The sequence below is a fragment of the Nocardia yamanashiensis NBRC 100130 genome (assembly GCF_001613325.1).
In the GTDB taxonomy this organism is placed as follows: Bacteria; Actinomycetota; Actinomycetes; order Mycobacteriales; family Mycobacteriaceae; genus Nocardia; species Nocardia yamanashiensis.
In genome coordinates this window covers 1-57671 of sequence record NZ_BDCD01000008.1, presented here as the reverse complement: position 1 = coordinate 57671, position 57671 = coordinate 1, and the positions used below count along the sequence as shown (strand labels likewise).

Here is a 57671-nt window from a genome sequence, read left to right as displayed (position 1 = left end):
CGTGCCGGGCGATCACATCGGCGATCGCGCCGCGCATGGCGTCCAGATCCAGTGCGCCGGTGAGCCGTACGGCGGCCGGGATGTTGTTGGCGGCCGAATCGGTGTCGAAGCGGTTGAGGAACCACATGCGCTGCTGGGCGAGCGACAGCGGCGGGTGCTCGGGGCGGGAGCGCACCGTGAGCGCCTGGCGCACACCGGTTCCCGCGTGCGATTCGACGCGGGCGGCCAGCGCCGCCGCGGTCGGGGCCTCGAACAGGGCGCGCACGCCGATCTCGGCGTTCAGCGCGGCCGAGAGCCGGGCTACCACCTGGGTGGCGACCAGGGAGTTGCCGCCCAGTTCGAAGAAGTCGTCGTCCACGCCGACGCGTTCGACGCCGAGCAGGTCGGCGAAGATCTGCGCGGTGATCTCCTCGATCGGCGTCGAGGGGGCGCGGAAGCGCTTGGTCTCGAAGACCGGCGCGGGCAGCGCCTTGCGGTCCAGCTTGCCGGAGGCGTTGACCGGGAAGGCGTCCAGCACCACGATCGCGGCGGGAACCATGTAGCCCGGCAGCGAGCCGCTCAGCGCCGCCTTCACGGCGTCGATGTCGACCACGGCGTCGGGCTCGCGGACCACGTAGCCGACCAGCTGATCGCCGGCGTGAGCATCGGCGCGCACCACCACGACCGACTGCGCCACGCTCGGCTGCGCCAGCAGCGCGGCCTCGATCTCGCCGAGCTCGATGCGCAGACCGCGCAGCTTGACCTGGAAGTCGGTGCGGCCCAGGTAGTTCAGCTCGCCGTCGGCGGTCCAGGTGACGAGGTCGCCGGTGCGGTACATGCGCGCGCCCGGCGCGCCGAACGGGTTCGCCACGAAGCGATCCGCCGACAGGTCGGGGCGGCCCAGGTAGCCGCGCGCGAGCTGATCGCCCGCGAGGTAGAGCTCACCCGCGATACCCGGCGCGACGGGGTTGAGGCGCGCGTCGAGCACGAAGGTCTGGGTGTTCCACACCGGGCGGCCGATCGGCACGAACACGGTGTCGGCGTCGACGACCTCGTGGTAGGTGACGTCGACGGCGGCTTCGGTGGGGCCGTACAGGTTGTGCAGGCGCGCGCCGGTCAGCTCGCGCAGCTTCTGCGCGGTCGGGGCCGGCAGCGCCTCACCGGAGGCGAAGACCTGCCGCAGGCGCGGCGCGGGCACGCCGGCGTCGCCGTTCTCGTTGCCGAGGGTGGCGACGAACACCGAGAGCATGGAGGGCACGAAATGCGCGGTGGTGATGCCGGTTTCGGCGATCACCTGCGCCAGGTACACCGGATCGCGATGCCCGTCCGGCTTGGCCACCACCAGGCGCGCACCGGTCTGCAAGGGCCAGAAGAACTCCCACACCGACACGTCGAAGGTGGCCGGGGTCTTCTGCAGGACGGCGTCTTCCGGGCCGATCGGGTACTCGTGCTGCATCCACAGCAGGCGGTTCACGATGGCCCCGTGCTCGACGGCGACGCCCTTGGGACGGCCGGTCGAACCGGAGGTGAAGATGACGTAGGCGGTGTGCTCGGGCGAGATCGCCTGTCCGCGTTCGGCATCGGTGATGGGCGCGGCCGAGTAGCCGTCCAGCGCGAGGGTGTCGACCTCGAGCACCGGCACATTGCGCCCGGTGACGAAGTCGTCGCGGCTGGTGGTCAGGATGGCGGCCGGGCGCGCGGTGTCCAGGACGTAGTCGATGCGGTCCATCGGCTGGTCCGGGTCCAGCGGCACGTACGCGCCACCGGCCTCCAGCACCGCGTACATGGCGACGACCAGGTCGGTGGAGCGGCGGATGGCGAGTGCGACAAGCGATTCCGCGCCGACGCCCTGGGCGATCAGCTTGCGGGCCAGCCGGTGCACCCGCGCCGCGAACTCGGCGTAGGACAGACCTGTCCCCTCGAATTCCACGGCAGGCGCGTCGGCGCTGGTCAGAGCCTGTGCCTCGAACAGCGACACCAGGTTCGCGGTCTCGGTGGTGAGGCCCTGCGGCAGTACCGGATCCAGCTCGACGGCGGTGTCGTTCCAGCCGGTGAGCACCTGTTCGCGCTCACCCTCGACCAGCAGATCGATATCGCCGAGCGGCTGCGCCGGATCGGCGACCACGGCCGCCAGGATCAGATCCAGGCGCCGCGCGAACGCCGCGATGGTGTCCTCGTCGAAAAGGTCCAGCGCGTAGGAGAACTCGGCGGACATGCCGGCGTGCTCACCGCGCTCGTCCTGGGTCTCCTGCAGGGTCAGCTGCAGATCGAACTTGGCCAGCTGGGCGTCGTATTCGATGCCGTTGACCGACAGCCCGGGCAGTTCCAGGCTGGCCTGCCGGGTGTTCTGGAAGGTCAGCATGACCTGGAACAGCGGGTGGCGGGCCTGCGAACGGGCCGGGTTGAGCACCTCGACCAGACGCTCGAACGGCACGTCGGCGTGCGCGAAGGCGTGCAGGTCGGTGTCGCGGGCCTGGGCCAGGAGATCGGCGAAGGTCTGCTCCGCCTCCACCTCGGTGCGCAGCACCAGGGTGTTGACGAACATGCCGATCAGGTCGTCCAGCGCGGCCTCACCGCGGCCGTGCACCGGGGTGCCGATCGCGATATCGCTGGTGCCCGACAGCCGGGCCAGCAGTACGGCCAGCGCCGAGTGCAGCACCATGAACAGCGAGGCATTGTGCCGGCGGCCCAATTCCACCAGCGCCTGCTGGGTTTCGGCGGAAATGGCGAACGGGTAGGTGCCGCCGCGGTAGCTGGCCACGGCGGGCCGCTGCCGGTCGGCGGGCAGCACCAGTTCGTCGGGCAGGTCGGCGAGTTCGTCGGCCCAGTAGCGAATCTGCTTGGAGATCAGCGATTCCGGGTCGTCCTCGGAGCCGAGCACCTCGCGCTGCCACAGCGCGTAATCCGCGTACTGCACCGGCAGTTCGGCCCACGCCGGGGCCTCCCAGGAGGTGCGGGCGGCGTAGGCGACCATGACGTCGCGGGCCAGCGGGCCCATGGACCAGCCGTCGGCGGAGATGTGGTGCACCACCATGCCGAGCACGTACTCGGTCTCGGAGACCTCGAAAAGCCTGGCGTGCAAAGGCACTTCGCGGGTCACGTCGAAGGCCATGGAGGCCAGCTCGATGAGGTGGTCGAGCAGGTTCGACTCGGTGACCGGGACCGGGGTCAGGTCGGGCACGATCTGCGCCGCGCTCTCGACCTGCTGCACCGGGCCGTGCGCGCGTTCGGGGAACACGGTGCGCAGCGATTCGTGCCGGTCGATCACGTCGATGACGGCGACCTGCAGCGCGGCCACATCCAGTTCGCCCGACAGGCGGATGGCGACCGGGATGTTGTTGACCGCGGAGGCGGTGTCGAAGCGGTTGAGGAACCACATGCGCTGCTGCGCCAGGGAAAGCGGGATCTCCTCGGGCCGTTCGCGGGCCACCAGGGCCTTGCGCGCGCCGTCACCGGCGTGCGATTCCACGCGCGCGGCCAGGGCGGCCACCGTGGCGGCCTCGAACAGCATGCGCACGGGGACGCGGGTGTTGAGCGCGGTGCCGAGGCGGGTGGCGACCTGGGTGGCGATCAGCGAGTTGCCGCCCAGTTCGAAGAAGTCGTCGTCCACGCCGACGCGCGCGATGCCGAGCACCTCGCCGAAGATCTGGGCGACGATCTCCTCGATCGGCGTGGTCGGAGCGCGGAATTCGCGCACCTCGAAGCGCGGCGCGGGCAGCGCCTTGCGATCCAGCTTGCCGGAGGCGTTGAGCGGGAAGGCATCCAGCACCACGAACGCGCCGGGCACCATGTACGCGGGCAGCGTGCGGTGCAGCAGCGATTTCACGCTGTCCAGGTCGATCGGGCCCTTGGCCACCAGGTAGGCGACCAGCTGGTCGCCGGCCACGGTGTCGATGACCAGCACCACGGCCTGGTTGACGGTCGGGTGGTCGAGCAGCGCGGTCTCGATCTCGCCGAGCTCGATGCGCTGGCCGCGGAACTTCACCTGGAAGTCGGTGCGGCCGATGTAGTCGAGGACGCCGGCGTCGTTCTGGTTCCAGCGCACCAGGTCGCCGGTGCGGTACAGGCGGGTGCCGGGCGCGCCGAAGGGGTTGGCGACGAAGCGTTCCGCGCTCAGGTCGGGGCGGCCGTAGTAGCCGCGCGCGACCTGAGTGCCGCCCAGGTACAGCTCGCCGGGGACTCCGGCGGGCACCGGGCGCAGGCCTTCGTCCAGGACGTAGGTCTGGGCGTTCCACACCGGGCGGCCGATGGGCACCGAGGTGACCGCAGGCGCGTCGATGGGCGCGTAGGTGGCGTGCACGGTGAACTCGGTCGGGCCGTAGAGGTTGTGCACGGCCGCGGTGGAGAACTTGCGGAAGGCGGTCACGGTGGCGGGCGGCAGCGCCTCACCGGCGACCAGTACCGCACGCAGGGACAGGCATTCGGCGGCCGAGGCGCTGGAGGCGAACACGCTCAGCATGGACGGCACGAACGAGGTCATGGTGACCCGGTGCCGGCCGATGACCTCGGACAGGTAGATCGGATCGCGGTGCCCGTCGGGGGCGGCGATGACCTGCTGCGCGCCGACGGCGAGCGAACCGAAGAGCTCCCACACCGACACGTCGAAGGTGACGGGGGTCTTCTGCAGGATCACATCGGTGTCGTCGATGCCGTATTCGCCGGTGATCCAGGCGATCTGGTTGAGCACCGAGGCGTGCGAGACGGCCACGCCCTTGGGGCGGCCGGTCGAACCCGAGGTGTAGAGCACATAGGCGGCGTTGGTCGGACGCAGCGGAGCGCGCCGGTCGGCGTCGGTGACCGGCGCCGCGTCGAACTCGTCCAGCGCCAGGGTGTCCAGGTACAGGACCGGGCAGTCCTGGCTGGTCACATCGTCGTCGCTGGTCGTCAGCAATACCACCGGGCGGGCGCTGGCCAGCACGTAGTCGGTGCGCTCGGCCGGGTGGTCCGGGTCCACGGGCACGTAGCCGCCGCCCGCGGTGAGGGTGGCGTAGATGGCGACCAGCATGTCCACCGAGCGGCGAATACCCACCGCCACCAGGGACTCCGGGCCGACGCCTTCGGCGATCAGCTTGCGCGCCAGGCGATTCACCCGGGCCGAGAACTCGGCGTAGGTGAGTTCCTCGGCCGCGCCGAAGATTCCGCTGCTGCGCTCGCCCGGATCGAAGATCAGGGCGGTGCCGTGCGGGCGCACCCGGACCTGCTGTTCGAACAGGTCCAGCACGGTGGTCGCGGCGGCGGGCAGCGCGTGCGCGGTGCCGTTCCACGCCTCCAGGACGGTGGCGCGTTCGCCCTCGCCCAGGATGTCGATGTCGCGGACCACGGTTTCCGGTGCGGCGACGGCGGTTTCCAGGACCCGCAGGTAGCGGTTGCCGAACTCGGTGACGGTCTGCGCGTCGAACAGGTCGGTGGCATACGACAGCACCACCGACAGGCCGTCGGGGCTGCCGTTGAACGCGCGATGCTCGGTCAGGGTCCACTGCAGGTCGAACTTGGCGATATCGACGTCGAGTTCGTCGGCGGAGACGGTGAGGCCGGGCAGCTCCATCGAGCCGTGCGACATCTCCTGGAACGACAGCATCACCTGGAACAGCGGATGCCGGGCCTGCGAGCGGGTCGGGTTGATGACCTCGACCAGCCGCTCGAACGGCACATCGGTGTTGGCGAACGCGGCCAGATCCTGTTCGCGGGTGCGGCTCAGGAAGTCGGTGAAACGTTCTGCCCCATCGACCTCCGAGCGCAGCACCAGGGTGTTGACGAACATGCCGATCAGGTCGTCGAGGGCCTGTTCGCCACGACCGGCGACCGGGGTGCCGATGGCGATGTCGTTGGTGCCCGACAGGCGGGCCAGCAGCACCGCGAGCGCGGAGTGCATGACCATGAACAGCGAAACGCCCTGGGCGCGAGCCAGACCCGACAGGCGGGCGTGCAGCTCGGCCGGGATGTCGAAGGTGACGCGGGAGCCGTGGAAGGACTGCACCGGCGGACGCGGGCGATCGGCCGGCAGATCGAGCTGGTCGGGCAGCCCGGCCAGAGCGCTCTTCCAGTAGGCGATCTCGCGGGCGGCCATCGATTCCGGATCGGACTCGTTGCCCAGCACCTCGCGCTGCCAGATGCTGAAGTCCTGGTACTGCACCGGCAGCGGATCCCAGCCGGGTTCCTGGCCGGCGACGCGGGCCAGGTAGGCGGCGGTCATATCGCGCGAGAGCGGACCGAAGGAGAAACCGTCCGCGGCGATGTGATGCACCACGAACGCGACCGCGAGATCCAGCTCGCCCTCGGCCAGTTCGGCGTCGGCGACCCGGAACACCCGCACCCGGATGGGCAGCTCGGTGGAGACGTCGAAACCGGTGGAGGCGAAAGCCGCCAGCGCGGTGGGCAATTCGGCCGCGGTGATATCCGCGACGTCGATGCCCAGATCGACCTCGTCCATGGGCAGCACGCGCTGGAAGCCGCCGTCCCCGGACTCGGGGAAGACGGTGCGCAGCGATTCCTGCCGCGCCACCACATCGGTCAGCGCGACCTGCAGCGCGTCCATCTCGACCCGGCCGCGCAGGCGCACCACGAAGGGCAGGTTGTAGGTGGGGACGCTGGGATCGAACTGGTTGAGGAACCACATGCGCTGCTGTGCAAGGGAAAGCGGCACCCGCTCGGGGCGCGGCTGGGCGGTCAGCGGCGGACGCGAGACATCGGCGGCGTCGAGCGCTTCCACGCGCGCGGCGATACCGGCGACGGTGGGGGTCTCGAACAGCGCGCGCACGCCCAGGCGGGTGTGGAACGCGGCCGAGATGCGGGCCACCACCTGGGTGGCGACCAGCGAGTTGCCGCCCAGGTCGAAGAAGTTGTCGTCCACGCCGACGCGTTCGTGGCCGAGAACGTCGGCGAACACGCCCGCCACGATTTCCTCGGCGGCGGTGCGCGGGGCGCGGTAACCGGCGGCGTCGGCGCTGAACACCGGATCCGGCAGGGCCTTGCGGTCCAGCTTGCCGGAAGTGTTGAGCGGGAACGCGTCCAAGACCATGATCGAGGCCGGGACCATGTAGGTCGGCAGCTTCTCGGCCACGAAACGGGTCAGCTCGGCCGGGTCGATCGACTGGCCGGGGACCGGGACCACGTAGGAGACCAGCTGCTGACCGGTCGCGGTGTCCATGACCAGCACCACGGCCTGGCTGACCGCGGGGTGGGCGAGCAGGTCGGTCTCGATCTCGCCGAGCTCGATGCGCTGACCGCGGAACTTGACCTGGAAGTCGGTGCGGCCGATGTACTCGAGTGCGCCGACGGTGCCTGATTCGTCGCCCGCGACGGTGTTCCAGCGCACCAGGTCACCGGTGCGGTACATGCGCTCGCCGTGCAGCCCGAACGGGTTGGCCACGAAGCGATCCGAGGTCAGATCCGGACGGCCCTTGTACCCGCGCGCGAGCTGACGCCCACCGAGGTAGAGCTCACCGGACGCGCCGATGGCGGCCGGCCGCAGGCGCGAATCCAGTACGTAGACTTCGACATTCCACTCGGGCATACCGATCGGCACCGTGGTGGTGTCGGCTGCGGTGTTCTCCCAGTAGGTCACCGAGACCGCGGCCTCGGTCGGACCGTAGAGGTTGTGCAGGCCCGCGTCGGTGATCTGGCGGAAGCCCGCGCCGGTCTCCGGCGGCAGCGCCTCGCCGATCACGAAAACGTACTTCAGCGTGGCGCATTGGGCCCGCGTGGCGTGCGCGACGAAGACCGTCAGCATGGACGGCACGAAGTCGGTGACGGTGACGCCGTGCCGTTCGATCATGTCGGCCACGTACAGCGGATCGCGGTGCCCGTCCGGGGTCGCGACCAGCAGCTTCGCGCCGACCAGCAGCGGCATGAAGTAGCCCCACAGCGACACGTCGAAGGTGGTGGCGGTCTTCTGCAGGTAGACGTCGTCCGCGGTCATCGGATACTCGTCGAGCATCCACAGTTCCTGGTTGACGATCGCGTGATGGGTGACCGCGACGCCCTTGGGGCGACCGGTGGAACCCGAGGTGTAGATGACGTACGCGGTGTTGTCCGGGCGCAGCGGGGCGATCCGGTCGGCATCGGTCACCGGCTCGGCGGCGAAACCCGAGGTGTCGAGGGTGTCGATCTCCAGCCGCCGCACCGATTCCGGCAGCTCCAGGGCATCGCGGGTGGTGGTCAGCACACAGACCGGTGCCGCGGAATCGAGGATGTAGGCGGTGCGATCGGCCGGGTGATCCGGGTCGATCGGCACGTACGCGCCACCGGCGCGCAGCACCGCGTGCATACCCACGACCAGGTCCAGGGAGCGCCGCATACCCAGCGCGACAAGCGATTCCGGTCCCACGCCATCGGCGATCAGGAACCGGGCCAGGCGATTGACCTTCTCACCGAACTCGGCGTAGGTGAGCTGCTCACCCTCGAACTCGACGGCCACATTGTCCGGGGTCAGCGGAATCTGCTTGTCCAGCAACGCCGGCAGCGTGGTGACCGGGACATCGTGCCCGGATTCGTTCCACTCCAGCACCGTCCGGGTGCGCTCGGCGTCGGTGGTGATCGGCAGACCCCACACCGGCTGCTGGTCCCCCGCCGCCAGGAAGCGGTCGAAGAACTCCAGGAAGCGCGAATGATGCTGCCGCGTCTCGTCTTCGGAGTACAGGTTGGGGTTGGTCTCGAAATCGATGTGATTCCGGGTGCCCTTGACCGACTGGTAGAAGTTGACGCCCAGGTCCTCGATGGAACCGGTGGACAGCACGCTGTACTCGCCGGTGAGATCGCCGAGCACGACCTCGTTGTGGAACAGCATGATATTGACCCAGGGGCCGAAGAACTCCCGGGTCACCACGCCGTCGCCGGCGCTGTCGCGGCGAATGTCCTCGTGCCGGTAGCGCTGATGGCGCAGCGCGCCCGACACCTCGACGCCCACCGATTCGAGCAGTTCGCCGACCGTGGTGTCGTAGCCGACGTGAAGGCGCAGCGGCACGATGTTCGAGGTCGCGCCGCCCGCCCGCTTCATGGCGGCGGTGGTGCGCGCGGTCACCGGCAGCGACAGGATGACGTCCTCGGAACCGGTCCACTGCGCCAGGTAGGCGGCGAAACCGGCGAGCAGCAGCCCGGCGGGTGACGAATCGTGCTTGGCCACCGCCTCGTCCAGCAGCGAGGTCTGATCGCTGCTGAGGTAGCCGGCGGCGACCCGGTTCAGCGCGGCCGGCGGCGCGGACCGCCCGGCCAGGCTGGTGCCCTCCTCGAGCCCGGCGACCCGCTCGGCCCAGTACTCCTTGGCGGCGGTGAAACGGCTGGTGTCGCGGTAGGCGAATTCCTGCTCGACCAGAGTGCGCAGCTCGGTCAGCTTGGCGGGCTTGGGCTCCTCGCCGCGCACGTACGCGGTGTACAGCTCGGCCACGCGCTGCATGTAGGTCATCGCGCCGAAACCGTCCAGCACGATGTGGTGAATGCGCGCGTACCAGTAGAAGTGGCCCTCGGCCAGCTTCACCATGGCCGAGCGGATGAGGCGATCGTTGACGATGTCGATCGGCGCGCTGTAGTCGGCGCGCATCCACTCCTGGGCGGCGGCGGCCGGATCCTCGGCGTCACTCAGATCGACGTGATAGATGGTGCGATCGAGCGAGGTGTCGACCATCTGCATGGGCTCGCCGTCGCGTTCGACCACGCGCAGGAAGCCCGACCCGAACTCGATCGAACCGTCCACCATGGCCCGCTCGAGCAACTCGATGTCGAGTTCCCCGCGCAGCTCCACGTACTGGGCGATATTGATCGGCACCTGGGGGTCCAGGTGCTGGGCGTACCAGATGCCGAGCTGCGCAGGCGACAGCGGAAAGAGCGCCCCCGAGCCCGGTGCGATTTCGCTGCCAGCGTCGCCGTTGCCGCCGAAATCCAGCCGGTCCAACCCAAACCTCGTTTCCGGAACACTCTGCGCAGCGCTCCCCGCCGAAAACCCGAACCGGACGCCACGCCGCCTAGCGTGACGTCCGAGGTTCGGGGCTCACTTCACGTAACAATCAGACAAAAATGTTCTCTTGGCTAAGCGTTCAGCCCGCTGCTCCCGTTACATGGGCGCGCCCCCACCCGCCGGACACGACGGGGCCTGGGTTGCGATCCTGGTGCTGAACACCCGGTCCAATCTACCGTCCGGGTGCAAGCCGGAACCAGAAAGGGCCATAGGGACCGGCTATCACCCCATTTCACGCTGTCAGCGAGTGATATGCGTCCTGTCCCGGCCCGGGTCGTAGAGGTGCGATTGCGCGCAATCGAGGGTTTCGGCCAGGGCTCGGCCGACCAGAATCACGGCGGCTTGACGCAATCCGGCGGCCTCCACCCGGTCGGCGATATCGGCGAGAGTGCCGCGCAGGACCAGCTGTTCGGGTTGGCTCGCCCGGTAGACGACGGCCACCGGGCAGTCGGTTCCGTACTCGGGCGCGAGCTCGGCCGCGAGGGTGCGGATGCGGGTGATCGCCAGATGCAGGATCAGGGTGGCCCGGGTGCGGGCGAAGTTCGCCAGCGCCTCCGACTCCGGCATGGCCGTCGAGCGCGCCCGTGTGCGCGTCAGCACGACCGACTGCACCTGTTCCGGAACGGTCAGTTCGACGCCCAGGATGGCCGCGGCGGCCGCGTAGGCGGGGACGCCGGGGGTCACGTCCCATCCGATGCCGAGGGCGTCGAGGCGGCGCTTCTGCTCGGTGAGGGCCGAATATATGGACGGGTCGCCCGAACACAGCCGGGCGACGTCCTTGCCGGCCCGGTGCGCGCGGGCGCAGTGCTCGATGATCTCGTCCAGATCCAGGCCCTGGGTGTCGATCAGCTCGGCCTCGGGCGCGCAGTACGCCAGCACTTCCGGGTCCAGATAGGTGCCCGCGTACAGGCATACGGGCGAATTACGCAGCAGCTCCACCGCCCGCACGGTCAGCAGATCCGCCGACCCGGGTCCCGCCCCGATGAAGTGCACAGTCATGGGGCGAGTCTCTCACGGCCGACTGCGACAGATCGTCCACCCGGGGCGGCGTTGGCGGGCCGGCAGCGATAGAGCGCGGCCTTGCCCACCAGTGGGTGCGGGGCTAGTCGCTCACCTCGAAGGCGGCGATGACCTTGGTCGGTTTGATGCGCACCACCAGTTCGCCGGGCACGCCGTTGCGCTTGCCGAATTCCTCGGCGCGGTCCGCGCCCATGTACCGGCCGCCGATCTCGGTGGCGGTGCGGACCAGCTCCGCGGGATCCTCCGAGGCGGTGGCCACGCCCTGCACCTGGACGAAGGCGTACGGCGGGGCCTCGAGATCCACCAGCAGCGTCACCCGGCCGTCGCGCAGCACGGATTTGCCCTTGGCCGAGGTCTTTCCGGTATTGAAGACGATCTCCTCGCCTTCGAGCACGAACCAGATCGGCGTGACCAGGGGACGGCCGTCGGCGGCGGTGAAGGCGAGCTTGCCGGTGCGGGTGCCTTCGGTCAGGAACTCGCGCACCCGGGGGTCGGATAGGGAGGCCATGCGGTCACGCTACCGCTCAGATGGCTCCGCGCTCGCGTGCCCGCGCCACGGCGGAGGTACGGGATTTCACGCCCAGTTTCGAATAGATGTGGACCAGGTGGGATTTGACGGTGGTCTCGCTCAGGAACAACCGCTTGCCGATCTCGCGATTGGAGTGACCGTCGGCCACCAGGCGCAGCACTTCGATCTCGCGGGGGCTCAGGGTGGTGTCGGGTTTGCGGACCCGGGTCATGAGTTTCGATGCGACGGAAGGCGACAGCACGCTCTCGCCCGCGGCGGCCGAGCGCACGGCGGCCAGCAGTTCGGCGGGCGGGGTGTCCTTGAGGATGTAGCCGGACGCGCCCGCCTCGATCGCGCCGAGAATGTCGGCGTCGGTGTCGTAGTTGGTGACCACCAGGACGTTCGGCGGGCCGGGCAGCGCGCGGACGGCGGCGGTGGCCTGCGCCCCGGACTGGCCGGGGCCGAAGCGCAGATCCATCAGCACCAGGTCCACGGGGGTGGTGGCGCAGAAGGCCACCGCGTCCTCGGCGGTCGCGACCTCACCGATCACCTCGATATCGTCGGAATCGCTTTCCGCCACACCGGAATCCAGCAGCGCGCGCAGGCCCGCGCGGACGATGGCGTGATCGTCGGCGAGCAGGATGCGGATCATTGGTCCTCCAGCGGGAAGGAGACGGTGACCGCGGTGTGGCCGGGTTCGGATTCCACGTTCATGGTGCCGCCCTGCTGTTCTACCCGATTGCGCATGGCGGTCAGGCCGAAGCTGCCGGACGGGGCGTGTTCCAGCACCGCGGGGTCGATGCCCACGCCATTGTCGACGATGTCCAGGTGCACGGCGTCATCGGCGTAGGTGAGGGTGACGCGCATGGCCGCGGCGCGGGCGTGCCGCACCACATTCGACACCGCGCTCTGGGCGATCCGGACCAGGGCGGCCTCCATGGACATGGGCAGGCGTTGCGGATCGCCCTCCACCAGCACCCGGGCGTCGAGGCCCGGAGCGGTGGCGCGATCGACGATCCGGGTCAGCGCCTCGGTCAGCGATTGGCCGTCGAGCGGGGCGGGCGTGAGTTCGGCTATGAGATTGCGGGTTTCGACCAGGCCCTCGGCCGCGGTCTCACGGGCCAGCCGGATCTTCTCCAGCGCCGGATGTTCCGGGGCGGCGCGCTCCACGGCGTGCAGCAACAGCTGAATACTGCTGAGGCCCTGGGCGACCGTGTCGTGGATCTCCTGCGCCAGGCGTTCGCGCTCGGCCATCTTGCCGGCGGTGCGTTCCTGTTCGGCGAGAGTCGTTCTGGTGGCCAGCAATTCGTCGATGAGCTGCTGGCGGTCGGCGGCCTCGCGGAACAGCGCCTCGTAGCCGAGCCCGATGGCGACCGCGACCAGCGCGCCCAGCAGCGGGCCGATCACGCCGCCGAAGGTCCAGCCCTTGTGCAGCGCGAAGCCCACCACCGACACCGCGGTGGCGGCGGTGACCGCCAGCAGGCCCCAGCGGCGCGGCAGCAGATGCAGGTAGAGGAAGAACAATCCGAAGACCAGATAGACGGCCATCGGCGCCACGCAGACCAGGCCGAGCCACAGAACGGTCAACGCCCCCAGCCAGACTCGCGCCGCGACCAGGCGGCGGCGGAACCGGGCGCCGGCGAAGTAGACGCCGAGGAACAGGCCCGCCAGCAACACCACCACGATGGGGCGCTCGTCCGAGACCACGGCCTGCCCGACCACCACCGCGGTCAGCACCACCACCAGCACATGCAGGCCCACCTGCAAGGCGGCGAAGACGGGGGTCAGGGGCGATCGGTGCACGCCGACCAGCTTATGCCCGGCTATTGGAGCGGCATCCATCGAAAGGAGTAAACGCGCCCCACCGTCGGCAGGGTCGATCTTCGTCCCCCGGCGCGATGGTTTCGCGGCCGATCACGGCCAGGGTGGAAGTATGTTCGTCGCACTCAGAGATCTGCGGGCCGCCCGCGGCCGCTTCCTCCTCATCACCCTGGTGGTCACGCTGGTCGCGCTGCTGGTCAGCTTTCTCAGCGGCCTGACCGCCGGGCTCGCGCACCAGAACATCTCCGCCATCGAGTCCTTGCACACCTCCACCGTGGTGTTCGCCGACACCGGCGCGAAACCCTCCTACGACTCCTCCACCCTCGGCACCGATCAGATCGAGGTCTGGCAGCGGGCCGGCGGCACCGTGGACCCGATCGGCATCAGCCGCACCCGGGCCACCCACGACGGTGCGTCGCCCACCCAGGTGGCGCTGTTCGGCGTCGAGGGAACACCTTTCGGCAATCGTGTGGCTACCACTCCGGGATCGGTGATCCTGAGCAGCGCCGCCGCCAAGAACCTGGACGCGAAGACCGGCGACGTGGTGGACCTCGGCTCGGGCAACTTCACCGTGCAGGGTGTGACCGGCGACGATTGGTACGCCCACACCCCCGTCGTGTGGATGACGCTCACGGATTGGCAAGCGCTGAACCCGCGTTCGGGCGCGGCCACCATCCTCGCGGTCTCGGGGGTGAGCGACACCGCGGCCGTCAATGCCGCCGCGCACACCACCACGACCAGCACCAAGGGGTCGCTGTCGGCCATGAGTTCCTATCAGGCCGAGAACGGTTCGCTCACCCTCATGACCGTCATGCTCTTCGCCATCTCGGCCCTGGTCATCGGCGCGTTCTTCACCGTGTGGACCGTGCAGCGCCAGCCCGACATCGCCACCCTGAAAGCGCTCGGCGCGACCACCGGCTCACTGGTGCGAGATGCGTTGAGCCAGGCCCTGATCGTGCTCGCGCTCGGCGTCGGCATCGGCGTCGGCGCGACCACCGTGGCGGGCTTGTTCATCGGCGACGCCGTCCCGTTCGTGCTCACCGCGTCGACCACCCTGGTCCCCGCCGCCGCGCTGATCCTGCTCGGCCTGCTCGGCGCGGCCTTCGCCCTGCGCTTCCTCGCCACCACCGATCCGCTCACCGCCCTCAACCAAGCGCGCTGACCCCCAGGAGCTTTCGATGACCAACACCCTCACGGTCGCCGACCTCGTCCTCACCTTCCCCGACGGCGCCGACCGCATCACCGCCCTCGATCACGTGAACCTGCGAGTGCGCGGCGGGGAGATCGCCGCCATCACCGGCCCGTCCGGCTCCGGCAAATCCACGCTGCTGGCCGCCGCCTCGACCCTGCTGCGCCCCGACTCCGGGCAGGTGGAGCTCGAAACCGCCACCGGCACGGTCGATCTCGCGGCGCTGTCGCGCAAGGACGCGGCCACGCTGCGCCGCGAGTCCATCGGCATCGTGTTCCAGCAGTCCAATCTGATTCCGGCCCTCACCGCGCTCGAGCAGCTCGAGGCCATGTCCCATCTCGGCCAGTCCTGGTTCGTCTCGCCCGCCCGCCGTCGCGAAACCCGTTCCCGCGCACGCGATCTGCTGGCCGCCGTCGGCTTGTCGGGGCACGAGGCCAAGCGCCCCGCCCAGCTCTCCGGCGGTCAGCGCCAGCGCGTGAACATCGCCCGGGCGCTGATGAACGACCCGGCCCTGCTGGTCGTCGACGAACCCACCAGCGCCCTCGATCAGGAGCGCGGCGCCGCCATCATCGACCTGGTGGTCGGCATCGTGCGCGAGCACCGCGCCGCCACCCTCCTGGTCACCCACGACCGCTCGCACCTGCACCGGATGGACGCCGTCTATCGCATGGTCGACGGCGTCCTCAGCCTCGAGTCCGAGGCCCTCGCCGCCTGAGCGCGGGAGTCAGTGGCCGCCGGGCAGGCGCCGGCGGCCGGTGCGGACCTCGGAGGTGAGGTCCTCGTAGCCGATGGCCAGTTCGGCCAGGTGCTCCCAGATATTGGCGAGATCCCGGGTGGTGGCGCTGGCCAGGGCGGCGTAGGCGTGAGCGGTGAGGGCGGCGAGGCGGTCGATGACCGCGCCCAGGGTTTCGGTGTGGACGCGCGCGCCGCCGTGGCTCGGCGGGAGTTGCGAGGTTATCCAGCGGTCGATTTCGTGGACCAGGTCGGTGCGGATCTGTTCCAGTGCGGCCGCCTGGTCGGGGGTGGCGCTAAGGCGGCGTTCGTGGACTTCGGCTAGATCGTGAGCGGCGCGCAGTAGCGGGTGGCCGGGGAATCCGCTTCCCCGGCAGGCCCGGAGCACTTGGCTTTTGGTTGGCAGTGGATCTCGCATTTGACTGCTCCTCATACCGCGCACTAGCTAATTCGGAGCACGATAGTGAGCGCAGATGTCCGGAATATGTCCGTGACGGAACCAACCCGCTGCTGTTCTGCGACCGCGAGTTTCGATACGGGAACCGTTACGAATTGATCTTGGTGAAGAAGGTTGCGATATCGGCGGCATGGGCGACCGGAACGTCCATGGCGAGGAAGTGATTGCCGGTATTTCCCTCGGGCCAATAGGCGATGTGATTGTCGCGTTCGGCGAGCCGCCGCATGAGATCCGAACCGCCGCCGTAGACGCCGACGGGCACCAGGCGCTGACCGGCCGGCCAGGCGAAACCATTGTCGCCGAGGCCGTTGTACATGGGCCAGGACGAGGTCGCGGCGGTATTGGTGAACCAGTAGAGCGCGACATTGGTGAGCAACTGATCGCGGTCGTAGGCGTCTTCGAAATTCTCGGCCAGGAAAGCGAATTCGTTGAATTTGTGCACCAGCCAGGCGAGCAATCCGACCGGGGAGTCGGTCCAGCCGTGGGCGAAGGTCTGCGGCGCGGCATTCAGCAGGACGTGATGGTTCACGCCGCTCTGCCACTTCCGCATCATTTCCCATTCGGCCAGTTCGTCGGCGTTCATGTCCGGTACGTCGGATTCGGACGGCATGCCGAGTCCGCCGTCGATGTGCACGCCCACGATTCGGTCCGGAGCGGCCAGCGCCATTTCCTGCACCACGTACGCGCCGAGGTCACCGCCCTGCACGCCGTACCGCTGGTAACCGAGCCGCGCCATCAGCTCGATCCACATGGCGGCCACCCGGCGCGGCTTCATGCCGGGTTCGCGCGGCCCTTCGGAGAACGCGAAGCCGGGCACCGACGGGACGATCACGTGGAACGCCCGCTGCGTCAGTCCATGCGCCCGCGGATCCGTCAGCAGCGGAATGGTTTTCGTGAATTCGACGAAGCTGTTGGGCCAGCCGTGGGTGAGGATGAGCGGCAGCGCGTCCGGCTCGGGCGAGCGCACGTGCAGGAAGTGCACGTCCAGGCCGTCGATCTCGGTCAGGAACTGCGGGAACTCGTTGAGCGCGACTTCCTGTGCCCGCCAATCGAATTCGGTCCGCCAGTACTCGGCCAGCGCGCGCAGCGTGTCCACCGGCACGCCCCGCTCCCAGCCCTGCCCGGGCAGCTGCGCCGACCAGCGGGCGCGGGCCAGGCGATCGTTCAGGTCCTCGAGGTCGGACTGCGGGACGGCGATGCGGAAGGGGCGGATCTCGGTGCTCATGGGAACTACGTTAGAAATGAACTAGGTCAGGTACGGTCCTAGTTGCGGAGGAGAGTTTCGAACATGAGCGACACCCCCGCACGGCTGCTCCGCCTGCTGTCCCTGTTGCAGACCCCGCGCGAATGGCCGGGCAGTGAACTGGCCGACCGCCTCGGCGTCTCCGACCGCACCGTCCGGCGCGATATCGACCGGCTGCGCGAACTCGGCTATCCCGTCGAAGCCACCATGGGCATGACCGGCGGTTATCGCCTGGTCGCCGGCGCCGCCATGCCGCCGCTGCTGGTGGACGACGAGGAAGCGGTGGCCATCGCGGTCGGCTTGCGCGCGGCGGCCGGGTCGGCGGTGGCGGGCATCGAGGAGGCGTCGGTGCGCGCGCTGGCCAAGCTGGAGCAGGTGCTGCCCGCCAAATTGCGCCGGCGGGTGCGGGTGCTCGGCGTCGCGACGGTGACGCCGAGCGGGAACGCCGAACCGGTCGATCCGGAAGTGCTGACCGCCTTGGCCGCCGCCATCACGAACCGGGAGCGGGTGCGGTTCGCCTACCGCTCCGGCGACGGCAGCGAGACCCGCCGCAATATCGAGCCGGTCGGGCTGGTGCCCGCGCATCGGCGTTGGTACCTGGTCGGTTTCGATCTCGACCGGGCCGCGTGGCGCACCTTCCGGGTGGACCGGGTGGAGCGCCCGCAGCCGACCGGTGCGCGCTTCACGCCGCGCGAACTGCCCGCCGCCGATCCGGCCGCGTTCGTGAGCGGCGCGCGCACCGATTGGGGCGTACCGGCCATCCGGATTCACGTGACCATCGCCGCGCCGATCGGGCGGATCGCCGGGCGGCTGGGCGATGGGCCCGGCGATCTCACCGCCCTGGACGAAAAGACCTGCCTGCTCGATATGACCCGCGAGGATTCCCCGGACTGGCTGGCCGTGCGCCTGCTCGACCTCGGTTTTCGTTTCGAGGTGCACGACTCCCCCGAACTCGATGCGGCCCTACGCGCCCTCCGCGGCCGCATCGACGCCGCCCTGCGATAGCGCGGCGAGCACGCGAGCGGCTTCCCGCTCGGCATTGGAATTCGATTGCAGCCCACGGGAACCGGCCAGCTTGGCCCGGATGTGCTCGGCCACCGTGACCGGCTCGTACCTGCTGCCGTCGCCCACGCACGAGGGCAGGGTGGCGATGACGGCGTCGAGATTGCCGTCGTGGAAGTAGGCCGCGCTGCGCCGCCGCTGGATCGTGCCGTCCACGATGGGCGGCTTCACCCGGTGCAGGGTGGACATCCAGCGCTCATTGGTCCAGCGCGCCATCAGATCCCCGAGATTGACCAGCAGCGCGCCCTCCTCGGGCTGCACGTCGTGCCAGATGCCGTCCGCGCCCAGCACTTGCAGACCGGGCGCGCGGTCCGCCCACAGCACGGTGACGATGCCGTAGTCGGTGTGCTCGCCCATCCCGATCAGTTCACCGTCCAATTCCACCGCGCCGGGCGGCAGGGCGTAATTGTTCATCCGCAGCACGTCCAGGGAGTGGTCGGTGAACGCGTCGAAGTATCCGGCGGGCAGTTCCAGCGCGTCCGCGAACGCGGTGGTGAGCGTGCGCGCCACCCGGGCGGCTTCGGCGAAGTAGGCCTCCACGGGCGCGCGGAACTCCGGCAGCTCACGGGGCCAGAAGTTTTCGGCGTAGTCGTCGGCGGGCAACGCCAGGTCCGGGTATCGGGCCGCCGGGACGCCCACATTGAACGCCTCGAAGAAGTCCTTCATCCGCCCGGCCGATTCCACGCCGAGGCTCAGGCTCAGGCTTTCGCTCTTGGGCGGCGAATACCCCCGGTTGATGGCCGGCGGCGTGCGGTACTCCCGTTTGGCCGCGAGTTCGAGCCCGAAGAACGAATCGAGTGCGGCGGTGAACCCGTCGAGCACCGGTTGCGGCACCGCGTGCCCGACGATCTGCATGAATCCGACGGTCCGCGCGGCCGCGTCGATCTGGCGCGCCACCTCCGAACGCGCCTGCGCGCCAGCGCCGTTCACATACGGGCCGATATCGATGACGGGTACCCGAAACTCCATGACGATCCTTTCACCGCGGTGCCTGCAACCAGCCGACTGATAAGTGACAGCAGTCAGATTCGCCCATCCGTATAGCGATGACGTTCATGTACGTCACAAACATGTTAAGCCCCAGCGATCACCGCCGCTCCGTGTCGGATCAGCCGCCGCCCCCGGTGTGAGAGGGTGCGGAGGTGGAGATCGTGACGTCATTGCCCGCCGATACCCCGCTCGGCCTGGTGGGCGAGCGGGTCCGGCGCATCGAGCGGCTCGGGTTCGATACCGTGCACGTCTCGGAGACCGCGCACGATCCGTTCGCGGTGTGCGCACTGGCGGCGGAGCACTCCGCGCGGCTCACGGTGCGGACCAGCATGGTGGTGGCCTTCGCCCGCAGTCCGATGGTGACCGCCTGCGCGGCCCGGGATCTGGCGGCGTTCTCGGGCGGGCGATTTCAGTTGGGGGTGGCCTCGCAGGTGCGGGGGAATATCGTCGGGCGCTACTCGATGGAGTGGTCGGATCCGGTGCGGCGGCTGGGCGATTACGTCGGGGCGCTGCGGGCCGTCTTCCGGTCGTTTCAGCACGGCGCGGCCCTGGAATACGAGAGCGAGTCGTACACCTTCACGCGGTTGCAGCCCTATTTCAACCCGGGGCCGCTCGAGACCGGGATGCCGCAGATCTGGCTGGGCGGGGTGAATCGGCGCATGTGCGAGCTGGCGGGCGCGGTCGCCGACGGCTTCGTGGCGCATCCGACCGCATCGCATCCGATCGCGTTGCGGGAGCGGCTGCTTCCGGCCCTGACGGCGGGAGCCGAGCGCGCCGGCCGGGACGGCGTGCCGCGGATCGTCGTGGTTCCCAAGGTGATCACCGGCGCGGATCGCGCGGCACTGGATGCGAAACGGGAAGCCGTGCGGTCGGAGCTGGCGTTTCTGTATTCGACGCCCGCGTATCGCGGCACGCTGGATCTGCTCGGGTTCGGGGAGACCGCGGATCGGCTGATCGCCGGGGCCGCGGCGAAGGAGTGGGCGACGCTGCCCGCGCTGCTCGGTGACGAAGCACTGGCGGCGCTGGTGCCGCAGGGCACCTACCGGGAGCTGCCCGAGCTGCTGCACGAGTGGTATTCCGGTTCGTGCCAAGGGATTTCCCTCGCCGTCCCGGAGGATGCCGAGGACGACGAGGACTTCCGCGTGATGCTGGCGGAGCTGCGGCGGCGGTCAGTCGCGTAGGGCGGCGAACCAGTCCAGCAGATCCGGATCGTCGATGGCGGTACGGGCCACCACGGTGGCCGGGTCCGCGCCTTGGAACAGCTTCTTCAGCGGGACTTCGAGTTTCTTGCCGGTGCGGGTGTGCGGGACGCCGGGAGCCTGGATGATCTCGTCGGGCACATGCCGGGGCGAGACCTCGGTGCGGATGGCGGCATTGATGCGCGCCTTCAGCTCGTCGGTCAGGTCGACGCCGGGGACCGGGACCACGAACAGCGGCATCCAGTAACCGCCGTCCGGCTGTTCCACACCGAGCACCAGGGCTTCGGCGATTTCCGGCAGCGCTTCCACGGTTTGGTAGATGTCGGCGCTGCCCATCCGGATGCCGTGGCGGTTGAGGGTGGAGTCGGAGCGGCCGTGCACGACGATGCTGCCGTGGTCGGTGAGGGTGATCCAGTCGCCGTGCCGCCAGACGCCGGGAAACATGTCGAAATAGGCGTCGTGGTAACGGGATCCGTCGGGGTCGTTCCAGAAGCGCACCGGCATGGACGGCATGGGTTCGGTGATCACGAGTTCGCCGACTTCGCCGCGCACCGGTTTGCCGTTCTCGTCCCAGGCGTCCAGGGCGACGCCGAGATACGGGGCCGAGAGTTCACCGGGCCAGACGGGGACGGTGCGCACGCCGCCGATGAAGGCGGAGACCACATCGGTGCCGCCGCTGATCGAGGCGACCGGGACGTGCTCGCCCACGTTGTCGCGCAACCACAGTGCGGACGACGGGGGCAGCGACGAACCGGTGATACCGACCAGGCGCAGGGCAGACAGATCGTGGTCGCGGCGCGGGACCGAACCCGCCTTGGCGCAGGCCAGCACATAGCCGGGGCTGGTGCCGACCACGGTGGCTCCGACCCGAGCGGCAATGGACCACAGCGCATCCGTGGTCGGTGCGGACGGACTGCCCGGATAGCAGACGATGGTCGCGCCGACCAGCAGGCCGGAGAGCTGGAAGTTCCACATCATCCAGCTCGGGCTGGTGTACCAGAAGAAGGTGTCGTCGCGCCCGATATCCGATTGCAGCGCAACGGCTTTCAAATGCTCGAGCAGCACGCCGCCGTGCCCGTGCACGATGCCCTTGGGCTTGCCGGTGGTGCCGGAGGAGTACAGCACCCAGAGCGGATGGTCGAAATCGACCTGCTCGGTGGCGATTTCGCCGTCGGAGGCGCCCGCGGCGATCTCGGCGGCGGTGACGGTGGCCACCAGGCCGGGCAGGCCCGCCCGCAACGCGGCCACGTCCGCGGATTTGTCGTGGGTCTTGCCGCCGAAGACGTAGCCATCGGTGGTGACCAGCACCTTGGGCTCCAGCTGCCCGAGCCGGTCCAGGGCGGCCTGCGCGGAATAGTCCATGCCGCAGGCGCTCCAGATCGCCCCGAGGCTCGCGGTGGCGAGGAAGGCGATGACGGCTTCGGGAATGTTCGGCAGGTACCCCGCCACCCGGTCGCCGGGTGTGACGCCCAGGCCGCGCAGGGTTTCGGCGAACGCCTTCGTCTTGCCGAGCAGGTCGGCCCAGGACAGTTCGGTGCGCGCGCCGGTCTCGTCGACCGAGATGATGGCGGGCCGATCGGTGCGCGCCTGCCGCACCACCTGATCCACGAAGTTCAGGCGGGTGCCCGGGAACCATTGCGCGCCGGGCATTTCCGCCGACGCCAGGACTTCCGCGCCGCGTTCACCGAGCTCGAAATAGTCCCACAGCGCACCCCAGAAGCCGGGCAGGTCGTCCACCGACCACTGCCAGAGTTCCCGGTAGCCGTCGGTGGCTACGCCCGTCCGCCGCTCCACGAACCGCGCGAAATCGGTCACCCGCGCCGTCTCGATATCCGCCGCGCTCGGCGCCCACTGTGGCTCCACCGCCCAAACCTCCTAGCTCAGTGCCCGCGCCACAATGCGCTCGGCGTGCCGGATGACCGGCATGTCCACCATGCGGCCTTCGAAGGTGAAGACGCCGCGATGATTCGGCACCTCCGCCAGCAGCCTTCGCGCCCAATCGACTTCGTCGTCCGACGGGGCGTACGCGCGCCGGATGACCGGCAAATGCGACGGATGGATGGCCACCTTGGCGTCGAAGCCGACCGCCACCGCGTCCAGCGATTCGGCGGCCAGACCATCCAGATCCGGGATGTTCAGGAACACCGAATCGAGCGCGAATTTGCCGTAAGCCTTTGCCGCCAACAGGGATTGGGAACGCACGTGGCGTGCCACATCCCGGTAGGAACCGTCAGCGTGCCGACTGGAGTTGCCGCCGAGCGCCGCCACCAGATCCTCCGCGCCCCACATGACGCCGATGGCATTGCGCGCCATCACCGCCCGGCCCACGCCCATGGCGCCCAGCGGGGATTCGATGAGCGCGATCACCTCGTACTCGGTCAGCCGCGTGATCTGTTCCGCCGATTCGCATTTCGGCAGCATGATGCGCCGGTAATCGGTGCGCAGCAGCGCGTCCAGGTCCAGCACGTGATCCAGGGTGCCGGCGGCATTGACCCGCACCACGGTGCGTTCCGGATCCTGCGGGGTGTCGATGAGCGCCTTGCGGGCGGCGGGCTTGTCGGCCTCCGCGACCCCGTCCTCCAGGTCGATGATCACCACGTCGGCGGCGTCCAGGGCCTTGCCGTAGCGCTCGGGCCGGTCGGCCGGGCAGAAGAGCCAGGCCGGGCCGGGCATTTCCCAGTTCATGCGGTCGGGGCCTTGCGGACCAGGGTTTTGCGGACGGCCGTGGCCACCACGTCCCCGTGCTGATTGCGGCCGGTGTGCGCGAAAGTCACGATGCCCTCTCCCGGACGGCTCTTGGATTCCCGCAGGTCGGTCACCACGGTTTCGGCGTACAAGGTGTCACCGTGGAAAAGCGGCTTCGGGAACGCGATTTCGGAAAAGCCGAGATTGGCGACGATGGTGCCCTGGGTCAGCTGCGCCACCGACAAGCCGACCAGCGTGGACAGCGTGAACATGGAATTGACCAGGCGCTGATGGAACGGCGGCAGCGCCTCGGCGAACGCCGCGTCCAGGTGCAGCGCCTGGGTGTTCATGGTCAGCGTCGTGAACAGCACATTGTCGGCTTCGGTAATGGTCCGGCCGGGCCGGTGCTCGTACACCACGCCGACTTCGAATTCGTCGAACCACAAGCCGCGCTGGACGACTCGGCGCTGGGTTCCGGTCACAGGCCCAGCTCCCGCCCGATCAGCATCAACTGCACCTCCGTGGTGCCTTCCCCGATTTCCAGGATCTTGCTGTCTCGATAGTGCCGGGCCACAGCATATTCGTTCATGAAGCCGTAGCCGCCGAAAATCTGGGTGGCGTCGCGGGCATTGTCCATGGCGGCCTCGGAGGCGACCAGCTTGGCGATGGCGGCCTGCTTCTTGAACGGCTTGCCGGACAGCATGAGCGCGGCCGCGTCGTAGTAGGCGGTGCGGGCGGCGTGGGCGCGCGCCTCCATGCGGGCGATCTTGAAGGCGATGGCCTGGTTGGCGCCGATCGGCCGCCCGAAAGCCTCGCGCTCCTTGCTGTATCGCACGCTCTCGTCCACGCAGCCCTGGGCCGCGCCGACCGACAGCGCCGCGATGGCGATCCGGCCCTCGTCCAGGATGCGCAGGAAGTTGGCGTAGCCGCGGCCGCGCTCGCCCAGCAGGTTCTCGGCCGGCACCCGCACGTCGGTGAAGCTCAGCGGGTGGGTGTCGGAGGCGTTCCACCCGACCTTGTTGTAGGCCGGTTCGGCCACGAAGCCGGGCGTGTCGGCGGGCACGATGATGGTGGAGATCTCCTTCTTGCCATCGGTCGTGCCGGTGACCGCGGTGACGGTGACCAGGCGGGTGATATCGGTGCCCGAGTTGGTGATGAACTGCTTGGAGCCGTTGATGATCCAGCTGTCGCCGTCCTGCACGGCGGTGGTGCGGGTGCCGCCCGCATCGCTGCCCGCGCCCGGTTCGGTGAGCCCGAACGCGCCCAGCGCCCGGCCGCTGGCCAGTAGCGGCAGCCATTCCTGCTTCTGCTTGTCGTTGCCGAACCGGTAGATCGGCATGGCGCCCAGCGACACACCGGCTTCCAGGGTGATGGCGACGCTCTGGTCCACCTTGCCCAGTTCCTCGAGGGCCAGGCAGAGCGCGAAGTAGTCGCCGCCCATGCCGCCGAACTCCTCGGGGAACGGCAGGCCGAACAGGCCCATGTCCGCCATGCCCGCGATGACCTCGTACGGGAAGGAGTGCTCGGCATCGTGCTTGGCGGCGACCGGGGCCACCACCTGGTTGGCGAAATCGCGGACGGTGAGGGCGAGTTCGCGGTACTCGTCGGGCAGCTGCCCGGTGGAGAGGAAGTCGGTCATGCGGGCTGGTTCTCCTCGGAAGCGGCCGGGGCGGCCGAGTCGGCGGTTGCGGCGATGATGCGGGCCAGCGGCTGTTCCAGCTTGACCTGCGCGCCCGGCTGGACGAGCAGTTCGACGCGGCCCGCGACGGGGGCGGTGAGGGTGTGCTCCATCTTCATGGCCTCGACCACGACGATGGGGGCGCCGGCGGCGACCAGCGCGCCGGACTCGACGGGGGTGGCGATGACGGAACCCGGCATGGGGCTGAGGATTTCGGCATCGCCCTCGTGCGCGCCGCCGCCCCGGGTATCGGCCTCGGCGACCTCGCGGAGCACGGCGACGCCGGTACGGTCGGCGACCCAGAGCTGACCGGCCTCGGCGGCGACGGCGTAGGTGGCGCGGATGCCGTCCAGCACGAGCGCGAGTCCCGTGGCGCCGGACTTGGAATCGGCGGCGAAAGACGCTGTGAGCGTGCGCTCTTCACCGTCCTCGACCCGCACCGCCGCCCGCTCCGGCGTACCGGTGAACGCGACGTGCGCGGTGCGGTCGCCCGCGACCAGCCGGAAGGTGGTGGGCGCGTGCGCGCCGACCCGCCAACCACTCGGCTGCGCCCACAGGGAGCTCGCACCCTCCGCTGCCCAGAGGTTCAGCCACAATTCGGCGGCGGCCGCGATGAACTGGTCGTCGGCGACGGGGGCGGGCGCGAAGTCGACAGCGCGACGGTCCAGCAATCCGGTGTCGAGTTTTCCGGCGCGTACGTCCGGCTCCGCGAGCAGGAAGCGCAGGAAGTCGGTGTTGGTGCGCACGCCGAGCACCTGCGTATCGCGCAGGGCCGCATCGAGTTTGGTGATGGCGGTGGCGCGGTCGGCGGCGTAGGCGATGACCTTGGACAGCATCGGGTCGTAGTCGGTGCCGACCACGGTGCCGGCGCGCAGGCCCGAATCCACCCGGATGCCAGGGCCTTCCGGTTCGGCGAGGGCGAGCACGGTGCCGCCGGTGGGCAGGAAGTCGCGGCCCGGATCCTCGGCGTACACGCGCGCTTCGACGGCGTGCCCGGTGAGCCGGATATCGTCCTGGCTCGCCGTCAGCTGCTGCCCGGCGGCGATGCGCACCTGGCATTCCACCAGGTCCACACCGGTGACCAGTTCGGTCACCGGGTGTTCCACCTGCAGACGGGTGTTCATCTCCATGAAGAAGAACTCGTCGGGATTATCGGCGGAGACGATGAATTCGACGGTGCCCGCGCCCACGTAGTTCACGCTGCGCGCGGTATCGCAGGCCGCCGCGCCGATCCGGGCCCGGGTCGCGGCGTCCAGCAGCGGCGAGGGCGCTTCCTCGATCACCTTCTGATGGCGGCGCTGCAGACTGCATTCGCGTTCGCCCAGGTGCAGCACGTGCCCGAACTGGTCGGCCAGAATCTGGACCTCGATATGCCTGGGACGGTTGACGAATCGCTCCAGGAACAGCGTGTCGTCACCGAAGGCCGCACCGGCTTCCCGGCGGGCGCTGACCAGGGCGGCGGGCAGGTCGGCCGGATCCTCGACCCGGCGCATGCCCTTGCCGCCGCCACCGGCGGACGGCTTCACCAGCACCGGATAGCCGATTTCGACCGCAGCGGCGAGCAATTCGGCATCGGTCAGGCCGGACTTGGCGATACCGGGAACCACCGGCACCCCGTAGGCGGAGACCGCGTTCTTGGCGGTGATCTTGTCGCCCATGACCTCGATGGCCTTGGCGGGCGGGCCGAGGAAGACGATGCCCGCCTCGTCCAGCGCCGCCGCGAAGGCCGAATTCTCCGACAGGAAGCCGTATCCGGGATGCACGGCCTGTGCGCCGGACCGTACACAGGCATCCACAACCTTGTGGATATCCAGGTACGACTCGCGCGCCGGGGCCGGGCCGAGCCGGACCGCGGTATCGGCCTCGCGCACGTGCCGGGCGTCGGCATCGGCGTCGCTGTAGACGGCGACCGAGCGAATTCCCATGGCGCGCAAGGTACGAATGACACGCACCGCGATCTCGCCGCGATTGGCGACCAGCACGGTGTCGAAGGCGACGGGCTGGGTGGCGTTCAGCAACGCTGTGTTCGTCATGGTCATCACATCCGGAAGACGCCGTAGGAAACGGGCTCGACGGGGGCCTGGGCGCAAGCCGAAAGCGCCAGGCCGACAACGGTTCTGGTATCGGCCGGATCGATCACGCCGTCGTCCCAGAGGCGGGCGGTGGAGTAGTAGGGATTGCCCTGCGCTTCGTACTGCTCACGGATCGGGGCCTTGAAGGCCTCCTGATCCGCGGCCGACCAGGGCTTGCCATTGCCGTCCAGCTGGTCGCCGCGCACGGTCGCCAGCACCGACGCGGCCTGCTCGCCGCCCATCACCGAGATGCGGGCGTTCGGCCACATCCACAGGAAGCGCGGCGAATACGCGCGCCCGCACATGGAGTAGTTGCCCGCGCCGTAGGAACCGCCGATGACCACGGTCAGCTTGGGCACCCGCGCGCACGCCACCGCGGTGACCATCTTCGCGCCGTGCTTGGCGATGCCGCCGGCCTCGTAGTCGCGGCCGACCATGAAGCCGGTGATGTTCTGCAGGAACAGCAGCGGGATGGTGCGCTTGTCGCACAGTTCGATGAAATGCGCGCCCTTCATGGCGGATTCGCCGAACAGCACGCCATTGTTGGCCACGATGCCGACCGGGTGGCCGTGGATGCGCGCGAACCCGGTGACCAGGGTCTTGCCGTATTCGGCCTTGAACTCCTGGAATTCGCCGCCGTCCACCATGCGGGTGATGACCTCGCGCACGTCGTACGGGGTGCGCAGGTCGACCGGCACCACGTCGTACAGCTCGTCCTGCGGGGCGATGGGATCGACGGTGGGTGCGATCTCCCACGGGGAAGGCGTCTTCGGCCCGAGCGTGGCCACGATATTGCGCACGATGCGCAGCGCGTCCTGATCGCTCTCGGCCAGATGATCGGTGACACCGGAAGTGCGCGAATGCAATTCGCCGCCGCCCAGTTCCTCCGCCGTCACGATCTCCCCCGTGGCGGCCTTCACCAGCGGCGGGCCGCCCAGGAAGATGGTGCCCTGATCGCGCACGATGACGGTCTCGTCGCTCATGGCGGGCACGTACGCGCCGCCGGCGGTGCAGGAGCCCATGACCGCGGAGATCTGCGCGATGCCCTTGGCGCTCAGGTTCGCCTGATTGAAGAAGATGCGGCCGAAATGCTCACGATCCGGGAACACCTCGTCCTGTTTGGGCAGGAACGCGCCGCCGGAGTCGACCAGGTAGATGCACGGAAGATGGTTCTGCAGCGCGACTTCCTGCGCGCGCAGATGCTTCTTGACGGTCATCGGGTAGTAGGTGCCGCCCTTGACCGTGGCGTCGTTGGCCACGATCACGCACTCGCGCCCGGACACCCGGCCGATGCCGCCGATCACGCTCGCGCCCGGGCACTCGTCGTCGTACATCCCGTCGGCCGCCAGCGGCGACAGCTCCAGGAACGGCGAACCCGGATCCAGCAGTTGATCCACCCGCTGCCGCGGCAACAGCTTGCCGCGCGCCAGATGCCGCTCCCGCGCCTTCTCCGGCCCGCCCAGCGCGGCCGTGGCCAGCTTCTCGCGCAACTCCTCGACCAGCGCGAGATGCGCGGCCCGGTTTCCGGTGCGCACGTCCCCAGTCAGCGTCATTCCGCCATCCCAGCTCGTTCGGTTAATACCCAATAACTGGAATTTAAGATAATCTGCACTAACTGAGTTGTCCAGGACCGCGAAGGGAGAGCCACGGTGAGCAGCGCCGACACCGTCGTCCCCACGCGCCGCGAGCAGCTGAAAGCGCAGCGGCGGGAGCAATTGCTCGACGCCGGGGCACGGCTGATCGCCGACCGCGGCTTCCTCGGCGTACGCCTGGACGACCTCGGCGCGGCCGTCGGCATCAGCGGCCCGGCGGTCTACCGCCACTTCCCCAACAAGGAAGCACTGCTGGTCGAACTGCTGGTCGGCGTCAGCCAGCGACTACTCGACGGCGGGCGGGCGGTCATCGACTCCGCCCCCACCCCGGGCGAGGCGCTCACCGGCCTGGTCGACTTCCATCTCGACTTCGCCTTCGGCGAGCCGGAACTCATCCGCATCCAGGACCGCGACCTGGAGAGCCTGCCCGAATCGGCCCGCCGTCAGGTCCGGCGCACGCAGCGCCAGTACGTCGAACTCTGGGTCGGCATCCTGCGCGAACTACACCCCGAACTCCCCGAACCGGCGGCCCGGGTCCAGGCCCACGCCACCTTCGGGTTGATCAACTCGACACCCCACAGCGCACCCGCCACTCTTGCCACGCGCGCCCGTCCGGTCCTGCGCCGCATGGCCCTGGCAGCTCTCGAACAGCCGGAATGACGAAGGGGCCGAGCGTTATTCGGTGACGCTGCGGGCCGCGGCCAAGAGCGCGGCCAGCGCCGGGTCGGAGCCGGCGACTTCGTCCAGAGCGGCGGCGAGGGTGGCCTCGTAAGTGGGGCGAGCTTCCCGGTAGCGGGTGCGGCCGGCATCGGCGAGCACGGCGTAGGTCCCGCGCTTGTCGTCGGCGCAGAGATCGCGATAGGCGAGATCAGCCGAATCGAGACGGCCGACGAGGCGGGTCACCGAGCTCTGGTTGAGGCCGACCTTGGCGGCGAGATCCTGCATGCGGAGTTCATTGCCGGGGGCTTCGTCGAGGAAGACCAGGGCGCGGTACTCCGAGAGGCCGAGTCCGTGTTTGCGTTGCAGCGCTGTGGCGAGCCGGGTTTCGACCTGGGCGTGCAGGGTCAGCATGCGATTCCACATCAGGGTGTCGACCGCCGCGCCGCGGGTACCGGCCTTGGTTGCCATGAGATCTCCTTCACTCTTGACAACACCTTACATGTACATGCAAGCTTTTGTTCGTCATCACGTACTTGCATATACATGCAACTACCCTTCAGGAGTTTCCCATGGCCTGGGTATATCTGCTCGTCGCTTCGGTTTTCGAAATCGTCTTCGCGCTGGCCACGAACGCCACACACGGCTTCACGGTGCTGGGACCGTCGCTACTGACCGCGGCCGCGGCGACCGGCGGCATCTTCTTCCTCAGCCTGGCGCTGAAATCCCTCGACGTCGGCGTCGGCTACACGGTGTGGACCGGCATCGGCTCAGTCGGCACCGTGGTGCTCGGCTCGGTGGTGTTCGGCGAAACCTTCACCGCCGTCAAGGCGCTCGCCTTCGTGCTGATCATCGGCGGCGTACTCGGCTTGAAGATCGCCGACAAGCTGTCGCATCCCGGCGCCGTTGCCGCCTGAAAAACAGTTCATCGCAATATTTTTCAAAGGAGTTCATCATGGCTTGGGTATGGCTGGGCATCGCCGCCGTCTTCGAGATCGCCTTCGCGCTCGGCACGAACGCCACCAAGGGATTCACCCGGCTGTGGCCGTCGGTGTTCACGCTGCTGGCCGCGGCGGCCGGGATCTTCACCCTCAGCCTGGCGCTGCGCACCCTGGATGTCGGTGTGGGATACACGATCTGGACCGGCATCGGCGCCATCGGCACCGTGGTGCTGGGCGCCCTGATCTACCACGAGAAGATCACCGCGCCGAAGCTGGTCGCCTTCGCCGCCATCGTGGCCGGCGTGATCACCCTGCGCCTCGGCGCGGCCTGATCCAGAACCTTTCACACCCAATAGGTTTCACGCACCGCGGAGCTCACGCTCCGCGGTGCGAAACACCATCACGAACCCGCCGTGAATGGCCGGGGCGAACACGGCGGTGAAGAATCCCGCCAGCACCGGCGAGGCGATCTCGAAGGTGGAGAACCATCGCACCCGGGTACCGGCGGACACCTCCGCGAACGACATGTATCCCTCTTGATGCCGCAGCGGCGGAACGGAATTCAGCAACCGGTAGCGCATCAGCTCCGGCGGCGAGTACTCCACGATCTCCTCGGTGATCCGCAGCAGCGGCGTGACGATGAGCCGCACGGCTCCCGCCCCGTGACTGCGGGTATCCCCCGGCCGCACCAGCGTGACGCGCCGGACGAACGGAACCCGTTGGTAATTGGTGGCATCGGTGAACCAGTCGAACACATCGGGCCGTGGTGCGTGGATGGTGCGTTCGATGACCACCGTGCGCATACCGGCTCCGTTCTCGTTCCCGCTCGAACCTCTGCGCAGCCTACGAGATCGGCGGGCGGCCGGGGCGCGATTGCCGGGCGGGCGCCTGGGCCCCGGATCCGGGACGACCTGCATTCAACTATGAATACTCCATAACATAAGACCCGGATCGAAGCGGGTCAAGAACCAAAACAACTTCGAGAAAAGCGTCGGAACTCGCAAGAATCTTGAGTAACATACGTCACCATGCTCCGACGACTCGATCGAATACTGAGTTACGAGATGAAGGTGTCCGAGTTCCTCGGCACGCTGATCCTGCTCGGCGTCCCCTACGGGATCGTCGGCGTCATCTGGACGCTCACCCACACTTCGCACCTGAAACAGCAGCACGGACTCGACGTGATCATCTCGTTCCTCGGATCGATCGTGTGCTGGCCGGTGCTCACCTTCTCGAATGTGTGCATGACGTAATGATGATTCTGGTCTGGCTCATCGACCTCCTCGTCGAGGGCATCAAAGTGCTCGGTGGGCGCAAGCGGGTGAATCCCGTTTTCCGCGTGGCGCTCTGGGTGGCGGTGCTCAGCGCCGTGGCGGCCGGTATCGCGGTCGTGGGCGTCGCGCTGGTGCTGCTGCAGCGGCAACTCGAAGACCTGGCGTAGGGGGTGCAGGCGTGGCGATCATCGAAAGCGGTGAACTGCGAAGGATTTCCGAGAGCGCGGGCGGGCTGTGGAAACGGCATCCGCAGCGGTCGCTGGAAACGCTCGGGCGGCAGGTGCTGCTGGGCCGGGAGGCGATCGCGCAACTGGTGCTGGCGCTGGCGCGGCGGCGCTTCCCGTATCGCGAGTTCATCAAACAGTGCGCGTTCATGACCAGCGTGTCGGCCGCGCCGACGGTGCTGGTGGCCATACCCATCGCCGTGGTGGTGTCGATTCAGGTGGGCGCACTGGTGAATCAGGTCGGCGCGACCACCTTCATCGGCGCGGTGGCCGGGCTGGGCATCATCCGGCAGGGCGCGCCGCTGGTCACCTCGCTCATGATCGCGGGGGCGGTCGGCTCGGCCATCACCGCCGATCTCGGCTCGCGCACCATTCGCGAGGAGATCGACGCCATGCGGGTGATGGGCGTGGATCCGGTGCGCCGGCTGGTCGCGCCGCGGCTGCTGGCGGCGGTGCTGGTGAGCATGCTGTTGTGCGGGTTCATCGTGTTCGTGGGGTTCGCGACCGCGTACCTGTTCAATGTGTATGCCCAGCAGGGCACCCCGGGCTCGTTCATCGGGTCGTTCGCCTCCTTCGCGGTGGCCGACGACCTGGTCATCGCGTTGATCAAGGCCGCGATCTTCGGCGTCATCACCGCGATCATCGCCTGCGACACCGGATTACACGCGCACGGCGGTCCGGGCGGGGTGGCCAATGCGGTGAACTCCGCGGTGGTGTCCTCGGCGCTCATGCTCTTCGCCACCAACATCATCCTCACCCAGCTGTACAACACGCTGTTTCCGACGAAGGTGATCTGAATGGGCAGCACCTATACGCCGCCCGCGCTGAAACCCGTTCGGGTAGTGGGCAATGCGCTCGCCGTGCCGGTGCAGGCCAATCAGCGGCTCGGGCATCAGACCATCACGTTCTTCCAGGCGCTCCTCGCGATTCCGTTCGTGCTGAAGCACTATCGCAAGGAAGTGCTGCGGCTGACCGCGGATGTGGGATGGGGCAACGGTTCGCTCATCGTGGGCGGCGGCACCATCGGCGTGGTGGTGGCGCTGTGCGGATTCGGCGGCATCACCGTCGGCATGGAGTCGTTCACGGCGCTGAACCTGCTCACCATGAGCCCGCTCACCGGGGCCATCTCGGGCTTCGCGACCACCCGCGAACTGGCGCCGATCATCGCCACGCTGGCCTTCGCCATTCAGGCCGGCTGCCGGTTCACCGCGCAATTGGGGTCCATGCGCATCTCCGAGGAGATCGACGCGCTGGAATCCATTGCCATCCGGCCGCTTCCGTACCTGGTGAGCACCCGGATGATCGCGGCGACGCTGACCATCGTGCCGCTCTACAGCGTGGGGCTGGCGGTGGCCTACCTGGCCACCAAGCTGTCGGTGCTGCTGCTGGGCGGCACCACGGCCGGCACCTACGACCACTACTTCTTCCAATTCCTGCTGGGGCCGGACGTGTTCTGGTCGCTGCTCAAAGTCATGTTGTTCGTGATGATCTCGACGTTCATCCAGTGCTATTACGGCTATGTCGCCACCGGCGGGCCGGAAGGCGTCGGGGTGGCGGCGGGGCGGGCCATCAAGATGGTCATCGTCGTCATGGTCTTCACCAATCTGTTCATGACCCTGGCCATCTGGGGCATCGACCCCGGCTTCCGGATCTCGGGGTAGGCGCGATGATTCTCGATCCCAATGGGCGCGGGGCCACCGCGCGGCAATTGACGCTCGCCGGCCTGGCGCTGATCGGTACGGTGGCGCTGCTGCTGTACCTGCTGGCGCTGCGCTACAACGGGCGGTTCGAAGACCGGGTGCCGGTGACCGCCGTGCTCACCAGCACCGGGGACGGGCTGCCCACGCGAGCGGACGTGAAGTTCCGGGGCATGGTGGTGGGCCGGGTCGACACCGTCGAGGTGGTCGCCAAGGGTGAACGGCAGGAAGCCTCGATCGCGCTGAAACCCGGTGTGGCGGCGATGATCCCGGATACCGTGGCGGCCCGGGTGATACCGAACAATATCTTCGGCGTCACCGCGGTCGAACTGGTGGACACCACGCCCGCGCGCGGCACGCTGCGCGCGGGGGCCACCATTCCGGAGGACACCAGCGCGGCCACCGTGCAGTTGCAGACCACGCTGAACGTGCTGCGCCGGGTCATCGACAATATTCAGCCCGAGAAGCTGGGGCGGGTGCTGGGCACCTTCGCGGCGGCGCTGGATCCGCAGTCGCGGGTGCCGGGGTCCACCATCGAGCGGCTGAACACCTGGCTGACCGAGGTGCACGCGATACCCGGCATCGGGAACCTGCTCGGTGATCTGGGGCAGGCGGCCACCGCTTTGAGCCGGTCGGCGCCGGAGCTGGTGGACGTGCTGTCGAATTCGGTGACCACCGCGCGCACGCTGACCGAGCGGCGCACCGAGCTGGTGGCCCTGCTCACCGGCGGGTCGACGGCGGTGGACTCGGTGAACGGGCTCTTCGCCCGCAATCCCGACTCCGGCAAATACCTGGTCGCGGGCTTGGACGAGCTGTTCGGCAGTCTCGCCGAGGATCCGCAGGCGATTCCGTACACGGCGGCCAATCTGAACACCGCGCTGCAACGGTTGCAGGGCGCGTTCGGGTTCGGGCCGCGCAATCAGATGGTGTGGCGCATGAACGTGTCCTTCACCCCGTTCCAGCAGTACACGGCCGCGGATTGCCCGCACTACGGCGAACTGGCCGGGCCGCGCTGCGGCGGGGGTGGCAATTGAGATCGGGAAAGGCCCTGGCGGGCTTCGCAATTTTCGCGGTGATCGCGGTGGTGCTCACGTACACCATCTGGTCCACGCTGCAACGGTCGGTGCCGGGGCGGACCGACAGCTATTCGGCGGTGTTCTCCGATGTGCTCGGGCTGCGGGTCGGGGACGACATCCGGATGGCCGGGGTGCGGGTCGGACGGGTCGACAAGATCGACTTCACGGACGGCTACCGGGCCCGGGTGGACTTCCGGATCGAGGCGGATCAGCATCTGACCACCACGACCAAAGCGCTGGTGCGATACCAGAACCTGATCGGGCAGCGGTATATCGCGCTCATGCCGGGCAAGGACGCCGGGCAGGCGCTCGCGGCGGGCGGGCAGATCCCGTTCGAGCACACCGAACCGTCGTTCGACGTGTCGGCGCTGCTGTCCGGGTTCGAGCCGCTGTTCAGTGTGCTGCAGCCGGATCAGGTGAACTCGTTGTCGGAGACGCTGATTCAGGCGTTGCAGGGCAACGGGGTGTCGCTGAGCGCGCTGATCACGCAGGCGGCGCAGCTGGCCGGGACCTTCGGGCAGCGGGATCGGATTCTCGGGGATGTGGTCGGCAATCTCAGCAGCGTGATCGCCGGGCTGGCCAATCGCAGCGGGGAGCTGGAAACGCTGATCACGCAGGCGCGTTCGCTGACCGAGGCGCTGTACGCGCAGGGCGACGCCCTCAAGAGTTCGGTGACGCACGTGGCCACCGCGACCGATTCCCTGGTGCGGATCATCGCGCAGGTCAAACCCGGTGTGGCGCAAGCACAGACCGATGCGACGGCGGGGATCGCATTGCTGCTGCTGAACGGCGCTTCGCTGGATCAGGCGGCGATCGAACTGCCCGACGTGCTCAATGGCATCGCGCGGTTCAGCAGTTACGGGACCTACGGCAATGCCTATATCTGCCGGCTCGACGTCTCGCTGTGGGGCGTGGCGCTGCCGCCGGGCGTGTTCTCGCAGGTGGGCGGGCCGGCGCAATCGGAGGTGTGCCGATGAGGAATCGGTATCTACGGGTGGGCGTGCTGGCGGCGGGCTTCGTGGTGCTGCTGCTGGTCGGCTCCACCACCGTCAAGCAGGCGCAGCTCGGCTCCCGGACCATCCACGCGGAGTTCGCCCAGGCCGCCGGATTGCGTTCCGGCGCAACGGTGGACGTCTCGGGTATCGAGGTCGGGTCGGTGTCGGCGGTCAAGCTGGCCGGGGACAAGGTGCGCGTCGATATGAAGGTCCGCAAGGATCTGCGGCTCGGCCCGGATGCCAAGGCGGCCATCAAGATGTCCACCATTCTCGGCCGCCTGCACGTGGACCTCACCCCCGGCGACGGCAAGGGCCTGCCCGGCGACAAGATCGTGCTCGCGAACACCACCGTCCCCTACAACCTGGGCAAAGTGGTGCAGGATCCCAAGTACAAGTCGTCCTTCGAGCACATCGAGCGCATCGACCCCACCAAGCTGCGGCAAGCCCTCGACCTGGTCAACCAGCAGATGGGCGCCTCGCCCGAACTCGCCGTCCAAGCCCTGGACAGCGTGGGCGCCCTGGCCAAGGTCATCAACGAGCGCCGCGACGAGGTCGACACCCTGCTCAAAGGCATGGACACGGTCGCCCAGCTGGCCGCCGACAATCAGAACGGCGTCCTGCTGCTCCTGACCCGCGGCGAGGCGATCGGCAGCGCCGTCCAGCAACGCCAGACCCTGGCGCGGCAACTGCTCGACAATGTCGCTTCGCTCTCGAAGCTGTTGCAGGACATGGGTTTGGAGAACAACGGCGAACTCGCCCCCTTGATCGCCAACCTCAACACCATGTCCGAGGGCCTCACCAAGAACAACGACAACCTGGCCCGACTCTACGAAATCATGCCGGTCACCCTGCGCCAGTTCAACAACGTGCTCGGCAACGGCCCCTACGGCGAGGTCTACGCGCCGTGGATCTTCCCGGACAACTGGCTCTGCTTCGCCCAAGCCGTACAGGGGTGCAATTGACTTCCTCCCCGCATTCTCACGCCGGGGATTCCAACCCTCGCGGGTCAGGTTTCCTGCTTCGTAGCCGATCGCGCACGGGCGAACCCGCTGCGTCTGACATCAGCTCCACAGGCATCACCCGGGAAATCCCGGGCTACGGCTCGACCAGCCGCAAGGATGTTCCGAGCCGCATTGATATCCCGATCATGTCGGGTACGGCAATCCGGGCATGTCCACACACGAGTGCCCAGATCCAGTTTCTCCAAGATGTTTCCGCAATCCGAGCACATCTTGCTCGACGGGAACCAACGGTCGACAACTGCGACGGTGCGTCCCGATCGTGCCGCCTTGTATTCGATTTGGCGGCGCAACTCCCCCCAGCCACTGTCACCGATGGCTCGCGCCAGCCTCCGATTGTGCATCATGCCTTGAACATTCAAGTCCTCGACAGCAATCAGGTCGTAGTCACGAACGAGCTTGGCCGACAGGCGGTGCAAGAAGTCGGCACGTGCGTTCCGCACCTTCCGGTGCGTGCGTGCCACCTTCCGTCTCGCTTTGTCTCGATTCGCACTGCCGCGCTTCTTACGTGCCAATCGTCTCTGGTAACGAGCGAGGTTGCGGGCCTTACGTTCCAGGTGCTTCGGGTTCCCGACACGTTCGCCGGTGCTGAATACCGCGAGATCCTTGAGACCCAGGTCCACGCCGACATCCGAACCAGTAGGTGCGATTTCCGTGCCGGCCGCAATGTCCACAACAAAAGTGACGTACCAACGTCCGTCCGGTTCACGCGACACGACTACCGTCGTCGGGTCGAGGTCCGCAAGATCAGTGTCGAAGGACCAGACAAATCGCAGCGGTGCGCCAGATTTGGCCAGGAAGAGCTCCCCCTCACGCATCCGGAACGCAGACCGTGTGAAGTGCGCCGATTGCCGTCCACTCCGCGATTTGAACCTCGGATACCGGGAACGACCGGAGAAGAAGTTCTTGAAGGCCGCATCCTGATGGCGAAGCGTTTGCTGGAGAGGTACGCACGATACCTCGCCGAGAAACGCCATATCCGGATTCTTCTTCCAGTCCGTCAGAGCAGCACTGGATTCCTTGTAAGTAACCCGTTGTCCACAGGCAGCGTAGCGCTGCCGACGATCAGCAAGCGTCTTGTTCCAAACCAGACGAACACACCCGAACGTGCGGCTGAGCATCGCCGCCTGTTCAGGATCTGGGTAAGCCCGACACTTGAAGGCCGAACGCATGTTCGACAGGCTACACACCACTTCCGCGTGAGGGAGAACGAATGATGCGAATCCGTCGGTTCAGGAACATCATTGCGCTTTGCAGCGTCGCGGCGACGATCTCGAGTTGTTCACTTCTACCGTCCGCGCTGTCCTCGCTGCCCGAGCAGTATCTCGGGGATCGGATGCGGATCAGTGCCGACTTCGAGAATGTGGCGGGGTTGTATGCGGGGAACGAGGTGGATGTGCTGGGGGTGCCGGTGGGGACGGTCGAATCCGTGACGCCGCGTGGGAGTTATGTCGAGGTGGTGATGTCGGTGGATCGGGAGGTGCGGATACCGGCGGATGCCATTGCGGCGCTGGTTAATCCGCAGTTGATTACCAATCGGCATGTGGAGTTGGCGCCGGCTTACAGCGGGGAGGGGGAGACGTTGGCGGCGGGGGCGCATATTCCGTTGCAGCGCACCAGGGTTCCGGTGGAGCTGGATCGGATTCTGGCGAACTTCGATCAGCTCGGGGCGGCGCTGAAAGGGGACAAGGACACGGGGCCGATGGCCAGCCGGGTGTTGTTTCCTTTGCTGAACGGGAACGGGGATCGGTTGCGGGAGACGCTGGATGCGTTGTCCTCGGCGTTCGAGGTGACTTTCGCCAACAAGGATCAGATCGCCAACACGATCATCAAATTGAACGAGATCACGCAGATCATCGCGAGCAACGATCAGACGGTGCGGGACTTCAGCGGGCGGCTCACCGAGCTGGTGAATCTGATGGGTGAGCAGGCGCCGGGATTGCAGGCGGTGCTGACGCAGCTGGACGACTTCGTCACCAATACCGCGACGCTGGTGGGGGACAACAAGGATCAGCTGGCGGGGGCGTTGACGCGGTTCGTGGCGATCAGCAATCAGATGCGGGCCAATGCGCGCGGGCTGACCGAGATCGTGGACGTGGGGCCGCTGATGTTCCAGAACCTGTCCAATGCGACCAGCCGGGAAGAACAGGCGCTGCGGTTGCACGGGCTGCTGGACAAGAGCGTGCTGGACGGTGAGGCGCTGGCGTTGTTCTGCGAGCGGATCCAGTTGCGGCTGGACGGGTGCCGGACCGGGAAGATCGCCGACTTCGGACCGGACTTCGGGCTGACTGCGGCGCTGCTGGGCATTACGGGGACGAAATGAGCAGGCGGACAAGGACTTCTGCAATGGCGGCGCTGGTGACCGCGGCCGCGCTGACGGGGGCGAGCGGCTGTGCGGTCACGGTGTCGAACGTGCCCATGCCCAAACCCGGGATCGGCGGGCCGGGGTACACCATTCACGCCGCCTTCACCGATGCGCTCAATCTGCCGGATCGGGCGCACGTGAAGATCGGCGGGACCGATATCGGCGTGGTGACCGGGATCAAGACCACCAATTTCATCGCCGACGTGGAAATGCTGATCCGCGAGGACATTCGGCTGCCGCACGGGACCACGGCGGAGCTGCGGCAGGGGACGCCGCTGGGCGACATGTTCGTGGCCATGACGCTGCCGTCGGCGCAGGAAGCGGGGGCGGAACTGCGCGAGGGCGATACGCTCGGGACGGACCGGACCTCGGCGGGGGCGTCGGTCGAACAGCTCATGATGTCGATCTCGCTGCTGCTCAACGGCGGTGGCATCAATCAGGCGGCGCGGATCACCTCGGAGATGGACTCCATGTTCGCGGGGCGCGCGCCGGAGCTGTCGCATTTGATCACCGAAATGACCAGTGTGATAACCGCTTTGAATCAGCGCACCGGTGACATCGACCAGATGCTGAGCGGATTGAACACTCTCGCGGGCGAATTGGCGCAGCGCAAGGCCGAACTCGGCGTCGCCGCCGACACCTTCCCGGCGCTCATCGGACTGTTCACCGAGAACAATCAGCAGATGGTGGACCTGCTCACCAAGGTCTCCACCACCATGACCGCGCTGGGCGATTTCAGCGACACCACCGGGACCGAATTCGTCAGCCTGTTCACCAGCATTCAGCGGCTCATGTCCGGGTTCGCGCAGATGGGCGACAATCTGACCGGGGCTTTGACCGGGCTGCACACCCTCTATCCGTCGCTGATGGCGAGCCTGCGCGGACCGGCGCTGGCCGTCGCGGCGACCGTGTCGTATCTGAGCGTGGGCGCGCTCACCGATCCCAGCGGCAGCCGCTGGCCGGAAGCCGGGGACGTGGGACAGTTCATCGGCAGCCTCACCCAGGTGCTGGAGAAGGTGTTCGGGCGGCTCACCAGCCCGCCGCAGCAGCCCGGCGGCGCGACGCCCGCGGCGCCGGCCGGTCCGGAGCAGGGCGGTGCGCGGTGAATCCGCCACTGTGGCAATGGATCGTGCGGCATCGCATCGCGGTCGCCAACCTCGGTTTGATCGCGGTGCTGATCGTGGGCAGCGGGTACATCGGCGGATATGTGCTGCGGTTCAACCCGATTCCGCACACCTACCGGGTGACCGTCGAACTGGCGGCATCCGGCGGGCTGGCCGCCGGGAACGACGTGACCTTCCGGGGCAGCCGGATCGGGCGGGTGGACGAGGTGCGGGTGTCCGGCGACGGCGTGGCCGCCATCGCCGAAATCGATGATTCCGCGCAGGTTCCGGTGGGCGGGACGGTGGCGGTGGGACGGCTGTCGGCGGCCGGGGAGCAGTACCTGGACTTCCGGCCGGACACCGACGGCGGGCCCTATCTGCACGACGGGTCGGTGGTGCAGCGCACGGCCACCAGCGTGCCGGTGAGCATGCAGTCGGTGTTCGCCAACCTCAGCGACTTCATCGGCGGGATGAATCCGGACCGGCTCAATGTGATCATCGACGAGCTGGACAAGGCGCTCGCGGGCGGCCCGGATCGCCTGCGCAATATGGTTTCCGGGATCAGCCGGGCCATGTCGGGGCTCACCGATCTGCTGCCGCAGACCCGGCAGCTCATCGAGAATCTCGAGGTCATCGCCGGCACCACCTCGCACGCGCAACCCGATCTGGGGACGCTGACGCGGGCGGGCAGCACGCTGTTCAACCAATTCGCCGCCGCCGACCAGGAATTGCGCACGCTGCTGACCAACGGGCCCGGGCAGCTGGCGACGCTGAGCGGGTTCCTGAGCGAAACCCAGGACCCCATCACGGATCTGGTGACGAACTTCGTGGCCATCACCAAGGCGGCGAAGCTGCGGGCGCCGGCCATCGCGGCGTTGTTCCCGGCACTGCGGGTCGGATCCGAAGCGCTCGGGATTCCCGCGCACGACGGGGCGTACAACACGCTCGTCGATCCGTGGCCGCGCCCGACCTGCGAATACGACACCATCCCGGTGGTGCCGACCGAGGTGATGGTGGATACCCGAGTGCGGCTCTACAACTACTGCGTCACGAACAACCCGGCGCTGCAGATGCGCGGCTCGGCCAACGCGCCGCGCCCGAACGTGCCGGACAACGGCGTCACCACTCCCCCGGGCGCGACCGGAAACGAACTCTCCCAACCAGCTGTGCCGCGATAGGAGCGACGAACATGAGCGAGATCGAACTCGAGAAGGAGCCTGCGGCCGAGGCCGCGGTGGTCGAGGACAGCAAGGCCGAGGAAAGCGTCGTAGAGGAGAGCACCGGCCGGCTCGACGTGGACGAAGCGAAGAAGACCAAGGTCCGCGCCATCGGAATGCGCGTCGCGGCGGCGGCCGTGATCGGCGCGGCCATCGGGTCGAGCGTGTTCTTCTTCGTGCAGGGCCAGAACAAGCAGGCGCTGCTCGACGCGCACGAGTCCGCGCGCACCGCCGCCTGCAAGTACGCGCCGGTCCTGGCCACCTACGACGCCAAGAATCTCGACACCTACTTCGCCGGGGTGCTGGACGGCGCGACCGGGGATTGGCGCAAGCAGTTCGATTCCACCAGCAAGGATCTGCGCGAGGTGCTGACCGCCGGGCAGGTGACCTCGGCCAGTACGGATGTGCAGTGCGCCATTCGCACCGGTGACAAGGATTCCGCGGAGGCCATCGTGGTGATCGGGCAGACCATCACCAGTCTGGGTACCCAGAACAAACCTCAGCCGGGCCAGTTGTCCATGGTCATGCGTCTGGAGCGGCAGGGCGATCGCTGGCTGGTGAACAAGGTCAACTCGCCGCTGTTGCAGCAGGCGCGCCCGTGACGCGTGGTCGCCAACCCGGCAGGGGCGCAAAAGACCTGGTGACTACCATTACCGACATGAGTGCCGAGCCCCAGCAGCGTGTGATCCGCCGCCGTCCGAAGAACCGGCGTGCCCAGATCGCCGCCACTTCGGCCGCGGCGTTCGGGTCGCTGGGCTATCACGGTGTGAGCATGGAGGACATCGCCGCCAAGCTCGGGATCTCCTCGGCGGCACTGTATCGGCACTATCCGAGCAAGTACGCGCTGTTCCGGGAGGAAGTGCTGCGGCTCGGGGCGCTGACCGTGGCCTCGGCGACGCCGGCGGAGGAAACGGCCGGGCTGGAGCCGCGGGCGCGGCTGGACGCGGTGCTGGACCGGATCATCGCGGAGACCATCGCGAATCGGGCGACGGTGACGCTGGTGCGGTGGGAGCTGCGGTATCTCGACGCGACCGATCGCGCCACCCTGGACGAGCAGTTCGCGGCGGCCCTGAGTTCGCTGCGCGAGTTGATCGCGGCGGTGCGGCCCGAGCTGGAGGAAACCGATCGGGCGGTGCGGGCGGTCACGCTGCTGTCGGTGATCTCCAGCGTGGGCGACCATCACGCGGCGCTGCCGGTGAAAACGCTGACGGCGCTGCTGCATTCGGCCTGCGATGCCGTGCTGGACGCGGAACTGCCGCCGCCGGGCACGGATTCGAGCGCCCCGCGCGCGGTGGAGATCCCGCTGTCTTTCAAGCACGAACTGCTGCTGAAGAAGGCCGTGGAGCTGTTCCACGAGCGCGGGTATCCCAATGTGAGCGTGGAGGACATCGCCGCGGCGGCGGATCTGTCGGCGGCCTCGGCCGTCTACCGCTATTACCGCAGCAAGGGCGACCTGCTGGCCGCCGCCTTCCGCCGCGCGGCCGATCGGGTCTCGGGCGCGATCGGCCCCGCGGTGGCGTCCTCGTCGACGCCCGCCGAGGCCCTGACCAAGCTGGTCGACCTCTATGTGGCGGGCTCCTTCGCCGAACGTGAGCTCACCTACGTCTACTACGCCGAATTCGGCCATGTCTCGGCCGAAGAGCGCACCATGCTCCGCAATGTGCAGCGGCTGATCGTCGCCGAATGGGTCCGGCTGCTGGTGGCGGTCCGCCCGGAACTCTCCGAGGGCGAGGCCCGCATCCTGGTGCAGGCCGCGTTCGGCCTGGTGGTGGACCTCGGCCGGGTATTCGGCGACAATCAGCGAATCTGCCCGCAGCAGCGCGTGATTCGGCTCATGGAGGTCGTTCTGTTCGGCGTCGCGCCCCGGGATTGAGGCGGCGTCCGCTCCGGGTTACGCCCCGGCGGCGGCGAAAACGGACACGGGCGTGAACGGGGCGTAGTCCCGCACATGTCCGCTGTCCCACTCCCACAAGGAAATCGGATCGACCGATACTCCGCTCTGGAGGATGAGGCGCCAACCGGCGTCCTCGCGCTGCCAGATATCCCCGTCGCGGTCCCAGTACAGACCGATACTGCGCGGTTCGGCCATATCGTTCAGGCTCATGCTTTCCCTCTCCGCTTCGTTCAATCGCGGCGATCAAGCTGATCTTGAGCCTAAATATATTTGCCGAACATTCGCCATTGCAGGATTCACGCCGGGCGAGTCGAATTAACCGGAAATGAATCTGGTACGGACTTCGGCGGCAAGTGCCGCGGTTTCGCGCTGCCCCACCCGGTGGCCGGGGACGAGGAACGGCCGCCAGGCGGGATGCGCTGGCGGCCGGAAGCTTCGGTCGATCTATGCCGTCGGTGTCGGCAGGGTGATCGGGGGGAAGGTGAACGAGGAGCCGGTACCCAGCATCTTCGCCAGCACTCCAAGGAAATTGTCTACGGCGCTACCACTTTGCATGGGGAGCCTCAGACGGTGGGAGTGGGGGTCGGCGTGGGGGTGGGCTGGGTGACGGAGATGCCCGAGCCGGAGCCGATCAGGTGGGCGATGGCCGACAGGAGGGCGTTGAAGCCGGAGCTACCGAGATCCATGGTGGAGTTTGTTCCTTTACAGCGCAGACTATTTCAGGTGATCAGGCGAGCTTGGGGTTGTAGTTGATGGACGATCCGCTGGCGAGAAAGGCCAGGACCTGAGTGAGGATGGCAGCGATGTCGACGCCTTCCATGGACGTCTCCTTTCGTGAGGGGGGTTATTCGGATTCCGACATCGCCTCGACCAGCGAGGCCGGGCGCATATCGGTCCAATGCGACTCCACATAGTCGAGGCAGTCGGCTCGACGGGCTGGTCCGGTGGCGATGGTCCAGCCACCCGGAACGGCGGCGAAGACCGGCCAGAGGGAATGCTGCGCTTCCTCGTTGACCAGCACGTAGAACTGAGCGTCTTCGTTGTCGAAGGGATTGCTCATCGAATTGCCTTTCTTCACCGACACAGCACACTGTGAAAACGATGTATTTCAGAATCTACCGCAGGGTTCGCCGGAACGCATCGCATTCCGGCGAATCACGCGGCTAGCGCAGTTCCTCCCGCCGGCGCAGCGCATTCAGCACCCGGGTGATCTGGGCCAGGGATTCCGGCGCGGTCATCTGCCAATGGGTGGCCGGGACGGCGTGGCTGTGCACCATGCCGTCGATGGCCTGCCGCCAGCTCGAGACGCCGATGGTGGAGCTCGGATCATCCAGGGCGGCGGCGAAATACAGCAGATCGCCCTTGAAGCGGCGCGGCTGGTAGGCCGCGATGAGACCCAGCGACGCGACGCCCGAATCGATGATGCGGGTGACCCGGTCCGCGCCCATGGAGGCGAACGGTTCCGGCAGCGCGGACAGGCGCTCGGCCAAGGCCGCCGGATCCAGTTGCGCCGGATCCAGTTCGGCGGCGTCCGGGAGCAAGCCGCCCAGCAGTTCCGCCACCGGCAGGACCGCCGATTCGGTGTCGGCCGCATCCACGTCCAGGGAGCTGTCCAGCATGGCCAGGGTCGCGACCTGCTGGCCCTGCTCCTGCAATTGGACGGCCACGGCGTGCGCGATGACGCCGCCGAGAGACCAGCCCAGCAGGTGGTACGGGCCCTCGGGCTGGACCTTGCGGATCTCCTCGATGTAGCGCCGCGCCCAGGATTCGATGGAATCCGGCAGTGCCGCAGCCGATCCCAGGGTAGGCGATTGCAGGCCGTAGATCGGGCGGTCGCCGTCCAGGCCGGCGGCCAGGCCCGCGAAGGACCAGGCCACGCCGCCGATCGGGTGGATGCAGAACAGCGGGGCGCCGGAGCCGTAGGGACGCAGCGGGAGCAGCACATCGAAGGCCGCGCTCGCGTCGAGAGCGCCTGCGGCGCGCTGCAATTCGGCCACCAGATCGGCGGGGGTGGGCGCGGTGAACAGCACCACCACCGGGATCTGCTGCCCGAGCGCAGCGCTCAGTTCCGCGACCAGCCGCACGGCGATCAGCGAGTTGCCGCCGAGCTCGAAGAAGTTGTCGTCGAGCCCGATCCGTTCCTGATCCAGCACCGTGGCGAAGGCGGCGCACACGATGGTCTCCAGTTCGGTTGCCGGAGCGCGGAATTCGCGGGGCGCGAACACCGGTTCGGGCAGCGCGTTGCGATCCAGTTTGCCGTTGGAGTTTAGCGGTAGCTCGTCGAGCACCACGTAGGCCGCGGGCACCATGTAGGACGGCAGCCGGTCCGACAGCGCCGAGCGCAACCGGGCCGGATCGAGATCCGCCCCGACCAGGTAGGCCACCAGCCGATCCCCGCCGTGCCCGTCCGGCTTGGCCAGCACCGCAACGCGTTCCACGCCGGGCTGGGCCAGCAGCGCCGCTTCGATCTCGCCGAGTTCGATACGGAAGCCGCGGATCTTCACCTGGAAGTCGGTGCGGCCCCGGTACTCCAGCTCACCGTCCGCACGCCAGGCCACCAGGTCACCGGTGCGGTACATGCGCTGCCCCGGTTCGAAGGGGTTGGCCACGAAGCGATCCGCGGTCAGGTCGGGACGCTCGAAGTACCCGCGCGCCAGCTGTGCACCGGACAGGTACAGCTCGCCGGAAACCCCGGCGGGCACCGGCCGCAGCCGCGCGTCCAGCACGTAGACCCGGCTGTTCCACTCGGGCGCGCCGATCGGCACGGCGAGCCGATCCGCATCGGTGACCCGGTGATTGGTGATGGACACCGCGGCCTCGGTCGGGCCGTACAGGTTGTACAGCTCCGCCGCCGGATGCGCCGCCCGGAACCGCTGCGCCAGCGCACCCGGCAGGGCTTCACCGATGGCCAGCACCCGCAGCAGCGGCGAGCCGGGACGATCGGCCCCGGCGGTGAGCAGGGCGTCCAGCATGGACGGCACCGCGTGCAGCGTGGTGACGCCTTCGCGGATCATGAGCTCGCCCAGGTAGTCCGGATCGCGATGCCCGTCGGGCGCCGCGATGACCAGCCGCCCGCCGCACACCGCCGCCGACCAGAACTCCCACACCGACAGGTCGAAGGTGGCGGCGGTCTTGAGCAGGATGGTGTCATCCGCGCTGAGCGCGAATTCCGCGTTCTTCCACTGCAATTGGTTGACGATGGCCGCGTGCGGCACGGCCACGCCCTTGGGGCGGCCGGTCGAACCCGAGGTGAAGATGACATACGCGGTGTGCTCCGGCCGCAGCGGCGCGCGCCGATCCGCGTCGGTGACCGGATCGTCCGGATAGCTGATGAGATCCAGCAGATCGATCCGCACCTGTGCGATGTCCAACGGCAGATCGGCTCCGGAGGTCAGCACCGTGACCGGATCCGCCGTGTCCAGAATGTATTCGATGCGCTCGGCAGGCTGATCCGGATCCACCGGCACATACGCACCACCCGCGACCGACACCGCATACATCGCCACCACCAGGTCCACCGACCGCCGCATGGCCAGCGCCACCCGCGACTCCGGCCCGACCCCGAGCGAAATCAAATGCCGCGCCAGCCGATACACGCGCTCACCGAGTTCCCCATAGGACACCTCGACCCGCGACTCACCGCCCGGCCCGTCGAACAACTCGCTCCCGCGCCCGGTCAGCTCACCGAAGGACAGCTGATCGACGGGACGCGCATCGGACTCGCCGAGAGACGGCAGCGCGGCACGGTGCGCGGCCAGCTCCTCGTACGACAGCTGATCGATCCGACGAACGCCCGGCTCGCCGGAGAACCTCGGCGCGCCGTGCGCGACGGTGAGCGAACCGTCGTCGCGTGAATCGCCGTACGCGGCGCTGGACGAACCGCTGTCGCGCGGAACTGCGTGCGCGGCGGACGTCGCTGGGCTCGGCCGGTCGCCCGCGTCGGCCAAGGCGATGCGGGTCGGGTTGGCGGTTGCCAGGGTGGTTGCCAGTAAGGCGGGGAGGGTGGCGGTGGCGTCCACCGGGTGTGCGGTGTTGTTCCAGGATCGGAGGATTCGGTTACGTTCGGCCGTGGCGAGGAGTTCGTACGAGCCGACCGGCCGTTCCGGTTCCACCACGATGGCGTTCAGCAGGCGGCGGAGGCGTTCGGCGAAGCCGGTCGCGGTCGCCTCGTCGTAGAGGGCGGTGGCGTAGGTGAGCTGGGCGGAGATGCCGTCGGGGGCGCCGTCGGCGGTGTAGCGGTCCACCAGCACCAGGTGCAGGTCGAACTGGGAGATGGTGGTTTCGAAATCGGCTGCGCCGACTCGCAATCCGTCGAGTTCCAGCTCGGCGGTCTCGGTGTTGTTGAAGGAGAAGCCGACCTGGAAGAGCGGGTGGCGGGCGGTGGAGCGGACCGGGTCGAGGGCTTCGACCAGGCGCTCGAAGGGGACGTCGGCGTTCGAGAGCGCGGCCAGGTCGGCGGCGCGGACGTCGGCCAGCAGGGTGTCGAAACCGGCGGCCGGGTCCACCTTGGCGCGCAGCACCAGGGTGTTGACGAACATGCCGACGAGATCGTCCAGGGCGTCCTCGCCGCGCCCGGCGACCGGGGTGCCGACGGCGATGTCATCAGTGCCCGACAGGCGGGACAGCAGCAATGCCCAGGCCGCGTGCATGACCATGAAAAGCGTTGCGCCACGGTCGCGTCCGAGGGTGACCAGGCGGTTGTGCAGATCGGCGTCGAGATCGAATTCGACCGCACCGCCCGCGGTGGACAGCACCGCCGGACGAGGCCGGTCGGCGGGCAGCTCGAGCTGATCGGGCAGTCCGGCCAGCGCCTCGGTCCAGAAGCCGAGCTGGCGGGACAGCAGCGAACGCGGATCGTCCTCGCTGCCCAGGCGTTCGCGCTGCCACAGCGCGTAATCGGCGTACTGCACCGGCAGCGGCGTCCACTCCGGGGCGTGCCCGGCGTGCCGGGCCGCGTAGGCGACCATGACGTCGCGGGCCAGCGGGGCCATGGACGCGCCGTCACCGGCGATGTGGTGCACGACCACCACCAGCACGTACTCGTCAGGGCTCCCGATCGGCGCGAACAGGCGGCCCCGGATCGGCACCGCCGCGGTCACGTCGAAACCGGCGGAGACGAAATCGGTGAGGACGCCGAACAATTCGGCGGGCTCCACCGCGACCGGGGTCAGCGACGGCAGCGCGACTTCCGACGCGGGCAGGATGACCTGCACCGGACCGGATTCGGTGAGCGGATACACCGTGCGCAGCACCTCGTGCCGCTCCAGCAGGTCCGCCATGGCCGCTTCCAGCGCCGGGATGTCCAGCGCGCCGGTGAGCCGGATGGCCATCGGCATGTTGTAGGCCGAGGATTCGCCGTCGAACCGGTTCAGGAACCACATGCGCTGCTGCGCGAGCGACAGCGGCACGGGACCGTCCCCGGTGCGCGGCACCAGCGGCGGCGCGGCGGCGAACAGCACCGCGCCGGCGTCCACGGTGGCCGCCAGCCCGGCGACCGTCGGCTGTTCGAACACCGTCCGCATGGCGATCTCGACGCCGAGGCGGGCCGAGAGCCGGGCCGAGAGCTTCACCGCGCTCAGCGAATTGCCGCCGAGGGCGAAGAAGTCGTCGTCGAGGCCGACGCGTTCCGCGCCGAGCAGTTCGGCGATGGTCTCGGCCACCGCCGTCTCGATCTCGGTCTCCGGCGCCCGGAACTCCGCGGTGCGGAACACCGGCTCCGGCAACGCCTTCCGGTCCAGTTTGGACATCGGGTTGAGCGGAATGGCGTCGATGACCATGATCACCGCGGGCACCATGTAGGCGATGAGCGAGCGGCCCACGAAGGCCCGCAGCTCGTCCTCGTCGATCACCGCGCCGGCGGCGGGCACCACGTAGGAGACGAGCGAGACGTCCCCGCTGCGGCCGGTGTGGCCGACGGTGACCGCGAAATCCACGCTCGGGTGCGCCTTCAGCGCCGAGTCGATCTCGCCCAGCTCGATGCGCAGGCCGCGCACCTTCACCTGATCGTCGGTGCGGCCCAGGTATTCGAGGGTCGGCTCGGTCAGCCCGGCGATGGGGTTGCGCACCCAGCGCACCAGGTCGCCGGTGCGGTACAGCCGCCCGCCGGGCTCGCCGTACGGGTCGGCCACGAACCGGCTCGCGCTCAGACCGGGCCGACCGTGGTAGCCGCGCGCCAGGCCCGGACCGCGCATGTACAACTCGCCGACGGCCCCGTCCGGCACCGGCCGCAACCGGGCGTCGAGCACCAGCTCCGACATGCCGTCCACGGGTTCGCCGAGCACCACCCGGCCATTGGGCCGCAGCGAATGACTCTGGTGGCTGACGATGGTGACCTCGGTCGGACCGTACCCGTTGGCGAACTCACGGGTGCCGCCCCAGCGGTCCACCAGATCCTGGCCGAAGCCCTCACCGCCGACGATGAGATGCGTCAGCCCGCGCAGGGTTTCCGGATCGAGGGTATTGAGCACGGCCGGGGTGAAGATGCCGTGCGTGACGCCCTCGGACTCGATGAGTTCCGTCATGGCCGCCCCACCGATGGTGTCCACCGGCGCCACGATCAGCGTCGCGCCGACCGGAATGGCCCACAGGATCTCCATGAGGTTGGCGTCGAAGCTGGGCGAAGTGCGGTGCAGCACACGCGCGTTCGCATCGATCGGCGAATGCACCTGCTGCACTTCGGCGATGCCGATGATGCCCGCGTTCCCGACCACCACGCCCTTGGGCAGGCCGGTGGAGCCGGAGGTGTAGACCATCCAGGCGGCATTGTCGACATGCCAGGGTCGCGTCAGTTCGGCGGGCGTGATCCGCGCGCCGGACAGCGCCTGCAGCCGCTCCACCGTCGCCGGATCGTCCAGCACGATCCAGCGGCAGGTGTCGGCGGGCAGCCGGTCGACGTACTCGGCGATCGTGATGCCCACGGGCGCGGCGGAATCCGACAGCATGAAGCCGATGCGATCGGCCGGATAGGTCGGGTCCACGGGCAGGAACGCCGCACCGGACTTGGCCACCGCGAACACCGCCGTCAGCGATTCCACCGAACGCGGAATCGACAGCGCCACGAAGGTTTCCGGGCCGACGCCGAGTTCGATGAGCATGCGGGCCAGCCGCGAGGAGCGGGCGTCCAGTTCCGCGTAGCTGACCACCTGACCGCGATAGACCAGCGCGGAGGCGTCGGGATCGATATCGACCGCGGCGGTGAAGATCTGAGCGAGCGATTGCGGCGGCAGCGCGGCCGGGCCGCGCCGGGCCAGAATGGCCGACCGCTCCCCCGGCGACAGCACCTCGACGCTGCCGATGGTCCGGCTCGGATCCTCGGTCACGGTGCCCAGCACCCGGCCGAAGCGGCGCAGCAGATCCCGCGCCGTGGACTCGTCGTAGAGGTCGGTGGCGTAGGCGATCTCCACCATCAGGTTGCCGTCGGCGTCGGGTTCCTCGCCGATGGAGAAGGTGAGATCGAATTTGGCGACGGTGTCGTCGAATTCGACCGGTTCCAGCACCAGGCCCGGCACCGCGTGCGTGCCGTTGTCCATGTCCAGGTAGTTGAGCGAGACCGTGAACAGCGGATGCCGGGACGGGTCGACCGCCACCCCGAGCGCCGTCACCACCTGCTCGAACGGCACGGTGGCGTGCGCGAAGGCGGCCAGGTCCACCGTGCGGCTCTCGGCCAGCAGTTCGGCGAAGGTGCGATCGGCGGCCGGGCGGGTGCGCAGGGCCAGGGTATTGACGAACATGCCGACCAGGCCGTCCTGCGCCGGTTCGTCGCGACCGGCCACGGCGGTGCCGACGGCGATGTCGTCGGTGCCGGACAGGCGGGCGAGCAGGGTGGACAGGGCCGCGTGCAGCACCATGAACGGGGTGGCGTGGTGGCGCTTGGCGACCTCGCGCACCCGCTCGGCCACACCGCCGCCGATACGGCCGCGCACCACCGCGCCGCGCATGGACGGCGTCAGCGGGCGGGGCCGGTCGGTGGGCAGGGTCAGTTCGTCGGGCAGACCGTCGAGAGTGGTGCGCCAGTAATCCAATTCGGCCGCGCCGACGGTCTCCAGCACGCCCCGCTTCCACAGCGCGTAGTCGGCGTACTGCACCGGCAGCGGTTCCCAGCCGGGCGCGCTGCCGGCCGCGCGGGACAGGTAGGCCAGCACCACGTCGCGCAGCAGCGGATCGGTGGACGCGCCATCGCCCGCGATGTGGTGCACGACCGCCACCAGCACATGGCTGGAATCGGATTCGCGCAGCAGCAGCGCGCGCAGCGGCAGTTCGGTGGTGACGTCGAAACCGCGGGCGGCGAATTCGTAGAAGCGTTCGACGACCGGGCCGGTGACCGTCTCGATGGGCAGGTCGATGACGGTGTCCGCGGGCAGGATCACCTGGTGGCCTTCGCCTTCGGCGTCCATCGGGTAGACGGTGCGCAGCACTTCGTGCCGGGCCATGACGTCGGCGAGCGCGGCGCGCAGGGCGTCGAGGTCGAGATCGCCGATGAGCCGGACCGCGAACGGCATGTTGTAGGCGGGCGATTCGGGATCGAGGCGATTGAGCAGCCAGATGCGAGTCTGCGCAGCGGACAACGGGATTCGCTCCGGTCGCGGCTGCGGCACCAGCGGCGGCAGGGTGCGCGCCGAGGAGCCGGTGACCAGCGCCGCCAGGGACGCGACGGTCGGCGCGTCGAAGACGGACCGCACGCCGAGGTCGCGATCGAAGGCCGCGTTGACGCGCGCCACCAACCGCATGGCCAGCAGCGAGTTGCCGCCGCGATCGAAGAAGTCGTCGTCGGCGCCGATGGGCGCGCCGCCGAGCAGCTCGCCGATCATGCCGGCCAGCATCGCCTCCGCGCCCTCGCGGGGTGCGCGGAAAGCCGTTGCGGCGGCGGTGAACTCGACCTTGGGCAGGGCGGCGCGATCGAGCTTGCCGACGCTGGTGCGCGGCATGTCGGCCAGCACCACCAGGTGCGCGGGCACCATGTAGGCCGGCAGCAGCGAGCGCGCGTGCGCCAGCACCGCGTCACCGGAAACCTCGGTGCCGGAGACGTATCCGACGAGGCATTCGGTGCCCGCGCTGTCGCGGTCGAGCACCACCACGGCATTGGCGACGCCATTGCCCGCCAGCAGCGCCGCCTCGATCTCGCCGAGTTCGACGCGCTGACCGCGCAGCTTCACCTGGAAGTCGTTGCGGCCCAAATAGACCAGGTCACCGGCACGGTTCCAGCGCACCAGGTCGCCGGTGCGGTACATGCGCGCGCCGGGCACCCCGAACGGATCGGCGACGAAGCGCTCGGCGGTGAGCCCGCCGCGATCGGTGTATCCGCGAGCCAGCTGCTCACCGGCCAGGTACAGCTCGCCGACCACGCCGGTGGGCACCGGCCGCAGCCGGGCGTCCAGCACGTAGGCGCGGGTGTTCCAGTTCGGCAGGCCGATGGCGACCTCGTAATCCGGGTCGGCATCGGTGAATTCGTGGTAGATCGCCGAAATGGCGGCCTCGGTCGGGCCGTAGGCGTTGTGCACCGCGCCGCTCACCTCGGCGCGCAGCGCGCCGAGCAGTTCCGCGGGCAGCGCCTCGCCGCCGGTGTGCAGGTGCCGGAACGAGCGCAGCGCGTCGCCGTGGCCCTCGGCCACCAGCGCGGCCAGCATGGACGGCACGTGCTCGGCGATGGTGACGCCGTGCTCGCGCATGCGGGCGGCCAGGTAGTCGAGATCCTGGTGCCCGCCGGGCCGCAGCAGGGCCAGCGGCGCACCGGTCAGCGCGGGCAGGAAGCACTCCCACACCGAGACGTCGAAGGACAGCGGCGCGCGCTGCATGATGCGGTCGGCCGCGGTCACCCCGTAGCGGTGCTCGAGCCAGCGCAACTGGTTCATGATGGCGCGATGGCTGGTGCCGACGCCCTTGGGCTTGCCGGTGGAGCCGGAGGTGAACAGCAGGTAGGCCAGGTTGTCCGGGCGCAGCGCGCACACCCGTTCGGCGTCGGTGACCGGCGCGGGCGAGAACTCGGCGACGTCGAGTTCGGTGATGTCGACCGTGCGCACCCCGTACAGGTTGGGCACGGTGGCCCCGCCGACGGCCAGCACCAGCCAGGCGTCGGAGGTGGTGAGCACGTGCGCGATGCGGTCGGCCGGATGGGCCGGATCGACCGGCACGTAGGCCGCGCCCGCGTGCACGATGGCGTAGAGGGCGACGATCAGGTCCAGGCTGCGTTCGGCGGTCACGCCGACCACGTCGTCCGGGCCGATGCCTTCGCGAATCAGCCAGCGCGCCAAGCGGTTCGCGCGTTCGGCGAGTTCCGTCCAGGTCATGGTCGCGCCGTCGAGTTCGACCGCGACCACGTCGCCGTCGGCGGCGGCGCGCCGGTCCAGCAGATCCGCGAGGGTCTCCTCGGGCAGGGCGCGGACGGTGGCATTGCGATCCGACAGCAGCAGTCCGCGTTCGGCCACCGACATGAGTTCCACGTCGGCGACGGTCACGCGCGGATCCCCGACCAGGGCGCGCAGCACCCGCTCGTAGCGGACCACGAATTCCGCGCTGGTCTCGGCGTCGAAAAGGTCGGTGGCGTAATGCAGGTGGACGTCGATGCCCGCGGGCACGCCGTCCTCGTACCGGTCGGTCAGCGTCCAGTCCTGATCGAACTGGATGGGCAGCACCCCGGCGTCGAGACCGCTGATGGACAGCTCGCGCAGGTGGAACTCCGGCTGCGCCAGGTTCTGCATGGTGAAGCCGACCTGGTAGATCGGCGAATGCGACTGGGAACGCACCGGATTCAGTACGTCGACCAGCATTTCGAAGGGGACGGCGGCATTGTCGAAGGCCGCCAGGTCGGCATCGCGAACCCGGGCCAGCACGTCCGAGAGCCGGGCGTCGGGGGCCACCTCGGTGCGCAGGGCCAGGGTATTGACGAACATGCCGACCAGGTCGTCCAGTGCCTGATCACCGCGCCCGGCGACCGGGGTGCCGACCACGATGTCGGCGGTGCCGGACATGCGGGCCAGCAGCACGGCCAGCGCGGTGTGCAGCACCATGAACGGCGTGACCTGGTGCGCGGCCGCGAAATCGACCACGGCGGCGTGCAATTCGGCGTCCAGCACGGCGGTGCGGGCGTCGGCGCGACCGGAGGCGACGGCGGGACGCGGGCGATCGGTCGGCAGCGCCAGCACATCCGGCGCGCCGGTCAGCCGCTGCTGCCAGAACCGCAGTTGCCGCGCCAGCACCGAGCCGGCGTCGTCCGGCGAGCCCAGCGTATTGCGCTGCCAGATGGCGTAATCCGCGTACTGCACCGGCAGTTCCCGCCACTTGGGGGCGGTGTCGGCGCAGCGCGCCACGTACGCCTGGGCCAGGTCGCGAGCCAGCGGGGCCAGCGACCAGCCGTCGGCGGCGATGTGGTGCACCACGATGAGCAGCACGTGGGTGTTGGGCTCGTCCTCCACGCGCAGCAGCCGGGCGCGCAGCGGCACCTCGGCGGTGACGTCGAAGACGGTGGTGGCCAGACCGGCTGCCAGGGCGAGCAATTCGGCCGCGGGCACCGGCTGCGGTTCCAGATCGACCAGGCGGGTGCCCGCGGGCAGCACCACCTGGCGGGCCACCCCGTCCTGTTCCGGGTAGAGGGTGCGCAGGGTCTCGTGCCGGTCGATCACGTCGTCGACCGCGAGCCGCAGCGCGTCCACATTGATGGAACCGACCAGGCGCAGCGCGAACGGCATGTTGTAGCCGCCGCCCGCGGCGTCGAAGCGGTTCAGGAACCACATGCGCTGCTGGGAGATCGACAGCGGGACGATCTCGCCGCGTTCCTGCCGCGTCACCGGCGGCAGCGCGGTCGCGGTCGCGGTCTCGGCGAGCCGCGCGGCCAGATCGCGCACGGTGGAGGCGTCGAAGACGGTGCGCAGCGGGATGGCCTGGCCGGTGGCCTCGGAGAGGCGGGCGACCAGCTGAGTGGCGATGAGCGAGTTGCCGCCCCGGACGAAGAAGTTGTCGGTCGCGCCGACCGCGTCCAGACCGAGCAGGTCCGCGAACACGGAGGCCACGAGAATCTCGGAATCTCCGGTGGGAGCGATGAATTCGGCCGCCGCGAAGGTGGGCGCGGGCAGTGCGGTGCGATCCAGCTTGCCGTTCGCCGACAGCGGCATCTCGTCCAGGATCACGAAGGTGGCGGGCACCATGTACGCCGGGAGCCGTTCGGCCAGCAGCGCGCGCACCGAATCCAGGTCGATGGCGGCCGTGGTCGCGGGCACCAGGTAGCCGACCAGCGCCTCGCCGCCGCTGTCCCCGCCGCGCACCAGCACGGCGGCCTGGGCGATGGAGTCGAGCGCGGTCAGCGCCGCCTCGATATCGCCGAGCTCGATGCGCAGGCCGCGCAGCTTCACCTGGAAGTCGGTGCGGCCCAGGTACTCCAGCTCCCCGTCGCGGTTCCACTTCACCAGATCGCCGGTGCGGTACATGCGCTCGCTCGCCCCGAACGGGTTGGCCACGAAGCGATCCGCGGTCAGCGCGGTGCGGGCGACATAGCCGGTGGCCAGCTGCGAGCCCGCGAGATACAACTCGCCGGGCACGCCGGCGGGCACCGGGCGCAGCCGCGAATCCAGCACGTAGACCCGGGTATTGAAGACCGGGCGGCCGATCGGGACCCCGCTCGAATCGGCGTCGGCGACCCGGTGATAGGTGACGTCCACCGCGGCCTCGGTCGGGCCGTACAGGTTGTGCAGTTCCGCGCCGGTCAGCTGGCGCAGGCGCTGCGCGGGTTCCGCGGGCAGCGCTTCACCGGAGGCGAAGACGATACGCAGCGGCCACTGCCGGCCCGCAGGCGCCGGAAGGACGGCGCCGGCATCCAGCGCCGCGACGAAGACCGCCAGCATGGACGGCACGAAGTGGGCGACGGTCACGCCGTCGCGGACGATGAGTTCGGCCAGGTAGGCCGGGTCGCGGTGGCCCTCCGGGCGCGCCACGACCAGGCGCGCGCCGATCTGCAACGGCCAGAAGAACTCCCACACCGACACGTCGAAGGTGGCGGGGGTCTTCTGCAGGACGGCGTCGGCCGCGGTGAGACCGTATTCGGCCTGCATCCACACCAGGCGGTTGACGATGGCGGCGTGGCTGACGGCGACGCCCTTGGGGCGGCCGGTCGAACCGGAGGTGAAGATGATGTAGGCGGTGTGCCCGGGCCGCAGCGGCGCATTGCGGTCCGCGTCGGTGAGCGGGGCGTCGGAGTAGCTCGCCAGCATGGCCCCGTCGCCGACGCCCAGATCGTCGATGCGGATCTGGCGGACGCCGAGATCGGGCAGATCCTCGCCGGAGGTGAGCACGCAGGCGGGAGCGGCGGTCTCGACGATGTAGCGGCTGCGTTCGATCGGGTGGTCGGGGTCCAGCGGGACGTACGCGCCGCCCGCAGCGACCACCGCGTACATGCCGATCACCAGGTCCAGGGAGCGGCGCATGCCCAGTGCGACCGGCACTTCCGGGCCGACGCCGCTTTCCACCAGGTAGCGCGCCAGCCGGTGCACGCGCGCGGAGAACTCGGCGTAGGTGAGGTAGTCGCGTTCGAAACCGACGGCGGGCGCGGCCGGATTCGCGGCCAGGGCGGCCTCGAAACCGGTGAGCAGGGTGTGGGAGGCGTCCACCATGGCGGCGGTGGCGTTCCAGGTGTGCAGCACCCGTTCGCGTTCCACGTCGTCGAACAGGTCGATATCGGCCAGGCGCACGGCGGGATCGGCGGCGACGGCGCGCAGCACGCGATGCCAGCGGCTCACGAAGGAACCGGCGGTGGCAGGGTCGAACAGTTCGGTGGCATAGCGCAGGGCGCCGCTCAGTTCGCCGTCCGCGCCGTCCTCGACCACCAGTTGCAGGTCGAACTTGGCGGTCGGATCGGTCAGCGGGACGGGCTGCACGGTCAGGCCGGGCAGGCGCAATTCCATTGCGGTGGTGGCGCTCTCGCCGAAGCTGAGCATGACCTGGAACAGCGGGGAGGCCCCGGTGCCGCGATCGGTCACCAGCTCGTCCACGATCTGCTCGAACGGCAGGTCGGCATTGGCGAAGGCGGCCAGATCGGCATCGCGCACGGCGGTCAGGAATTCGGCGAAGGGGAGTTCGCCGTCGACCCGGGTGCGCAGCGTCAGGGTGTTGACGAACATGCCGATGAGGTCGTCGAGTTCGCGTTCACCGCGGCCGCCGACGGGGGTGCCGATCGAGATGTCGCCGGAGCCGGTCAGGCGAGCCAGGGTGGCGGCGAAGGCGGCGTGCACCACCATGAACAGGGAGGAGCCGTGTTCCCGGGCGACGGCGCGCAGTCCGTCGGCGACCGAGGCGGGCACCAGGTATTCGATGGCCGCGCCGGCATTGCTGGGCTGGCCGGGCCGCGGGCGATCGAAGGGCAGCGGCAGTTGCGCGGGCGCGCCGGCGAGGGTGTCGCGCCAGAAGCCGAGCTGCTGATGCGCGAGATCGCCCGGGGTGGCGGCGGATCCGAGCACCTCGCGCTGCCACAGGCTGTAGTCGGCGTACTGGACGGCCAGCGGCTCCCACGCGGGGGCCGCGCCGGACAGGCGGGCGTGGTACGCGGTCATCAGATCGGTGATCAGCGGCCGCAGCGACAGCGCGTCGCCGTTGATGTGGTGCACGACCACGACCAGCACGTATTCGGGGGCCGCAGGGGCATCCGAGCCGTGATCCACCACCAGCAGCGCGACGCGCGAGGGCAGTTCGCGGGTGACGTCGAAGGTCGCGGTGGCGAGGGCGGTGACCGCCGCCGTCACCTCGTCCGGCCGCACCGGCACCGGGTTCAGGCTCAGCCCGACCTCGGCGGCGTCCAAAAGCTGCTGGTACGGGCCGGATTCGTCCTCCGGATAGATGGTGCGCAGGGATTCGTGGCGGGCCAGTACGTCGAGCACGGCGGCTTCCAGGGCCAGCGCGTCGAGCTCGCCGGTGAGGCGCAGCACCGCGGGCATGTTGTACAGGCTCGCGCCCTCGCCCTCGTGCTCCAGGCGGTTGAGGAACCACAGCCGCTGCTGCGCGGGCGAGAGCGGCACCCGGTCGGGGCGCGGGCCCGCGGTGAGCGCGGGGCGGGGC

General features: G+C 68.7%; 39 protein-coding genes and 1 pseudogene (1 of these 40 running past the window's edge). 19 read left to right on the top strand and 21 right to left on the bottom strand.

Annotated elements, in window-relative coordinates:
* From NY1_RS08630 to NY1_RS08610, 5 genes are all read right to left on the bottom strand, one after another.
* Window positions 1-9865, bottom strand: the start of a protein-coding gene (locus tag NY1_RS08630) for a non-ribosomal peptide synthetase (RefSeq protein WP_067710259.1). Its footprint begins 34838 nt before the window's first position; only the first 9865 of its 44703 coding nucleotides appear in the window; it begins with the start codon at window positions 9863-9865; its stop codon lies off the left edge, out of view.
* 303 nt (window positions 9866-10168) lie between these two features.
* On the bottom strand, window positions 10169-10927 hold the full coding sequence (gene cobM, locus NY1_RS08625; RefSeq protein ID WP_067710257.1) for a precorrin-4 C(11)-methyltransferase: 759 nt from the start codon (window positions 10925-10927) through the stop codon (window positions 10169-10171).
* Between the two features lie 103 nt (window positions 10928-11030).
* Window positions 11031-11456: a PPOX class F420-dependent oxidoreductase gene (locus NY1_RS08620; RefSeq protein WP_067710255.1), complete on the bottom strand. Its 426-nt coding sequence runs from the start codon at window positions 11454-11456 to the stop codon at window positions 11031-11033.
* A 16-nt stretch (window positions 11457-11472) separates the two neighbouring features.
* Complete coding sequence (locus NY1_RS08615) at window positions 11473-12108, bottom strand: LuxR C-terminal-related transcriptional regulator (protein ID WP_067710253.1); 636 nt, start codon at window positions 12106-12108, stop codon at window positions 11473-11475.
* Window positions 12105-13259, bottom strand: a complete 1155-nt coding sequence (locus NY1_RS08610) for a sensor histidine kinase (protein WP_174567170.1) — start codon at window positions 13257-13259, stop codon at window positions 12105-12107. Before NY1_RS08610 ends, NY1_RS08615 begins: the two co-directional genes overlap by 4 nt.
* Before the next feature lie 130 nt (window positions 13260-13389).
* On the opposite strand from NY1_RS08610, the gene NY1_RS08605 reads away from it, so the two are divergent.
* Entirely contained in the window at window positions 13390-14439 is a 1050-nt protein-coding gene (locus NY1_RS08605; RefSeq protein ID WP_067710249.1) for an ABC transporter permease, read from the top strand.
* A 16-nt stretch (window positions 14440-14455) separates the two neighbouring features.
* Window positions 14456-15181, top strand: coding sequence for an ABC transporter ATP-binding protein (locus NY1_RS08600; RefSeq protein ID WP_067710247.1), 726 nt, complete (start codon window positions 14456-14458; stop codon window positions 15179-15181).
* 9 nt (window positions 15182-15190) lie between these two features.
* On the opposite strand, the gene NY1_RS08595 is transcribed toward NY1_RS08600, so the two are convergent.
* Together NY1_RS08595 and NY1_RS08590 are read right to left on the bottom strand one after the other, a co-directional pair.
* On the bottom strand, window positions 15191-15616 hold the full coding sequence (locus NY1_RS08595) for a DUF4254 domain-containing protein (protein ID WP_067710245.1): 426 nt from the start codon (window positions 15614-15616) through the stop codon (window positions 15191-15193).
* Window positions 15617-15743: 127 nt separating this feature from the next.
* Window positions 15744-16880, bottom strand: a complete 1137-nt coding sequence (locus NY1_RS08590; RefSeq protein ID WP_067710243.1) for an epoxide hydrolase family protein — start codon at window positions 16878-16880, stop codon at window positions 15744-15746.
* Between the two features lie 63 nt (window positions 16881-16943).
* Here NY1_RS08590 and NY1_RS08585 point away from each other — a divergent pair, with 63 nt between their 5' ends.
* Window positions 16944-17903: a helix-turn-helix transcriptional regulator gene (locus NY1_RS08585; protein WP_067710241.1), complete on the top strand. Its 960-nt coding sequence runs from the start codon at window positions 16944-16946 to the stop codon at window positions 17901-17903.
* Here the strand turns inward: NY1_RS08585 and NY1_RS08580 are convergent.
* Window positions 17862-18929, bottom strand: a complete 1068-nt coding sequence (locus tag NY1_RS08580) for an isopenicillin N synthase family dioxygenase (RefSeq protein ID WP_067710239.1) — start codon at window positions 18927-18929, stop codon at window positions 17862-17864. The two genes, NY1_RS08585 and NY1_RS08580, sit on opposite strands and share 42 nt — an antisense overlap.
* A 173-nt stretch (window positions 18930-19102) precedes the next feature.
* On the opposite strand from NY1_RS08580, the gene NY1_RS08575 reads away from it, so the two are divergent.
* The gene (locus NY1_RS08575; protein ID WP_067710237.1) at window positions 19103-20131 is read left to right on the top strand and encodes a TIGR03617 family F420-dependent LLM class oxidoreductase; all 1029 of its coding nucleotides are present in this window, start codon (window positions 19103-19105) and stop codon (window positions 20129-20131) included.
* Here NY1_RS08575 and NY1_RS08570 read toward each other — a convergent pair.
* From NY1_RS08570 to NY1_RS08545, 6 genes are read right to left on the bottom strand one after another with little or no spacing between them, the layout of a single operon-like run.
* Complete coding sequence (locus NY1_RS08570; protein ID WP_067710235.1) at window positions 20120-22012, bottom strand: acetoacetate--CoA ligase; 1893 nt, start codon at window positions 22010-22012, stop codon at window positions 20120-20122. The genes NY1_RS08575 and NY1_RS08570 overlap by 12 nt on opposite strands.
* A gap of 12 nt (window positions 22013-22024) precedes the next feature.
* A complete protein-coding gene (locus NY1_RS08565) occupies window positions 22025-22834 on the bottom strand; it encodes an HpcH/HpaI aldolase/citrate lyase family protein (RefSeq protein ID WP_067710232.1) in 810 nt (269 codons plus the stop codon).
* A complete protein-coding gene (locus NY1_RS08560; RefSeq protein ID WP_067710230.1) occupies window positions 22831-23316 on the bottom strand; it encodes a MaoC family dehydratase in 486 nt (161 codons plus the stop codon). The genes NY1_RS08565 and NY1_RS08560 overlap by 4 nt, the downstream gene beginning before the upstream one ends.
* A complete protein-coding gene (locus NY1_RS08555) occupies window positions 23313-24473 on the bottom strand; it encodes an acyl-CoA dehydrogenase family protein (RefSeq protein ID WP_067710228.1) in 1161 nt (386 codons plus the stop codon). The genes NY1_RS08560 and NY1_RS08555 overlap by 4 nt, the downstream gene beginning before the upstream one ends.
* The gene (locus NY1_RS08550) at window positions 24470-26551 is read right to left on the bottom strand and encodes an acetyl/propionyl/methylcrotonyl-CoA carboxylase subunit alpha (RefSeq protein ID WP_084534780.1); all 2082 of its coding nucleotides are present in this window, start codon (window positions 26549-26551) and stop codon (window positions 24470-24472) included. Before NY1_RS08550 ends, NY1_RS08555 begins: the two co-directional genes overlap by 4 nt.
* Entirely contained in the window at window positions 26551-28137 is a 1587-nt protein-coding gene (locus tag NY1_RS08545) for a carboxyl transferase domain-containing protein (RefSeq protein WP_067710226.1), read from the bottom strand. The genes NY1_RS08550 and NY1_RS08545 overlap by 1 nt, the downstream gene beginning before the upstream one ends.
* A gap of 96 nt (window positions 28138-28233) precedes the next feature.
* Here NY1_RS08545 and NY1_RS08540 point away from each other — a divergent pair, with 96 nt between their 5' ends.
* A complete protein-coding gene (locus NY1_RS08540) occupies window positions 28234-28836 on the top strand; it encodes an SACE_7040 family transcriptional regulator (RefSeq protein WP_067710224.1) in 603 nt (200 codons plus the stop codon).
* Window positions 28837-28851: 15 nt separating this feature from the next.
* Here NY1_RS08540 and NY1_RS08535 read toward each other — a convergent pair whose 3' ends face one another.
* Window positions 28852-29304: a MarR family winged helix-turn-helix transcriptional regulator gene (locus tag NY1_RS08535; protein ID WP_067710222.1), complete on the bottom strand. Its 453-nt coding sequence runs from the start codon at window positions 29302-29304 to the stop codon at window positions 28852-28854.
* Between the two features lie 101 nt (window positions 29305-29405).
* Between NY1_RS08535 and NY1_RS08530 the strand changes: the two genes are divergently transcribed.
* The gene (locus NY1_RS08530; RefSeq protein ID WP_067710220.1) at window positions 29406-29750 is read left to right on the top strand and encodes a DMT family transporter; all 345 of its coding nucleotides are present in this window, start codon (window positions 29406-29408) and stop codon (window positions 29748-29750) included.
* Between the two features lie 38 nt (window positions 29751-29788).
* On the top strand, window positions 29789-30106 hold the full coding sequence (locus tag NY1_RS08525) for a DMT family transporter (protein WP_067710218.1): 318 nt from the start codon (window positions 29789-29791) through the stop codon (window positions 30104-30106).
* Window positions 30107-30133: 27 nt separating this feature from the next.
* Here the strand turns inward: NY1_RS08525 and NY1_RS08520 are convergent, their stop codons facing one another.
* On the bottom strand, window positions 30134-30577 hold the full coding sequence (locus NY1_RS08520) for an SRPBCC family protein (protein ID WP_067710216.1): 444 nt from the start codon (window positions 30575-30577) through the stop codon (window positions 30134-30136).
* Between the two features lie 225 nt (window positions 30578-30802).
* Between NY1_RS08520 and NY1_RS08515 the strand changes: the two genes are divergently transcribed.
* Genes NY1_RS08515 through NY1_RS08485 form a run of 7 tightly spaced genes read left to right on the top strand, consistent with a single transcriptional unit; the run spans window position 30803 to window position 36002 of the window.
* The gene (locus NY1_RS08515; protein ID WP_067710214.1) at window positions 30803-31027 is read left to right on the top strand and encodes a hypothetical protein; all 225 of its coding nucleotides are present in this window, start codon (window positions 30803-30805) and stop codon (window positions 31025-31027) included.
* Window positions 31027-31215 carry a hypothetical protein gene (locus tag NY1_RS08510; RefSeq protein ID WP_067710212.1) on the top strand — a complete coding sequence of 63 codons (189 nt, stop codon included), beginning with the start codon at window positions 31027-31029 and terminating at the stop codon, window positions 31213-31215. Before NY1_RS08515 ends, NY1_RS08510 begins: the two co-directional genes overlap by 1 nt.
* Window positions 31216-31226: 11 nt before the next feature.
* On the top strand, window positions 31227-32069 hold the full coding sequence (locus NY1_RS08505) for an MlaE family ABC transporter permease (protein ID WP_067710210.1): 843 nt from the start codon (window positions 31227-31229) through the stop codon (window positions 32067-32069).
* A complete protein-coding gene (locus NY1_RS08500; protein ID WP_067710208.1) occupies window positions 32070-32933 on the top strand; it encodes an ABC transporter permease in 864 nt (287 codons plus the stop codon). It abuts the gene before it with no gap.
* 5 nt (window positions 32934-32938) lie between these two features.
* A complete protein-coding gene (locus NY1_RS08495) occupies window positions 32939-34003 on the top strand; it encodes an MlaD family protein (RefSeq protein WP_084534779.1) in 1065 nt (354 codons plus the stop codon).
* Window positions 34000-35022 carry an MlaD family protein gene (locus tag NY1_RS08490; protein WP_067710207.1) on the top strand — a complete coding sequence of 341 codons (1023 nt, stop codon included), beginning with the start codon at window positions 34000-34002 and terminating at the stop codon, window positions 35020-35022. Before NY1_RS08495 ends, NY1_RS08490 begins: the two co-directional genes overlap by 4 nt.
* A complete protein-coding gene (locus NY1_RS08485; RefSeq protein WP_067710205.1) occupies window positions 35019-36002 on the top strand; it encodes an MCE family protein in 984 nt (327 codons plus the stop codon). The genes NY1_RS08490 and NY1_RS08485 overlap by 4 nt, the downstream gene beginning before the upstream one ends.
* 44 nt (window positions 36003-36046) lie before the next feature.
* Here the strand turns inward: NY1_RS08485 and NY1_RS41825 are convergent, their stop codons facing one another.
* Window positions 36047-37231 (bottom strand): RNA-guided endonuclease InsQ/TnpB family protein, encoded by a 1185-nt coding sequence (locus tag NY1_RS41825; protein WP_084534778.1) that lies wholly within the window; start codon window positions 37229-37231, stop codon window positions 36047-36049.
* Window positions 37232-37275: 44 nt separating this feature from the next.
* On the opposite strand from NY1_RS41825, the gene NY1_RS08480 reads away from it, so the two are divergent.
* The 5 genes from NY1_RS08480 to NY1_RS08460 are packed head-to-tail and all read left to right on the top strand — an operon-like array spanning window position 37276 to window position 42617.
* The gene (locus NY1_RS08480; protein WP_067710400.1) at window positions 37276-38382 is read left to right on the top strand and encodes an MCE family protein; all 1107 of its coding nucleotides are present in this window, start codon (window positions 37276-37278) and stop codon (window positions 38380-38382) included.
* Between the two features lie 23 nt (window positions 38383-38405).
* Window positions 38406-39530: an MCE family protein gene (locus NY1_RS08475; RefSeq protein WP_233434254.1), complete on the top strand. Its 1125-nt coding sequence runs from the start codon at window positions 38406-38408 to the stop codon at window positions 39528-39530.
* On the top strand, window positions 39527-40705 hold the full coding sequence (locus NY1_RS08470) for an MCE family protein (RefSeq protein ID WP_067710200.1): 1179 nt from the start codon (window positions 39527-39529) through the stop codon (window positions 40703-40705). The genes NY1_RS08475 and NY1_RS08470 overlap by 4 nt, the downstream gene beginning before the upstream one ends.
* A gap of 11 nt (window positions 40706-40716) precedes the next feature.
* The gene (locus NY1_RS08465) at window positions 40717-41346 is read left to right on the top strand and encodes a hypothetical protein (RefSeq protein WP_067710198.1); all 630 of its coding nucleotides are present in this window, start codon (window positions 40717-40719) and stop codon (window positions 41344-41346) included.
* Between the two features lie 56 nt (window positions 41347-41402).
* Window positions 41403-42617, top strand: coding sequence for a TetR/AcrR family transcriptional regulator (locus tag NY1_RS08460; protein WP_067710197.1), 1215 nt, complete (start codon window positions 41403-41405; stop codon window positions 42615-42617).
* Window positions 42618-42635: 18 nt separating this feature from the next.
* On the opposite strand, the gene NY1_RS08455 is transcribed toward NY1_RS08460, so the two are convergent.
* The 4 genes and pseudogenes from NY1_RS08455 to NY1_RS08445 all read right to left on the bottom strand — a co-directional run.
* A complete protein-coding gene (locus NY1_RS08455; protein WP_067710195.1) occupies window positions 42636-42848 on the bottom strand; it encodes a hypothetical protein in 213 nt (70 codons plus the stop codon).
* A gap of 353 nt (window positions 42849-43201) precedes the next feature.
* Complete coding sequence (locus tag NY1_RS45065) at window positions 43202-43324, bottom strand: hypothetical protein (RefSeq protein ID WP_267888402.1); 123 nt, start codon at window positions 43322-43324, stop codon at window positions 43202-43204.
* Window positions 43325-43482: 158 nt separating this feature from the next.
* Complete coding sequence (locus NY1_RS08450; protein ID WP_067710398.1) at window positions 43483-43698, bottom strand: MbtH family protein; 216 nt, start codon at window positions 43696-43698, stop codon at window positions 43483-43485.
* Between the two features lie 103 nt (window positions 43699-43801).
* Window positions 43802-57631, bottom strand: a pseudogene (locus tag NY1_RS08445) (amino acid adenylation domain-containing protein); the annotation flags it as partial.
* Window positions 57632-57671: the final 40 nt, after the last annotated feature.

What these genes read in the sequence shown, in the direction of transcription:
- cobM (WP_067710257.1), bottom strand. Translation starts at nt 10,927, where the DNA reads ATGACTGTGCACTTCATCGGGGCGGGACCCGGGTCGGCGGATCTGCTG.
- NY1_RS08620 (WP_067710255.1), bottom strand. Translation starts at nt 11,456, where the DNA reads ATGGCCTCCCTATCCGACCCCCGGGTGCGCGAGTTCCTGACCGAAGGC.
- NY1_RS08615 (WP_067710253.1), bottom strand. Translation starts at nt 12,108, where the DNA reads ATGATCCGCATCCTGCTCGCCGACGATCACGCCATCGTCCGCGCGGGC.
- NY1_RS08605 (WP_067710249.1), top strand. Translation starts at nt 13,390, where the DNA reads ATGTTCGTCGCACTCAGAGATCTGCGGGCCGCCCGCGGCCGCTTCCTC.
- NY1_RS08600 (WP_067710247.1), top strand. Translation starts at nt 14,456, where the DNA reads ATGACCAACACCCTCACGGTCGCCGACCTCGTCCTCACCTTCCCCGAC.
- NY1_RS08595 (WP_067710245.1), bottom strand. Translation starts at nt 15,616, where the DNA reads ATGCGAGATCCACTGCCAACCAAAAGCCAAGTGCTCCGGGCCTGCCGG.
- NY1_RS08590 (WP_067710243.1), bottom strand. Translation starts at nt 16,880, where the DNA reads ATGAGCACCGAGATCCGCCCCTTCCGCATCGCCGTCCCGCAGTCCGAC.
- NY1_RS08585 (WP_067710241.1), top strand. Translation starts at nt 16,944, where the DNA reads ATGAGCGACACCCCCGCACGGCTGCTCCGCCTGCTGTCCCTGTTGCAG.
- NY1_RS08580 (WP_067710239.1), bottom strand. Translation starts at nt 18,929, where the DNA reads ATGGAGTTTCGGGTACCCGTCATCGATATCGGCCCGTATGTGAACGGC.
- NY1_RS08565 (WP_067710232.1), bottom strand. Translation starts at nt 22,834, where the DNA reads ATGAACTGGGAAATGCCCGGCCCGGCCTGGCTCTTCTGCCCGGCCGAC.
- NY1_RS08555 (WP_067710228.1), bottom strand. Translation starts at nt 24,473, where the DNA reads ATGACCGACTTCCTCTCCACCGGGCAGCTGCCCGACGAGTACCGCGAA.
- NY1_RS08550 (WP_084534780.1), bottom strand. Translation starts at nt 26,551, where the DNA reads ATGACCATGACGAACACAGCGTTGCTGAACGCCACCCAGCCCGTCGCC.
- NY1_RS08545 (WP_067710226.1), bottom strand. Translation starts at nt 28,137, where the DNA reads ATGACGCTGACTGGGGACGTGCGCACCGGAAACCGGGCCGCGCATCTC.
- NY1_RS08535 (WP_067710222.1), bottom strand. Translation starts at nt 29,304, where the DNA reads ATGGCAACCAAGGCCGGTACCCGCGGCGCGGCGGTCGACACCCTGATG.
- NY1_RS08530 (WP_067710220.1), top strand. Translation starts at nt 29,406, where the DNA reads ATGGCCTGGGTATATCTGCTCGTCGCTTCGGTTTTCGAAATCGTCTTC.
- NY1_RS08525 (WP_067710218.1), top strand. Translation starts at nt 29,789, where the DNA reads ATGGCTTGGGTATGGCTGGGCATCGCCGCCGTCTTCGAGATCGCCTTC.
- NY1_RS08520 (WP_067710216.1), bottom strand. Translation starts at nt 30,577, where the DNA reads ATGCGCACGGTGGTCATCGAACGCACCATCCACGCACCACGGCCCGAT.
- NY1_RS08515 (WP_067710214.1), top strand. Translation starts at nt 30,803, where the DNA reads ATGCTCCGACGACTCGATCGAATACTGAGTTACGAGATGAAGGTGTCC.
- NY1_RS08510 (WP_067710212.1), top strand. Translation starts at nt 31,027, where the DNA reads ATGATGATTCTGGTCTGGCTCATCGACCTCCTCGTCGAGGGCATCAAA.
- NY1_RS08500 (WP_067710208.1), top strand. Translation starts at nt 32,070, where the DNA reads ATGGGCAGCACCTATACGCCGCCCGCGCTGAAACCCGTTCGGGTAGTG.
- NY1_RS08495 (WP_084534779.1), top strand. Translation starts at nt 32,939, where the DNA reads ATGATTCTCGATCCCAATGGGCGCGGGGCCACCGCGCGGCAATTGACG.
- NY1_RS08485 (WP_067710205.1), top strand. Translation starts at nt 35,019, where the DNA reads ATGAGGAATCGGTATCTACGGGTGGGCGTGCTGGCGGCGGGCTTCGTG.
- NY1_RS41825 (WP_084534778.1), bottom strand. Translation starts at nt 37,231, where the DNA reads ATGCGTTCGGCCTTCAAGTGTCGGGCTTACCCAGATCCTGAACAGGCG.
- NY1_RS08480 (WP_067710400.1), top strand. Translation starts at nt 37,276, where the DNA reads ATGCGAATCCGTCGGTTCAGGAACATCATTGCGCTTTGCAGCGTCGCG.
- NY1_RS08475 (WP_233434254.1), top strand. Translation starts at nt 38,406, where the DNA reads ATGGCGGCGCTGGTGACCGCGGCCGCGCTGACGGGGGCGAGCGGCTGT.
- NY1_RS08465 (WP_067710198.1), top strand. Translation starts at nt 40,717, where the DNA reads ATGAGCGAGATCGAACTCGAGAAGGAGCCTGCGGCCGAGGCCGCGGTG.
- NY1_RS08460 (WP_067710197.1), top strand. Translation starts at nt 41,403, where the DNA reads ATGAGTGCCGAGCCCCAGCAGCGTGTGATCCGCCGCCGTCCGAAGAAC.
- NY1_RS08455 (WP_067710195.1), bottom strand. Translation starts at nt 42,848, where the DNA reads ATGAGCCTGAACGATATGGCCGAACCGCGCAGTATCGGTCTGTACTGG.
- NY1_RS45065 (WP_267888402.1), bottom strand. Translation starts at nt 43,324, where the DNA reads ATGGATCTCGGTAGCTCCGGCTTCAACGCCCTCCTGTCGGCCATCGCC.
- NY1_RS08450 (WP_067710398.1), bottom strand. Translation starts at nt 43,698, where the DNA reads ATGAGCAATCCCTTCGACAACGAAGACGCTCAGTTCTACGTGCTGGTC.